At 61.0% G+C, this 57,671-nt stretch carries 50 protein-coding genes, 2 rRNA genes and 1 pseudogene (1 of these 53 running past the window's edge); 31 read left to right on the forward strand and 22 right to left on the reverse strand.

What is annotated here, in order from left to right; all coding sequences use genetic code 11:
• Together EOW68_RS18840 and rrf are read left to right on the forward strand one after the other, a co-directional pair.
• Positions 1-1,677, forward strand: a 23S ribosomal RNA gene (locus tag EOW68_RS18840); the annotation flags it as partial.
• A gap of 126 nt (positions 1,678-1,803) precedes the next feature.
• Positions 1,804-1,926: ribosomal RNA gene (gene rrf, locus EOW68_RS14025) — 5S ribosomal RNA — on the forward strand.
• A 343-nt stretch (positions 1,927-2,269) separates the two neighbouring features.
• Here the strand turns inward: rrf and EOW68_RS14030 are convergent.
• Positions 2,270-2,734 (reverse strand): DUF7523 family protein, encoded by a 465-nt coding sequence (locus tag EOW68_RS14030; RefSeq protein WP_128225792.1) that lies wholly within the window; start codon positions 2,732-2,734, stop codon positions 2,270-2,272.
• Between the two features lie 247 nt (positions 2,735-2,981).
• On the opposite strand from EOW68_RS14030, the gene EOW68_RS14035 reads away from it, so the two are divergent.
• Both EOW68_RS14035 and EOW68_RS14040 read left to right on the forward strand, forming a co-directional pair.
• Positions 2,982-3,860, forward strand: coding sequence for a CbiX/SirB N-terminal domain-containing protein (locus tag EOW68_RS14035; protein WP_128225793.1), 879 nt, complete (start codon positions 2,982-2,984; stop codon positions 3,858-3,860).
• A gap of 87 nt (positions 3,861-3,947) precedes the next feature.
• Entirely contained in the window at positions 3,948-5,033 is a 1,086-nt protein-coding gene (locus tag EOW68_RS14040) for a DR2241 family protein (RefSeq protein ID WP_128225794.1), read from the forward strand.
• Positions 5,034-5,384: 351 nt separating this feature from the next.
• On the opposite strand, the gene phaC is transcribed toward EOW68_RS14040, so the two are convergent.
• Both phaC and EOW68_RS18845 read right to left on the reverse strand, forming a co-directional pair.
• Complete coding sequence (phaC, locus tag EOW68_RS14045; RefSeq protein ID WP_128225795.1) at positions 5,385-6,674, reverse strand: class III poly(R)-hydroxyalkanoic acid synthase subunit PhaC; 1,290 nt, start codon at positions 6,672-6,674, stop codon at positions 5,385-5,387.
• The gene (locus EOW68_RS18845) at positions 6,671-6,799 is read right to left on the reverse strand and encodes a hypothetical protein (protein ID WP_431358943.1); all 129 of its coding nucleotides are present in this window, start codon (positions 6,797-6,799) and stop codon (positions 6,671-6,673) included. The genes phaC and EOW68_RS18845 overlap by 4 nt, the downstream gene beginning before the upstream one ends.
• 282 nt (positions 6,800-7,081) lie before the next feature.
• On the opposite strand from EOW68_RS18845, the gene EOW68_RS14050 reads away from it, so the two are divergent.
• The 5 genes from EOW68_RS14050 to cmk all read left to right on the forward strand — a co-directional run bounded on the left by EOW68_RS14050 (position 7,082) and on the right by cmk (position 13,622).
• Positions 7,082-8,620 (forward strand): amidohydrolase, encoded by a 1,539-nt coding sequence (locus EOW68_RS14050; protein WP_128225796.1) that lies wholly within the window; start codon positions 7,082-7,084, stop codon positions 8,618-8,620.
• A 68-nt stretch (positions 8,621-8,688) separates the two neighbouring features.
• A complete protein-coding gene (locus EOW68_RS14055) occupies positions 8,689-10,833 on the forward strand; it encodes a sensor histidine kinase (protein ID WP_128225797.1) in 2,145 nt (714 codons plus the stop codon).
• A gap of 204 nt (positions 10,834-11,037) precedes the next feature.
• A complete protein-coding gene (locus tag EOW68_RS14060; protein WP_128225798.1) occupies positions 11,038-11,823 on the forward strand; it encodes an RlmE family RNA methyltransferase in 786 nt (261 codons plus the stop codon).
• Positions 11,823-12,833, forward strand: a complete 1,011-nt coding sequence (locus EOW68_RS14065) for an AIR synthase family protein (protein WP_128225799.1) — start codon at positions 11,823-11,825, stop codon at positions 12,831-12,833. Before EOW68_RS14060 ends, EOW68_RS14065 begins: the two co-directional genes overlap by 1 nt.
• A 174-nt stretch (positions 12,834-13,007) precedes the next feature.
• Positions 13,008-13,622 (forward strand): (d)CMP kinase, encoded by a 615-nt coding sequence (cmk, locus tag EOW68_RS14070; RefSeq protein WP_128225800.1) that lies wholly within the window; start codon positions 13,008-13,010, stop codon positions 13,620-13,622.
• A 6-nt stretch (positions 13,623-13,628) separates the two neighbouring features.
• Here the strand turns inward: cmk and EOW68_RS18850 are convergent, their stop codons facing one another.
• Positions 13,629-13,799 carry a hypothetical protein gene (locus EOW68_RS18850; RefSeq protein ID WP_431358944.1) on the reverse strand — a complete coding sequence of 57 codons (171 nt, stop codon included), beginning with the start codon at positions 13,797-13,799 and terminating at the stop codon, positions 13,629-13,631.
• A gap of 286 nt (positions 13,800-14,085) precedes the next feature.
• Between EOW68_RS18850 and EOW68_RS14075 the strand changes: the two genes are divergently transcribed.
• A complete protein-coding gene (locus EOW68_RS14075) occupies positions 14,086-14,979 on the forward strand; it encodes a DMT family transporter (protein ID WP_128225801.1) in 894 nt (297 codons plus the stop codon).
• Positions 14,980-15,007: 28 nt separating this feature from the next.
• Here the strand turns inward: EOW68_RS14075 and EOW68_RS14080 are convergent, their stop codons facing one another.
• Entirely contained in the window at positions 15,008-15,349 is a 342-nt protein-coding gene (locus EOW68_RS14080; protein ID WP_128225802.1) for a glutaredoxin family protein, read from the reverse strand.
• A gap of 95 nt (positions 15,350-15,444) precedes the next feature.
• On the opposite strand from EOW68_RS14080, the gene EOW68_RS14085 reads away from it, so the two are divergent.
• Entirely contained in the window at positions 15,445-15,699 is a 255-nt protein-coding gene (locus EOW68_RS14085; RefSeq protein ID WP_128225803.1) for a hypothetical protein, read from the forward strand.
• Positions 15,700-15,929: 230 nt separating this feature from the next.
• Here EOW68_RS14085 and EOW68_RS14090 read toward each other — a convergent pair whose 3' ends face one another.
• Positions 15,930-16,862: a TIGR03571 family LLM class oxidoreductase gene (locus EOW68_RS14090; RefSeq protein WP_128225804.1), complete on the reverse strand. Its 933-nt coding sequence runs from the start codon at positions 16,860-16,862 to the stop codon at positions 15,930-15,932.
• 80 nt (positions 16,863-16,942) lie between these two features.
• On the opposite strand from EOW68_RS14090, the gene EOW68_RS14095 reads away from it, so the two are divergent.
• A complete protein-coding gene (locus EOW68_RS14095; protein WP_128225805.1) occupies positions 16,943-17,353 on the forward strand; it encodes a DUF8130 domain-containing protein in 411 nt (136 codons plus the stop codon).
• Positions 17,354-17,394: 41 nt separating this feature from the next.
• On the forward strand, positions 17,395-18,057 hold the full coding sequence (locus EOW68_RS14100; protein ID WP_128225806.1) for a 2,5-diamino-6-(ribosylamino)-4(3H)-pyrimidinone 5'-phosphate reductase: 663 nt from the start codon (positions 17,395-17,397) through the stop codon (positions 18,055-18,057).
• Positions 18,058-18,087: 30 nt separating this feature from the next.
• Here the strand turns inward: EOW68_RS14100 and EOW68_RS14105 are convergent, their stop codons facing one another.
• Both EOW68_RS14105 and EOW68_RS14110 read right to left on the reverse strand, forming a co-directional pair.
• Complete coding sequence (locus EOW68_RS14105) at positions 18,088-18,369, reverse strand: DUF7545 family protein (RefSeq protein WP_128225807.1); 282 nt, start codon at positions 18,367-18,369, stop codon at positions 18,088-18,090.
• Positions 18,370-18,462: 93 nt separating this feature from the next.
• On the reverse strand, positions 18,463-19,518 hold the full coding sequence (locus EOW68_RS14110; protein WP_128225808.1) for an NAD(P)/FAD-dependent oxidoreductase: 1,056 nt from the start codon (positions 19,516-19,518) through the stop codon (positions 18,463-18,465).
• A gap of 126 nt (positions 19,519-19,644) precedes the next feature.
• On the opposite strand from EOW68_RS14110, the gene EOW68_RS14115 reads away from it, so the two are divergent.
• Entirely contained in the window at positions 19,645-20,136 is a 492-nt protein-coding gene (locus EOW68_RS14115) for a GNAT family N-acetyltransferase (protein ID WP_128225809.1), read from the forward strand.
• 15 nt (positions 20,137-20,151) lie between these two features.
• On the opposite strand, the gene EOW68_RS14120 is transcribed toward EOW68_RS14115, so the two are convergent.
• Both EOW68_RS14120 and EOW68_RS14125 read right to left on the reverse strand, forming a co-directional pair.
• Positions 20,152-21,756 (reverse strand): alkaline phosphatase, encoded by a 1,605-nt coding sequence (locus EOW68_RS14120; RefSeq protein ID WP_128225810.1) that lies wholly within the window; start codon positions 21,754-21,756, stop codon positions 20,152-20,154.
• Between the two features lie 223 nt (positions 21,757-21,979).
• Positions 21,980-24,220: a twin-arginine translocase subunit TatC gene (locus EOW68_RS14125; protein ID WP_128225811.1), complete on the reverse strand. Its 2,241-nt coding sequence runs from the start codon at positions 24,218-24,220 to the stop codon at positions 21,980-21,982.
• A gap of 179 nt (positions 24,221-24,399) precedes the next feature.
• Between EOW68_RS14125 and tatC the strand changes: the two are divergent.
• Both tatC and EOW68_RS14135 read left to right on the forward strand, forming a co-directional pair.
• A pseudogene (gene tatC / locus EOW68_RS14130) lies at positions 24,400-25,299 on the forward strand (twin-arginine translocase subunit TatC); the annotation flags it as partial.
• 78 nt (positions 25,300-25,377) lie between these two features.
• Entirely contained in the window at positions 25,378-26,424 is a 1,047-nt protein-coding gene (locus EOW68_RS14135) for a hypothetical protein (RefSeq protein WP_128225813.1), read from the forward strand.
• Positions 26,425-26,450: 26 nt separating this feature from the next.
• On the opposite strand, the gene EOW68_RS14140 is transcribed toward EOW68_RS14135, so the two are convergent.
• The 3 genes from EOW68_RS14140 to EOW68_RS14150 are packed head-to-tail and all read right to left on the reverse strand — an operon-like array spanning position 26,451 to position 28,261.
• Positions 26,451-27,224: an OapC/ArvC family zinc-ribbon domain-containing protein gene (locus EOW68_RS14140; protein WP_128225814.1), complete on the reverse strand. Its 774-nt coding sequence runs from the start codon at positions 27,222-27,224 to the stop codon at positions 26,451-26,453.
• A 4-nt stretch (positions 27,225-27,228) separates the two neighbouring features.
• Complete coding sequence (locus tag EOW68_RS14145; RefSeq protein ID WP_128225815.1) at positions 27,229-27,609, reverse strand: DUF2073 domain-containing protein; 381 nt, start codon at positions 27,607-27,609, stop codon at positions 27,229-27,231.
• A gap of 4 nt (positions 27,610-27,613) precedes the next feature.
• Positions 27,614-28,261, reverse strand: coding sequence for an Era-like GTP-binding protein (locus EOW68_RS14150; RefSeq protein WP_128225816.1), 648 nt, complete (start codon positions 28,259-28,261; stop codon positions 27,614-27,616).
• Between the two features lie 867 nt (positions 28,262-29,128).
• Between EOW68_RS14150 and EOW68_RS14155 the strand changes: the two genes are divergently transcribed.
• Positions 29,129-30,703, forward strand: a complete 1,575-nt coding sequence (locus EOW68_RS14155) for a Cdc6/Cdc18 family protein (protein WP_128225817.1) — start codon at positions 29,129-29,131, stop codon at positions 30,701-30,703.
• Between the two features lie 15 nt (positions 30,704-30,718).
• On the opposite strand, the gene EOW68_RS14160 is transcribed toward EOW68_RS14155, so the two are convergent.
• Entirely contained in the window at positions 30,719-31,498 is a 780-nt protein-coding gene (locus EOW68_RS14160) for a S24/S26 family peptidase (protein WP_128225818.1), read from the reverse strand.
• An 87-nt stretch (positions 31,499-31,585) separates the two neighbouring features.
• On the opposite strand from EOW68_RS14160, the gene EOW68_RS14165 reads away from it, so the two are divergent.
• Positions 31,586-33,250 (forward strand): DNA-directed DNA polymerase II small subunit, encoded by a 1,665-nt coding sequence (locus EOW68_RS14165; RefSeq protein ID WP_128225819.1) that lies wholly within the window; start codon positions 31,586-31,588, stop codon positions 33,248-33,250.
• A gap of 26 nt (positions 33,251-33,276) precedes the next feature.
• Here EOW68_RS14165 and serB read toward each other — a convergent pair whose 3' ends face one another.
• On the reverse strand, positions 33,277-33,912 hold the full coding sequence (serB, locus tag EOW68_RS14170; RefSeq protein WP_128225820.1) for a phosphoserine phosphatase SerB: 636 nt from the start codon (positions 33,910-33,912) through the stop codon (positions 33,277-33,279).
• 428 nt (positions 33,913-34,340) lie between these two features.
• Here serB and EOW68_RS14175 point away from each other — a divergent pair, with 428 nt between their 5' ends.
• The gene (locus tag EOW68_RS14175) at positions 34,341-34,622 is read left to right on the forward strand and encodes a DUF357 domain-containing protein (RefSeq protein ID WP_128225821.1); all 282 of its coding nucleotides are present in this window, start codon (positions 34,341-34,343) and stop codon (positions 34,620-34,622) included.
• Between the two features lie 139 nt (positions 34,623-34,761).
• Here the strand turns inward: EOW68_RS14175 and EOW68_RS14180 are convergent, their stop codons facing one another.
• Together EOW68_RS14180 and EOW68_RS14185 are read right to left on the reverse strand one after the other, a co-directional pair.
• Positions 34,762-35,142, reverse strand: a complete 381-nt coding sequence (locus EOW68_RS14180) for a hypothetical protein (RefSeq protein ID WP_128225822.1) — start codon at positions 35,140-35,142, stop codon at positions 34,762-34,764.
• 412 nt (positions 35,143-35,554) lie between these two features.
• Positions 35,555-36,865 (reverse strand): hypothetical protein, encoded by a 1,311-nt coding sequence (locus tag EOW68_RS14185; RefSeq protein WP_128225823.1) that lies wholly within the window; start codon positions 36,863-36,865, stop codon positions 35,555-35,557.
• 251 nt (positions 36,866-37,116) lie between these two features.
• Between EOW68_RS14185 and EOW68_RS14190 the strand changes: the two genes are divergently transcribed.
• The 5 genes from EOW68_RS14190 (at position 37,117) to EOW68_RS14210 (ending at position 42,916) form a co-directional block, all read left to right on the forward strand.
• Positions 37,117-37,347: a hypothetical protein gene (locus EOW68_RS14190; protein ID WP_128225824.1), complete on the forward strand. Its 231-nt coding sequence runs from the start codon at positions 37,117-37,119 to the stop codon at positions 37,345-37,347.
• A gap of 184 nt (positions 37,348-37,531) precedes the next feature.
• Positions 37,532-38,278, forward strand: coding sequence for an SDR family NAD(P)-dependent oxidoreductase (locus EOW68_RS14195; protein ID WP_128225825.1), 747 nt, complete (start codon positions 37,532-37,534; stop codon positions 38,276-38,278).
• 139 nt (positions 38,279-38,417) lie between these two features.
• Positions 38,418-42,182, forward strand: a complete 3,765-nt coding sequence (gene carB, locus EOW68_RS14200) for a carbamoyl-phosphate synthase large subunit (protein ID WP_431358945.1) — start codon at positions 38,418-38,420, stop codon at positions 42,180-42,182.
• A gap of 52 nt (positions 42,183-42,234) precedes the next feature.
• On the forward strand, positions 42,235-42,510 hold the full coding sequence (locus EOW68_RS14205) for a winged helix-turn-helix domain-containing protein (RefSeq protein ID WP_128225826.1): 276 nt from the start codon (positions 42,235-42,237) through the stop codon (positions 42,508-42,510).
• A 55-nt stretch (positions 42,511-42,565) separates the two neighbouring features.
• Positions 42,566-42,916, forward strand: a complete 351-nt coding sequence (locus EOW68_RS14210; RefSeq protein WP_431358946.1) for a DUF8036 family membrane protein — start codon at positions 42,566-42,568, stop codon at positions 42,914-42,916.
• Positions 42,917-42,967: 51 nt separating this feature from the next.
• Here EOW68_RS14210 and EOW68_RS14215 read toward each other — a convergent pair whose 3' ends face one another.
• The gene (locus tag EOW68_RS14215; protein ID WP_128225827.1) at positions 42,968-43,762 is read right to left on the reverse strand and encodes a DUF4397 domain-containing protein; all 795 of its coding nucleotides are present in this window, start codon (positions 43,760-43,762) and stop codon (positions 42,968-42,970) included.
• A 159-nt stretch (positions 43,763-43,921) separates the two neighbouring features.
• Between EOW68_RS14215 and leuS the strand changes: the two genes are divergently transcribed.
• The 3 genes from leuS (at position 43,922) to EOW68_RS14230 (ending at position 49,257) form a co-directional block, all read left to right on the forward strand.
• A complete protein-coding gene (leuS, locus tag EOW68_RS14220) occupies positions 43,922-46,561 on the forward strand; it encodes a leucine--tRNA ligase (protein ID WP_128225828.1) in 2,640 nt (879 codons plus the stop codon).
• A 63-nt stretch (positions 46,562-46,624) separates the two neighbouring features.
• A complete protein-coding gene (locus EOW68_RS14225; RefSeq protein WP_128225829.1) occupies positions 46,625-47,113 on the forward strand; it encodes an SRPBCC family protein in 489 nt (162 codons plus the stop codon).
• 80 nt (positions 47,114-47,193) lie between these two features.
• Positions 47,194-49,257, forward strand: a complete 2,064-nt coding sequence (locus EOW68_RS14230) for a cation:proton antiporter domain-containing protein (protein WP_128225830.1) — start codon at positions 47,194-47,196, stop codon at positions 49,255-49,257.
• Between the two features lies 1 nt (position 49,258).
• Here the strand turns inward: EOW68_RS14230 and EOW68_RS14235 are convergent, their stop codons facing one another.
• The 4 genes from EOW68_RS14235 to EOW68_RS14250 all read right to left on the reverse strand — a co-directional run bounded on the left by EOW68_RS14235 (position 49,259) and on the right by EOW68_RS14250 (position 54,646).
• Positions 49,259-51,910, reverse strand: coding sequence for a glycoside hydrolase family 31 protein (locus tag EOW68_RS14235; RefSeq protein WP_128225831.1), 2,652 nt, complete (start codon positions 51,908-51,910; stop codon positions 49,259-49,261).
• A 41-nt stretch (positions 51,911-51,951) separates the two neighbouring features.
• The gene (locus tag EOW68_RS14240) at positions 51,952-53,094 is read right to left on the reverse strand and encodes an acyl-CoA dehydrogenase (RefSeq protein ID WP_128225832.1); all 1,143 of its coding nucleotides are present in this window, start codon (positions 53,092-53,094) and stop codon (positions 51,952-51,954) included.
• A gap of 155 nt (positions 53,095-53,249) precedes the next feature.
• The gene (locus tag EOW68_RS14245; RefSeq protein ID WP_128225833.1) at positions 53,250-53,606 is read right to left on the reverse strand and encodes a DUF7344 domain-containing protein; all 357 of its coding nucleotides are present in this window, start codon (positions 53,604-53,606) and stop codon (positions 53,250-53,252) included.
• Between the two features lie 392 nt (positions 53,607-53,998).
• A complete protein-coding gene (locus EOW68_RS14250) occupies positions 53,999-54,646 on the reverse strand; it encodes a hypothetical protein (protein ID WP_128225834.1) in 648 nt (215 codons plus the stop codon).
• Between the two features lie 541 nt (positions 54,647-55,187).
• Between EOW68_RS14250 and EOW68_RS14255 the strand changes: the two genes are divergently transcribed.
• The 4 genes from EOW68_RS14255 to lysA form a co-directional block, all read left to right on the forward strand.
• Positions 55,188-55,664 (forward strand): ferritin-like domain-containing protein, encoded by a 477-nt coding sequence (locus EOW68_RS14255; RefSeq protein ID WP_128225835.1) that lies wholly within the window; start codon positions 55,188-55,190, stop codon positions 55,662-55,664.
• Between the two features lie 37 nt (positions 55,665-55,701).
• A complete protein-coding gene (locus EOW68_RS14260; protein WP_128225836.1) occupies positions 55,702-56,127 on the forward strand; it encodes a metal-dependent transcriptional regulator in 426 nt (141 codons plus the stop codon).
• Positions 56,128-56,253 carry a hypothetical protein gene (locus tag EOW68_RS18855; RefSeq protein WP_431358947.1) on the forward strand — a complete coding sequence of 42 codons (126 nt, stop codon included), beginning with the start codon at positions 56,128-56,130 and terminating at the stop codon, positions 56,251-56,253.
• A 518-nt stretch (positions 56,254-56,771) separates the two neighbouring features.
• Positions 56,772-57,671: the 5' portion of a diaminopimelate decarboxylase gene (gene lysA / locus EOW68_RS14265; protein WP_128225837.1), read on the forward strand. The gene runs 324 nt beyond the window's last position; the window shows 900 of its 1,224 coding nt (coding positions 1-900); it begins with the start codon at positions 56,772-56,774; its stop codon lies beyond the right edge, outside the window.

A 57,671-nucleotide genomic window follows, 5' to 3' on the forward strand; every position in this document is an offset into this window, starting at 1 on the left:
AATCCACCACCGAAACCTAGCCACACTCGTTACAGAGTGGTTGCGTAGGTCGGCGCTCCGCGTGGATGGAAGCATGGGCGAGAGCTCGTGTGGACCGCGTGGTGACGAAAATCCTGGTCGTAGTAGCAGCGAAAGTCGGGTTAGAATCCTGACGGCCGAAAGGGCAAGGGTTCCTCGGCACTGTTCGTCAACCGAGGGTTAGCCGGTCCTAAGTCGTACCGCAACTCGAATACGACAAAAGGGAAACTGGTTAATATTCCAGTGCCACAGTGCACTCAACGCCAACGCTCTGGGGTCGACCAAGCCGGGCACTCGCCCGGCCGAACTGTCCAAATCCGTGGAAGCCGTAACGGCACGAAGCGGACGAACGGCAGGATAGCGAAAGTTGGTTCAACCTAGAGCCCGTGAAAAGGCAAGCACTGTGTCCGTACCGAGAACCGACACAGGTGCCCATGGCGGCGAAAGCCTAGGCCTGTCGGGTACAACCGACGTTAGGGAATTCGGCAAGTTAGTCCCGTACCTTCGGAAGAAGGGATGCCTGCTCAGGAAATGAGCAGGTCACAGTGACTCGGACGCTCCGACTGTCTAATAACAACATAGGTGACCGCAAATCCGCAAGGACTCGTACGGTCACTGAATCCTGCCCAGTGCGGGTATCTGAACACCTCGTACAAGAGGACGAAGGACCCGTCAACGGCGGGGGTAACTATGACCCTCTTAAGGTAGCGTAGTACCTTGTCGCTTCAGTAGCGACTCGCATGAATGGATTAACGAGAGCGTCACTGTCCCAACGTTGGGCCCGGTGAACCGTACTTTCCAGTGCGGAGTCTGGAGACCCCCAAGGGGAAGCGAAGACCCTATGGAGCTTTACTGCAGGCTGTCGCTGAGACGTGGTCGCTGATGTGCAGTGTAGGTAGGAGCCGTTACCGAGGCCCACGCGCTAGCGTGGCGCCCAGGCGCCCATGAAACACTACCCGTCAGTGACTGCGACTCTCACTCCGGGAGGAGGACACCGGTAGCCGGGCAGTTTGACTGGGGCGGTACGCGCTTGAAAAGATATCGAGCGCGCCCCAAGGCCATCTCATCCGAGTCGGAGACTCGGAGAAGAGCGCAAGAGCATAAGATGGCTTGACAGTGTTCTTCCCAACGAGGAACGCTGACGCGAAAGCGTGGTCTAGCGAACTTTTGCGCCCGCTCGATGCGGGCCAAAAATGACAGAAAAGCTACCTTAGGGATAACAGAGTCGTCACTCGCAAGAGCACATATCGACCGAGTGGCTTGCTACCTCGATGTCGGTTCCCTCCATCCTGCCCGTGCAGAAGCGGGCAAGGGTGAGGTTGTTCGCCTATTAAAGGAGGTCGTGAGCTGGGTTTAGACCGTCGTGAGACAGGTCGGCTGCTATCTATTGGGGGTGTTATGGTGTCTGACGGGAACGACCGTATAGTACGAGAGGAACTACGGTTGGTGGCCACTGGTGTATCAGTTGTTCGAGAGAGCATTGCTGAGAAGCTACGCCACACGGGGTAAGAGCTGAACGCATCTAAGCTCGAAACCCACCTGGAAAAGAGACACCGTTGAGGTTACTCGTCAAAGACGAGATCGATAGACTCGGGATGTACGCGTCGAGGCAACGAGACGTTCAGTCCACGAGCACTAATCAACCGAAGCTATTCCAATCATCTGGACACACTGGCCCGTTGAAACGGGTCCAGGCGTAAACTGGATTGCACGTACACAAAGTCGGCACACCGACACCGGTATCGGGCACTGTCCCGATCGTGGTTCGAATCCGCGAGTCGGCGTTAAGGCGGCCATAGCGGCGGGGTTCACACCCGTACCCATCCCGAACACGGAAGTTAAGCCCGCCAGCGTTCCAGTCAGTACTGGAGTACGAGAGTCTCTGGGAAATCTGGTTCGCCGCCTCCCATTCATACTGCGACCCACTCGGGTCGCCTCATCAACCCTCGACCAGTCACAACGCTGGTCGGGGGTTTTTTGTATTTCGTGCACAGCACCAGCTGACGCCACGAGCGTCGGCCGAGTATGCTTCGGAGCAGTCGGACAGGCAGCGAGTCTAACGTGTGTCCTCGTCGTCGATCGCGGCGGTGCTCCGAGAACAATACTGGCCAGAGCCGTGTGATTCTGCTCGGGATTCCTGCCACACCAGCAATTTCATATAGCGGTATACAATTTACTACGAGAACGAGGCAGCGACGAGTGAGAGACAGATCTATGCGGAAGCACTGCACTCGGGCAGGAAATCAGGCGATCAGGAACAACAGTCTTCGACGAGCTGGATCACCTCGGGGCCGTCACGGCGTTCGACGACGACGAGCAGCGCCTCCTCGGTGAAGCCAGCCGCGTGGACAGAAACCGACGCAGCGACACAGCGGCCGATGACACGATGAAACAGTTCGAGCGAGACAGCCCCGGTCGCGAGCACGCCAGTCAGCGACCCCGCACCGGAAGCGAGGGCAGTCTCGCCGACCGAGAGCAGGGGATCGGCGTCCTCGGTCGGTCCGAGCCCACTCTCCATCGTGACGCGCGTCTCGCCGGTCGGCAAGTCGTAGTCGAGTCGTTCGCCATAGCGCCGGAGTGCTGCCGCGACAGCTTCCTCGTCACCGATATCGAGAAACCGTGCTGCGGCAGTGTAGTTGAGCACGCCGGCCCGGAGTGCGTCGTAGACGAACGGGTGCGAGCGGGCCGCCTCGCGTGCCTGTTCGGCAATCGTCATACTGGATATCAGACCGTGGATCGATTAAAACTGCTCGCCACTGTCGGTGACCGTCCGAACTGCGAGAACTGGTCGGGAAGTCAGGTTCGAACGCGACAGCGGAGTACTGGAGCCTGTATGCGGCCAGAGTACGATCGAGAGGTGGGAACTGCCATCTGTCCTATATGTATCTGATACGTACCAGTCCGATGAGTGTTATGTTACGGCAAACGAAGCCACTAAACCCCCTTCGACCCAGATATGAGCCATGCCAGACGCACTCGTCATCGCCGCGCACGGCTCACATCTCAACCCGAGTTCCAGCGCGCCGGCGTTCGACCACGCCGACCGCATCCGCGAAACAGGTGCTTTCGACGAGGTGCGCGAGACCTTCTGGAAGGAAGAGCCCGCATTCCGGGAGGTGCTCAGAACTGTCGACGCCGAGGAGGTGTACGTCGTTCCGCTGTTTATCAGCGAGGGCTACTTTACCGAGGAGATCATCCCCCGGGAACTGCGCCTCGACGGGTGGAACACCGACAGCTGGGACTCAGACGGGACCAGCGCGACGACAGCGACACTGACGGCCGCAGATACAGGCCAGACGATCCAGTACTGTGGCCCGGTCGGCAGCCACGACGCGATGAGTGACGTGATCGTCCAGCGAGCGAAATCTGTCACCGGCGATCCGGACGTCGGCGAGGGGTTCGGCCTGGCGGTCGTCGGCCACGGCACCAAGCGAAACGAGAACTCGGCGAAAGCCATCGAGTACCACGCCGACCGCATCCGCGGGATGGATCGGTTCGACGAAGTACAGGCGCTGTTCATGGACGAAGACCCCGAGATCGATGACGTCACCGGGTTTTTCGACGTGTCGGATATCGTCGTCGTCCCCCTGTTTATCGCCGACGGCTACCACACACAGGAGGATATTCCGGAGGATATGGGACTGACCGACGACTACCGGGAGGGCTACGAGCTGCCCGAACGCGTCGACGGCCACGACATCTGGTACGCCGGTGCGGTGGGGACCGAACCACTGCTGGCCGACGTGGTGCTCGAACGCACAGTGGAGGCGGGTGCCGACGTACGTGGAGCCATCGAGCAGGTTCGTAACAGGACACGAATGGCCGTCGAGATGGACGATTGACAGTATAGCGGCGGACAATCGAACAGTTCTGCGGCAGTATCGCCGGGAATCGGCTGATTTTTCCGGCGGCTTCCCTACGGAGACTGTATGACCTCGGAGTACGTCGACGCGCTGGTCGAAACCGCGTCCGATGGTATCTCGTTCGATGGTCTCCGTGTCGCAGGCGACGGTGAGTACACGTTCGAGACGCCGGCCGTCGAACTCACAGAGTTGTCGGAGGCTGCGCTGCGCGACGTTGCGGCTGGCTCACCCTACGTGACGAACTGGTATTTCTGGCACGCCCAGACACCCCAGAAAGACGACCGCTGGGCGTTTCTGCGCCGGGTCGAGGATGCACCACTGGAGTCAGAAACAGACTCGATCCACGACCGGTACGAGGCGCTCGACGACGGCGTGACCACGACCTGGGGACAGCTAGAGATTACAGTCACGCTCGGAACGGCCGGACAGCGGGAGTACAGCCTCTCACACGTCGCGGACGGCGCCGACAGTGAGTTACACAGCTACGACGAGTCGCTGCAGGCCCGCGAGCTCGCACGGCTGGACGACGACGGGCGATACCGGCCGCTGAAAACCGCCCCGACGCTGGGTACTGGCTGGGAGTTTTCCGGACTCGGCCCGGAGGCGCTCGTCGAAGCAGTCGGGTTCTTCTATCCGGCGACGATCACGAACTGGCACCGCGAGCAGAACGGAAACCTGGACGTGAGCCACTGGACGGAGACGATGGAACGCCAGAGCGGGATCTACCAGGTCGTTACAACCTGGGACCGCGGCGAGGGACACGAACACGTCGAGTGGGTCGCCGAAAGCTGCTGTACAGACTCGCAGTGTCTCAAACGCCGCGAGTGGCAGTACGACGAGGAGAGAGAACTGGAGACACACGGCGGCGACGGCGTGTTTCCCTGTCGGGAACCGTGCTCGCTGGTCATCTCGGCGGCACGCAAGTTCACGAAACTCGACGCCGAACCGACCCACAGCTACGAGTTCGAGCTGACACCAAGCGAAAAAGAGCAGCTAGAGGGACTCATCGATGCGGTGGCGGAGGGCCGGGTCGGCGAGATCCGGGAGGCAGACATCGGTAAAGATGCAAACCGGTACCGGACACGGTTTCTCCGGGCGCGGCGGTTCGACGAGGACAGCCAGCTCTGCGGTGTGCCGACCGAAGAGGAGTGACCGTCGGGGTATTTTCACGCTCCTAGCGAGCTGATACTGGTGACTATACATTCGTAAAGAGATTCCACCGGCGGCGACGGAATCGCAAGCATTCCGCCAGGTGTAGCAAAAAATATAACTATATCAACATCTCCGGCGGAAGGTGTCGTTGAAGGAGATGTACGTGTCGTTGACGTTGAACCTATTGAAGACTGATATTCGGCTCTGTTCATCATATGCTCTTTTGTGAGAAGAGTTGATTTGGCCAGAGTTCTCTCGTTGGACAATTACATCACAGGCTGTCGTGATCGACTGATTAAGTTCGAAAAGCACACATTGACCTCCTCCCCCGCGTTCACGCGGAGGAGGATGTCAATGCACCGGAACGACCTGTTCGATCCACGCCCTGGTTCGTGACGGGGACGTCTCTGCGATCTCGGCCAGTTCCTGTGGGTTGTAGTCGGCGAGTTCTCGCGGTGTCTCGATTCCTGCATCCGCGAGTCTGCCGGCGTAGGTCGGCCCGATGCCGCGGAGTGCTGTGAGCTGCTCGGCAGATCCTTCGGATACTGGTGGTGTTACCGCGTCGGCGTCGCGCTCGGCGTACCACTCGGCGACCTCGGGCCAGAGCTTCGCGTGGGCTTTCGAGGAGACGGAGATGCCGATGTGCCCCGCCGGAAATTCGATAAGTTTCGTATCCTCGCTGCCGACCGTCTCGTTGAACGGCTTACTCGACTCGGCGGGGACGATATGGTCGTACTCGCCGACGATCTGGAGGACTGGTACTTCGATCTCCGAGAGGTCGATCCGCTGGCCGGCCATCGTGAACTCGTTTCGGGCGAGTGCGTTGTCCTTGTACAGTTCGTTGATGAACTCGCGGAAGGCCTCGCCGGCCACGTCGACGCCGTCCCAGATCCACTGCTCCATCCGCGAGAAGTTGGCGACGAAATCACCGTCCTCGATGTTGTCGTACAGCCTGACGTATTTCCCGATGTACTGGTCGATCGGGTCCATCATCGAAAACTCGAAGGCGAGCAACTCCGCGGGGATGTTCCCGAGCGTCTCGACAGCCAGATCGGCGTCGTAGTGGCCAGCCCACCGCTCCAGTATCCCGCATTTTCCCTCGAAGGCGACAGGTGTCGCCATCAGGCTGAGTGTCCGGACTCGCTCCTGGAACAGTGCGGTGTACATGATCGACATGCTCCCGCCCATGCAGTAGCCGAGCAGGTGAACGTCGTCGACACCAGCGTCCTCGCAGACGACGTCAACACAGTTATCGATATACCGACAGACGTAGTCTTCGAGTCCGAGTGCGCGGTCAAGCCGTGAGGGTTCCCCCCAGTTGACGAGATACACCTCGAAGCCGGCTTCCAGCAGGCGCTGGATGACGCTCCGGTCGGGCTGTAGATCGAGGATGTAGGGTCGGTTGACCAGCGCGTAGACGATGAAAATCGGCGTCTCGTGTTCGACCGTCTCCGGGCTGTACCGGTGGAGTTCGAGTTTGTTCTCCTCGTAGATGATCTCACTGGGGGTCTCGCCGACATCGGCTGTCAGCAGTGTCTCCAGTTGCTCGATCCCCGCGTCAGTCTTCTCGATGAGTTCCGCCGCAATCTCCAGGGCCTGTGTCTGTGCGTCGATCGACACTGTGGCGGCGTCGGGGTTCATCCCTGCATCCACCCTGTTTGGTGGAGTGCGACCCGGGACTGTCGGCCAGAAACAGACGTGTACCGTGTCGACCGGGTGCCCGCTTCGGATTTCCGGCCAGCAGTCTGGGTTTCGCCTCCCGTCATACGAGGTGATTCGACAGACAGCCAAATAGTCCCTATGACCGAGGCCCGAGAAAGATGTGCATAAAGAGTCGATTCGGGGAATTGCTATCGTGATTATTGGTTTATTGCCCAGCCAGTGACCAGTGGAGTGATAACTCTATAATAGATTCAGAAGTCCCGAAAGAGACTGAAAACGAGATTTGGGTTATAAGAGGACTTCGTAGCGATGGTAGCAGAAATGCCACGACGACCAAGACATCCTCCCGCCCAAACGATTATCGCCCTCGGGGCAGGCATACCAGTATGACACAGGCTGCAGATCTCATCCTGACGAACGGCCGGGTGTACACACCCGACAGCAGGGGAGAGCACCCGGACGACCCGCTGGCGGAGAGTCCGGAAGCCGTCGCCGTCCGGGACGGTGAGATAATCCGGATCGGCCCGAGCAACGAAGTCACGTTTCTCGAAGGAGTCGAGACAACCGTCGTGGATCTGGACGGACGCGTCCTCCTCCCCGGGTTCGTCGACGCACACACCCACCTCGACGTGCTCGGCCAGCAACAGGAGGAGGCCGACCTCTCGGGCTGTAACTCCCCGGAGGCGTGTCTGGACCGCCTCGACGACCGCCGGGCGGAGACAGAAGAGTGGGTCATCGGCTTCGGCTACGACGAGAGCCGCTGGGGCGGCTCGTATCTCACTCGTGACCAGCTCGACGGCGTGAGCGGAGACCGGCCGGTCGTCGCCTTCCGCGAGGATCTCCACGTCGCATCGGTCAACAGCGTGGTGCTCGACCGCCACGCCGACGCGATGCCGCCGGCAGACGTCGAGACGGTCGATGGCGAGCGAACCGGCGTCCTCGTCGAGGAAGCACTCACCGTCCTGCGCGACCGGCTCAGACCCGAGCCCGACCGGATGCGGGAGTATCTGCTTGCAGCCCAGGAGTACGCCCACAGCCACGGTGTGACGGCCGTCCACGATATGGTCCGCCACTCCCACGCACCGCGTGTCTACCGCGAACTCGATTCGGCCGGCGAACTCACACTCCGGGTCCGACTCAACTACTGGGCCGACCACCTCGACGCCGTCGTCGAAACCGGGCTGCAGACGAACCACGGCAGCGACCGCGTCGAGATGGGTGCGATCAAGACCTACGCCGACGGGAGTATCGGTGGCCGGACCGCACGGCTCTCGGAGCCATACGTCGACGGCGAGGGCCAGGGCGAGTGGGTCACACCGCCGGAAGGGCTGGCCGATCTCGCCGGCGAGGTCGACAGCGCCGGCCTGCAGTTCGCCGCCCACGCCATCGGTGACGAGGCCATCGAGACTGTCCTGAAGAGTCTCGAACCGACAGACGGCGAGCGCCACCGGATCGAACACGTCGAGGTTCTCACCGACTCGCTGATCGACCGGCTGGCAAAAAGCGAACACGTCGTCTCGGCGCAGCCGAACTTCCTGAAGTGGGCCCGAGAGGACGGGCTGTACGACCAGCGACTCGGCGACCGGCGGCGACGCCAGACCAATCAGTTCGGCAGGCTCGCAGACCGCGGCGTTCGCCTCGCCCTCGGCAGTGACTGTATGCCGCTCGATCCCCTCTTCGGGATCGAGCAGACCGTCACTGCACCGGAGCCAACACAGCGTCTCGACGTGAGTCAGGCAATCGACGCCTACACCATGGGCGGGGCCTACGCCGGCTTCGCCGAGGACCGACTGGGCTCGATCGAACGGGGGAAACGGGGCGATTTCGTCGCGCTCGACGACTCGCCCTGGGAGACGGCTGCTATCGGCGAACTCGGTGTCGATCTCACGGTCGTCGACGGCGGAATCGTCTTCGACAGTCGGTGACCTCCGTCGGGTGAGAACGACAGACGAACTCCCCACTCCTTCTTATATCAGGAACATATATTGCGTGTATGCTCGAACCGCTGGTCATCGCCTACGTGGGCGACGAGCACCGAGGGCTCGACCTGATTCAGGCGCTCGACCAGCGGCTCCGGCGCCCGGTTCACCTGCTGACGACGGATGCAGCGGAGCTCGACGGGCTGCTGACGGAGACAGTCGTCGACGCCGTCGTCTGCGGGATGATCGAGAGTGACGGGCTCCAGACGGTCGTCGACGCCGTCGGGGCTCACGATCCGGAGATTCCGGTCTGTGATCTGAGCGGCTACGTCGCCGTCGTCCCCGAGGCAGTCTCGCTGTACAAGATCTATCCTGGGGAGAGTCGCAGCGAGGCAGTAGATACACTCGTTGGGAACGTTCTCGGGTCGTCGACGCGGAGAGAGACCCACGAACCACGGACACTCGGCCAGTATCTGGCACTCGACAGCGAGTGGATCGTGACCGACTGGGATCCCCGGCTCGCATCCTGGACCGGTGCCACACCGGAGCAGGCTGTCGGGTCGTCACTGTGGGAACTGCTGCCGTCGTGGGAAGACGCCGAGATCGGGCGACTCTGTCACACAGTGGCCGACGACAGGGAGAGTCAGACGACAGCTGTCTACCACGACCCCGTCTCCCGGTGGTTCGATCTGCGTGTCATCCCGCTCGAAGCCGGCGGCATCGAGTGTTTTTTCCGGGACGTGACCGACCACCGGGAGTCCGAGCTGGGCGGGGCGACCTTCGAGAACATGCTCGAACGGATCACCGACGCCTTCTTCGCGCTGGACAACGAGGATCGGTTCGTCCTGCTCAACAGCGACGCCGAGCAGATTCTGGACGTCGACGCCGAAGCTGTCACCGGCGTACGGTTCTGGGACGCGTTCCCCGCCGCGATGAGTTCGCGCTTTTACCGGGAGTTCACCGAGGCGATGCAGAGCCAGGAGCCGACGAGTTTCGAGGAGCGGTACCGGCCCCGCGACCAGTGGTTCGAGGTCAACGCCTACCCCTCCGAGGACGGCCTCTCGGTCTTTCTACGGGATATTACAGAGCAGGTCGAACTCCAGCAGAAGCTCGAATCGCTCCACGGCATCACCCGGGAGCTGATCGTCGCGGGGTCGGATGCCGAGATCGCGTCGGGGACGATCGACGCGGCAGAAGACGTCCTCGGATTCTCCCTCGTCGCACTCTGGCGGTACAACGACGCCACCGACCGGCTCGATCCGCTTGCCTGGTCCGACGGTATCGACGACCGGGTCGGGGAGCTGGAGCCGCTGGGTCGGGACAGCGAGTTCATCTGGGAGGTGTACGAGACCGACGACTCCCGGCTACTCGGCTCTGTCCCGGCCACGACACCGACGTCGCACCACCCCGGCAACGTCACCTCGGAGTTGCTCGTGCCGATCGGTGACTACGGCGTTCTCGGTGCCTACGCCGACGAGTGTGATGCGTTCGACGAGACTGACGCCGACCTGCTCCGCCTGCTCGCGAGCACCGTCGAGTCGGCCTTCGCGCGGACGCTGCGAGAACGCCAGCTCGCACAGCGCAACGAGCGGCTCAACGACTTCGCGAGTGTCGTCAGCCACGATCTGCGCAACCCGCTCAACGTGGCCTCTGCACACACCGAACTGGCCCGTGGGACCGACGATGTCGATCCACACCTCGACAAGATCGACGACTCGCTAACACGGATGGAGGATCTCATCGAGGATCTACTGGCACGGGCACGCGGCGATCAGGATCTCGACCGCGAGCCGCTCTCGGTCGCAAAAAGTGCCCGCGAGGCCTGGTCAGGCGTCGAGACTGACGGGGCGAGCCTCGAAATCGAGACAGACGCCAGCCTCGACGCCGACCCAGACAGACTCCAGCAACTGTTCGAGAACCTGGTCCGCAACAGCATCGAACACGGCGGTCAGGGCGTTACTATCCGCGTCGGGACCGCCGAAAACGGCTTTTTCGTCGCCGACGACGGGGCGGGCATCCCCGAAGACAAACGCGACGAGATCTTCGAGCAGGGCGTCACACACTCCGATTCGGGCACCGGCTACGGGCTCGCGATCGTGACCGACATCGTCGACGGCCACGGCTGGTCGATCGCCGTCGACGAGAGTCAGTACGGCGGCGCACGGTTCGACATCAAAAACATCCGCTCGCTCACCGATCCACGGGAAGTACGGTCCTGAATCGCTGTTTTCGGCCGAGTTCGAACGTCTACGTCGCCTGTAGTGGCACGGCTGTCTGAAGGGGGAGCCCACTAATAAACCAGTGAGCGCTATATAGAACGCCGGCGTGAGGTGTTTCTGCGTCGAAGATCGCGTAGACAACGTATTTTGTTGGTGCGTCGGCGATTCGCCACGTTCAACCCCCTGTCTCCCCAACGAGAGGGTATGGGAAAGAAGGATATGTACTACAACAAGGCCAAACAGCAGGGCTATCGTGCCCGGTCGGCCTACAAACTCCAGCAGTTAGACGAGACGACGGGGCTGCTCGGCGAGGGGAACACCGTCGTCGACCTGGGTGCGGCACCCGGCGGCTGGCTGCAGGTCGCCGCCGAGCGTGTCGGCCCGAACGGAACGGTCGTCGGCGTCGACCGCCAGAACATCAGTGATCTCGACGATCCCGAGGCGACTGTCGAGTACATCCGTGGCGACATCACGGAGGAGCGCACCATCGAGTTGATCCGGGAGACACTCGGCGTCGAGGACGGGGAGACGCCCGTCGACGTGGTCGTCTCGGATATGGCACCGAACATGAGCGGCGAGTACGATCTGGACCACGCTCGATCTGTGCATCTCGCACGACAGGCGTTCGAACTCGCCACCGAAGTGCTCGACGCCGGCGGCGATCTCGCTGTCAAGGTGTTCGACGGTCGTGATCTGACGACGCTCGAAGCCGACATCGACGAGGAGTTCGAGTACGTCCGCCAGGTGCGCCCGGACGCCTCGCGAGACTCCTCCTCTGAACTGTATCTCGTCGCCAAGAACCGCCTGACGGGGCCGGTTCGGCCGGGCGACGAACTCACCGTCGAGATCGAAGACGTCGGCGACGAGGGTGACGGTATCGCGAAAGTCGACGGCTTCACCGTCTTCGTCTCGGGTGCGAGCGAGGGTGAGACAGTCGACGTCGTCGTCGACGAGGTGAAACCACGCTTTGCCTTCGCCGACCCACAATAATGCCCGAGACGGGGAAGATCGACCGGTCGTTTTTCGAGGAGTACATCGCATCCAGACTGGGAGCGGCACGGTCCGATATCGCGAAAGGACCCAAACACGGCGTCGACTTCGGGGTTATCGAGGCCGGTGCGCACGCCGTCGCGGTCGCGACCGACCCGATCTCGATGCTCCCGGCGATCGGACTCGAACGCGCCGGCCGTTTCGCGACAGATATCGTGCTCGCAGACGTGGCCGTCTCCGGACTCACACCGACACACCTCGCCGTCTCGTTTTCGCTCCCGCCGGAGCTGTCCGACGAGGAGTTCGCACAGTTCTGGCGTGGTGTCGACGAAGAGTGTTCGGAACTCGGCGTCGGAATCGTGACCGGTCACACTGCACGGTACGAGGGCTGTCAGCTCCCCTGGGTCGGCCACGGTACCGCACTCGCAGTCGGCGATCCGGAACAGTTGCTGTATCCGGACGGAGCCAGCCCCGGTGATCGGGTACTCGTCACGAAGGGGCCGGCAGTCGAATCGGTCGGGCTGCTGACGACGCTGTTTCCCGACCAGATCGATCTCCCGGAAGAGCAGCTGGCGACAGCACAGGCACGCCTCGACGAGACCGACTCCGTCCGTGATGCGCGTGCTGTCGCCGAAGCCGGCGGTGTGACGGCGATGCACGACGCGACGGAGGGCGGTCTGCTCGGGGCCTTTCACGAGATGGCCGACAGTGCGGGTGTCCAGTTCAGTATCGATTCGTCGTCGATCCCAGTCCGCCCTGGCGTCGCTGACGCCTGCGAGCGTCTGGGGATGGACCCCTGGCGGGCGACGACCGCCGGGACACTCGTCGTGACTGTCGATCCCGACAGTGTGGGAGCTGTCGTCACGGCGCTCGAAGACCGGGGGACAGCCGTCGGTGTCGCCGGACGAGTCGAGGCTGGCAACGGTGTCGTCTTCGATGGCGAGCGAACGTCGCCCCCTGCTGGGGACGCCTCCTGGCCGGTGTACGAACGGCTGCTCGATGACTCGTGAAGGCCTCTGTGAACCGTGCTCCGGTCGGCGTCGACAATGTGAGTGATAATAGACAATTACCGGGAAATACGAGGAACGTATCACGTCCGATGGGGCCGCTTCGAGAGTGTCGAACATGATTCTCGATAGAGAAGAATAGCACTGTTTTTCACCGTACAGGGTGACAGGGTATGCATGAGTCAGGTTGCTGACGAGCTGACGGCATCGATCGAAACAGATCTGTTGATTACGGTTTCCGGGCCGCCGGGCTGTGGTGCGACGACGCTGTGTCGGCGGCTCTCGGAGGCGATCGACTGTCCGTACATCTCCGGGGGAGATATCTTTCGGGAGGTCGCCGAGAAACACGACCTCACACTCACACAGCTCACAGCGAAGGCCCAGGAGTCCGACGAGTTCGACCGTGCGCTCGACAAACGCATCCGTACGATCGGGGAAAAGTGGGGCAACTCGGAGAAACCCTGCATCATCGAATCCCGTCTCGCCGGCTGGCTGGCCGGCAACCACGCCGACCTCCGGATCCGGCTCGATGCGCCGACCGAGATCCGGAAAGAACGCGTCAGCGGTCGCGAGGAGACGGTCGCAGAGATGCAGGTCCGGGAGGTCGGTGAGGCACAGCGGTACGACAACTACTACGAGATCGATGTCGAGGATCGAGAGCTGTACGACATCCAGCTGAATACGGCACGCTGGAGCAAACAGGGCGTGTTCGAGATTATCCGTGCAGCGATCGAGCAGTACGACGAAAATGAGGACGAAGGTGCGTTCGAAACGCCCGAGATCCCCCTCTGAATTCCCCTACAGTTCCACGACGCCGATCTCCAGTTCGTCCGCACAGATCGGACAATCGAACCGCTGTTCGAACTCCTTGCAGTGACTGTGAACCGCCTTCCCACAGGTGCCACAGATCGTCGTTTCGTCATCGCGGATTGTTTCCTGACAGGTTGTACAGCGCTTGTTTATGAGCATTAATGATCCCCCCTGTATGTAACTAGACTGAATTTAACTGGAATAAATGTTTTCTAGTTTTCACTGATCTATACGCTGGAATATACGTTCGAGCGATGTATAAACCGCTCTATCGGCCGTGATAAAGAATCTCTAGCGATTATCGCAGAGGTAGGCAGAAACGAACTATTCAGCCTCCGACATTTGTCAGACGTATATAAAACGGCTAACCATATCAGATCTCGATGAGAGAGTTGCAGGAAGACCGGCAATCGCTTCCGGATGGGCTGTCAAACTGATCCTGTCTGTGAGATTCAGAAACGCCGTGTTGTTCGTCGTGCTGGCTGCGGTGTGGGGGAGTGCCTTTACCGCGATCAAAGCCGGGCTGTCCTACTTTCCGCCGGTACTGTTCGCCGCGTTCAGATACGATCTGGCCGGTGTGATCATGCTCGGCTACGCTGCCTACGCGACCAACCGGTGGCGGCCCCGGGGTCGCGAGGAGTGGGTCGTCGTCGGAATCGGGGGAGTCTTTCTGATCGCCGCCTACCACGCCCTGCTGTTCGTCGGCGAACAGGGGACCACGAGTGCGGCCGCCGCCATCGTCGTGAGTCTCTCGCCAATTCTCACGACCGCGTTCGCGCGAGGACTGCTTCCCGACGAGCGACTCACGCCAGTCGGCGTCGCTGGACTGCTCGTCGGCTTCGTCGGCGTCGTCATCCTGAGCGATCCGGATCCCAGTAACCTCACCGACAGCCGGACGATCTCGCTGTTTCTGATCTTTCTGGCGACGTGTGCGTTCGCCCTCGGAAGCGTGCTCACCCGCCGCCAGGAGACCGCCCTCCCGATCGAAACGATGGAAGCGTGGTCGATGGTGCTCGGTGCAGCACTGATGCACGGCGCGAGTTTCGGGCTGGCGGAGTCGGCGGCGGAGATCGAGTGGACAGCGGAGGCGATCCTCGCACTGTTCTATCTCGCCGTCGTCGCGAGTGCGATCGGCTTCCTGATCTACTTCGATCTCCTCGACCGTCTCGGCCCCATCGAGATCAATCTCGTCTCGTATGCGGCCCCCATCGCAGCCGCGGTGACGGGACTGATCGTCCTCGGGGAGACACCGACGGTCGCGACAGCGGCCGGCTTCGGCTGTATCCTGTGTGGGTTCGCCCTGATAAAACGCCGGGCGATCCGGTCGAGACTGTTCTGAACACTGCTGGGGACAGCGCGAGCGCGGGTCAGGCCGACAGTTCGGCTTCGAGTTCGCCGCGGTCCTCGAGTTCGTCGAGGATGTCGCTGCCGCCGACGAACTCGCCGTCGACGAACGTCTGTGGGATCGTCTCCCAGCCACTGTGGGCTTCGAGCGCCGTGCGGTACTCGTCGAGGGATTCGAGTACGTCGACCGTCTCGACGTCCTCGCGGTACTGTTTGATCAGGCCGAGGGCGTTCCGGGAGTAGCCACACTGTGGCATGTGCTCTGTGCCTTTCATGAACAGCACGACGTCGTTGTCTTCGATTGCACTGTCGACGCGTTCGGTGACCTCTTCCTGTGAGAGATCGGAGCCGGGTGTGAACGTCATACCCGTAGTTTGGTTTGCAGTAGCAAAAGCCCTGTCACACCTCGGCACCGAGTCGATAGTTCTATATTTGAGATTCTGTAAGGTGCACGTAGAGAATGCTCGACAAACTCGCGGACAAGTTCAGCCCGAAAGTGGCCGCACTGCTCGCCCTGCCAGTCCTGCTCGTCCTGTCGATGCCGTTTGCGTTCATCACCGGGGCATTCAGCATCATCATGACGGACAACGTCACCGTCGGCTGGACCGTCGGAATCGTCGTCGCGACGATTTTCGGCCTCTGGGCGAGCTTCGGAATGTACAAACTCTCCAGTGAAGTCCAGGAAGAGAAAGGCGCAGAAGACGTCGCTTACTGACACCGACAGATTCTAGCGGATCGTAACACGACAGCGGCGATCAGAGGAGCGGTTTTACGAGGTGGTGGTGTCGGATTCCGAGGGGGCTTCGGTCGGGGGGACCAAGGATCCCGGCAAGGGTTCGCTGGTGGGGAGAGCCGATTGTCAGACAGCGGGGTGGTGGCCCCGGTAGTATGTAGCAGGGCCATATTTAAAACCCCTGCCGAGTGTTTCAGAACGAGAAACAGCGGTCACTGCCCGATAACTGTCTCGGCGAACTCGGCGAGGTTCGGACCGCTCGGGGAGACGACGACGTGGTCGACACCCATCGCGTCGAGGCTGTCGAAGTACGACCGGAACCACTCCACACCGGCGCGATACCCCTGGTGAATCGGCTGTGGATCGGCAGTCGGATCGTCGGCGAGTTCGGTCCGGACGGCCATCGCGTACGGCTTCTCGCCGGCAACCTCGCGCCAATCTGCGAGATACGATTCCAGGGTCTGTTCGGGCAGGTGGTAGAACAGCCAGCCGTCGCCGTGGTCACCGAGCCAGGATAGTTCCTGTCTGGCGTGGCCGGTCGGCAACAGCGGGATCGTCTCGGCGGTGGGTTTCGGAACGAGATCGAGATTGCCGTCGAGCGTCCCCGACGGGCCGTCGAGTTCGGGAAACTCCTCGCGCCAGAGCGTCCGCAGCCACCGGACGCTCTCGCGGAACAGTTCGCCCCGCTCCCCCTCGTCGACCCCGAAGGCGGCGTACTCCGGGTCGCGGTCACCGGTCGCGACACCGAGCACCAGTCGGCCGTCGGAGAGGCGGTCGATCGTCGCCGCGCTTTTTGCGACGTGGATGGGATGCCGCAGGGACAGGACGATACTCGCAGTCCCGAGTGCGATCTCGTCGGTGTGCGCAGCGACGTGGCTCAACCACGGCCAGGTGTCGAACACCTGTCCGGCGTCGCCGAAGCTGGGCCAGTACAGCGGGACGTCCCGCGCCCAGAGCCCGTCGAAACCGAGCTCTTCGGCGCGGGTGGCGAGTTCGAGTTCACGCTCGACCACCGGTGGTGTCCGCTCCGTGTCGGGGTCACGGGCTGGCGCACCACCGCCGCTGATCGGAAAGCCGACGCCGAAGGTGAGATCGTCGCCATCGAACAGCCGCCGGTAACCAGCGTTCGCGTGGGGTTCGGTCACGGTTTCACTTGCAAACCGGGCCCCAAACCGTTGTCGGGGCCGGTGCGTGTACTTATCTTTCCCCGATGCGTACAGCTATCATGAATCGGCGGGCGTTCGTCCTCGCGAGTAGCAGTCTCTACGCGGGTCTGTCGGGCTGTCTCGGTGACAGCGGGGGCGAGGAGGAAGAACCCACGAACGAATCGGCGCAGTCACCACTCAGAGAGGTCACGGTCGACAGCGAGTATCTCCTGGTCGAACGGGAGGCGCTGGTGGCCGAAGACGACGCCACCTTCGTCACTGTGAGTGTCAAAAACACGTCACAGTCAGTCAGAGAGGCGACGATCCGTCTGCAGATGCGCGACGAAGACAGGAATCCAGTCGGGACTGAGTACACCACGCCGTCGGGACCGATCGAAGCGCAGGAGACGGTCACGGTTCGGATCGATCTCGACGAACGACCCGACCAGGTCGGCGGCTACGACCTCGAAGTGACAGAGCGAGCGCTGTAACTGCCACTGTTTTATTGATGGCTCCACTCGGCATAGTAGATATGCGAGTCGTCGTCAACGCTGCAATGAGCGCAGACGGGAAACTCTCCACCCGGGAACGAACGCAGATCGAGATCAGCGGACCGGGGGATTTCGAACGCATGGACCAGATACGTGCTGCCAGCGACGCGGTGATGGTCGGTGTCGGAACGGTGCTGGCCGACGATCCCGCGCTGACGGTCGATGACGAGTCACTTCGTGAGGCGCGGATCGAACGCGGTGAGCCGGCGAACCCCGCTCGCGTCGTCGCCGACTCTCGGGTCCGAACGCCACCGGAGTCACGGGTTCTCGACGACCAAGCCGATAGCTACCTGCTCGTCAGCGAGGCCGCACCACCGGATTTCGTCGCGCAGAGAGAGAAAGCGGGCGCGACCGTCATCAGCGCTGGCGAGAATCGTGTCGACCTCGCGGCTGCGTTCGAGGAACTCGCCGACCACGGACTCGATCAGCTGATGGTCGAAGGCGGCGGTGAGATTATCTACTCGCTGTTCGAGGCCGACCTCGTCGACCGACTGTCGGTGTTCGTCGGCTCGATGATCATCGGGGGACGGGAAGCGCCGACGCTGGCCGACGGTGAGGGCTTCGTCTCCAGCTTTCCGGAGCTAGAACTGGAGACAGTCGAGCGCATCGACGATGGCGTCGTCCTGCGCTACCACGTACCCTGAGAAGGACACGGAAAGATCGGAGAGCCGAAATCAGTGGTCGTGACCGGTCATCTCTGCGAAAGAGCGGCCGAACCGCTCCTCGAAGACGTCCATCGTCTTCTGTTCTGCCTCCTCGATCTCCGGGCCGACCTCGCCCTCTGCGTGGTGGATCGCGCCGTGGAGTTGCTGGGCGACGCCGAGGATCGCCAGATCACCGACGACGGTCGGTGCACCCTCGTCGTTCTCGTCGAGCAAATCGACCGCTGCGACGGGGAGTTCGAGTTCGTCGTGTTTATCGTCCGATTCCAGTGTTACCGTAACAGTTTCTGCCATACTGCCGTTAGGAGAGCGATCACATAAACATCTCCGGGTCTTCCCGGCGAGAGAACCACAGTCGGAGTTCCTCCAATGATAAAAACCGAGCCGTCAGTCGTCGCCTTCGGCGGCCTGCGTTTCGGCGGTTCCGGCTTCGACTTCGGGGAGGTCTTCGAGGTACTCGTCGGCGTCGATCGCCGCTTTCGAGCCCATCCCGCCGGCGGTGACCGCCTGCTGGTAGTGGTGGTCGACGACGTCGCCCGCGCCGAAGATCCCCTCGACAGCAGTTTCGGTCTGACCGCCGCCGTCACCGCCAGCGGTTTTGAGATAGCCAGTCTCGTCCATCTCGACGTCGGTCCCTTCGAGATAGTCGGTGTTCGGCGTGTGACCGATCGCGACGAAGACCGCGCCCACGTCGAGATCGACAGTTTCCGTCCCCGGATCGTCGAGGTTGTCCTTGGGATATCCTTCGTCGTTCCGGGCGAGGGTGACGTGATCGACGCCGTCCTCTGGTGAGCCGTGGACCTCCAGCAGTTCGGTGTTTCGCATGATCTCGATCTCACCGTCGTCGGCTTTCTCCTGGACCCGGTCGATCCAGTAATCCTCCGCGCGGAAGTTCTCGCGACGGTGTGCGATGTAGACCGTATCCGCGAACTTCGTCAGGAAGTTCGCCTCCTCCATCGCGGCGTCGCCACCGCCGACGACGAGCATATCCTCGCCGCGGAAGAACGCGCCGTCACAGGTCGCACACGTCGAGACGCCGTACCCCATCAGTTCGTCCTCACCGGGGACACCGAGTGTCCGCGCGCTCGCGCCCGAGGCGGCGATGAATGCGTCAGTAGTGTAGCGGGTGTCGTCGGAGAGTTCGACCAGAATCCGGCCGTCGTTGCGTTTCTCGACGTGAGAGACGACGCCGTGGTCGAGTTCGGCCCCGAACTGTTCGGCCTGCTCTTTCATCCGGTTTACGAGTTCCGGCCCACCGATCCCGTCCGGGAACCCCGGATAGTTCGCGACGTCGCTCGTCAGTGTGAGCTGGCCGCCGGGTTCGTCACCCTCCAGCACGAGCGGTGCGTTGTTGGATCGGCCCGCGTAAATCGCAGCAGTAAGCCCTGCAATGCCTGTCCCAGCGATGATCATGCGCCGGTGTTCGACTGGCTCCGTTGTCATGTAGTAATATACGGCTACCGGCCGTTTGTACGTTGCGCTGTCGTATGCCGACGACGCATTCGGGGCCGGTACACGCGGTTAGTAGCTCCCGGATAGATTCATGAGACTGACGATTCAACCAGGGATATGAGCAGTGTCACCGTCCGCCGGGCACGGCCAGACGACACAGACGCGGTCGTCGCTCTGGCTGGCCGCAGCTGGCGGGCAGCCTACGGAGACATTCTCGACGAGGAGACCATAGCGGCTGCGCTCGGGGAGTGGTACAGCCCCGAGGGGACACGCGAGGCGATCCAGTCGGAGCGCGTCGGTTATTTTGTTGCTACAGACCGGGAGATCGTTGGCTACGTCAGCGGGCACGCTGGTGAAACCACGGCACAACTGGGTGCGATCTACGTCGATCCCGACCGCTGGGGAGAGGGGATCGGAACCCAGTTACTCGAACGGTTCGAGCAGTACTCCCACGATCGGGGCTGCGAGCGAATCGAACTCGAAGTGCTCGCCGACAACGACCTCGGAGAGTCGTTCTATCGAGCCCGGGGGTACACTCCAGTCGAAACACAGGAGGTAGAACTGTTCGGCGAGACAGTCCGCGAGACATTATTTCAGCGATCGATATAGACCGGAATACGACAGTCAGAACTGGTGAACAGAATCCGCGGCGTCACTCACGTCCGATAGCGCCCCCTCACCCACGGACTGGACCGCATCGGGCGTGACACCTTCACCATCGTAAATCGCTAGCACGTCCGACAGATCGACGAGACCGTCGTCGTTCGTATCCAGCACGGAAAGTAGTTCGTCGTCTCCGACGGGGCCCAGATACTGCGTTGTGATATAGGCGTCACGGATGCCGTCGGCACCGCGAGCGAGGACGTTCTGTTCCCACTGCTCGCGGTAGGACTCCGGAACCTCCGCGACGCCACCGAACAGCAAGATTGCACTTAGCGTCGCAGAGAGGTCGGTGTGGTGGTGGTACCAGCCGTCGAATCCCGCAGTTGTATCGTCGGGACCGGCAGCGAGGACGATCTGTCCGGGACCCGTATGTGAGGTGTGTGGCCACTCGATGCCGAGATATGGTGAGAGGATCTGTCCGATCGTGGTGGATCCGCCGTCGTCTTCGACTGCCGCTGCGATCTGTTCGAGCTCTTCGTCACCGAGTTCCCCATCGAAGTCGAGATGGTCATTGATCACACCGCGAACGTCTCCGGAGTCAGCAATCGCTTGAGCGATCACACCCGAACTTGCCGACGCGTTCGCGAGCCCCTCAATATCGAGAACGTCACCGTAGTCACCATTGCCTGTGGACATTCCACCAGTTTCGTGATCCGACGTCACGACGACGAGCGTATCACTACGGTCTTCGACGTAATCAAGCACCCACTGGACTGCGTCGTCGAAATCCTTCGTTTCGCCGACGGTCGTCCAGGCGTCGTTACTGTGTTCGGCGTGATCGATCCGCCCACCCTCGACGAAGAGGAAAAACCCATCCTCGTCGTCTTCGAGTCGGTCGACAGCAGCGGCAGTCATCTGTGCGAGGTCGGGGTGGCTCTCGTCCCGATCCAGGGAGTAGGTGAGGTGACTCTCGTCGAACAGTCCGAGCAGGTGGTCGGCATCTGTCTCTTCGAGATCCGCAGCGTCGTGGAGGACGTCGTAGCCGAGATTTTCGGCCCGATGGAGTTGGTCGTCGGACCACTCGCGTCGCCCGGCACCGAGCATTACGTCGATCTCGTGATCGAGAAACTGGTTGGCGATCTCACCTTCCATCCCACGGTCGGGGACGTGAGAGCCGTACACTGCCGGTGAAGCGTGTGTGATCCGGGTCGTCGTCACCAGTCCTGTCGCCATCCCGAGTTCCTGTGCTGCTTCGAGTTGTGTCGTGACCGGTTCGACCTCGTCCGCGCTCGCACCCTCATCACCTCTCACGCTCACCTGGCCGTTGTAGGCCTGAAAACCAGTTGCGAGGGCTGTCCCCGCCGCAGCGGATCCAGTGACTTCTCCGCCCCGTGGGAACGTACGCGTCATCGCTGCCGTCGTCATCGACTCCATTGCCAGATCGCCGTGGACGTGTGAGGTTGTCTGGATCGGATCGAACCCCATCCCGTCGCCGAGCATGACGATTATATTCTCGATATCACCGTGTGTCTCCCTACTCGCAGAATTTTCCTGTGCGCCCGCGACTCCGAGTTGACTGAGCGCCAGTGATGCACCGAGGCCGGTTATGAAGTTGCGTCGTTTCATCGACATTTCGGTGAAATCTCCGCGTAATAAATAATGTTTATAATATTGATATTTTCAGCTCGAGAGAACTATATCCAATATTTACAGGATATATCTCCTACATACAACCCAGTATATACCCGAATTTAATCGGGTTGATACAACCGTGCCAACCCAGTACGTTGGTGAGGAGTTACCTGCCGAGCGAACCGACTACCGGATGGAACAGATCGCGACACCACTATCAGTCGGCAGTTTTCTCCTTGCGAGAGCTCGGAACAGCCCGGCCGACACCCTCGTACACCCAGAGACAGGCAAGCCCGAAGCCGTAGGCCAGTCCGGCCGGAATCGCGACGATGAACATCGTGAAAATGCCCGACGGAGAGAGAAGCCCGGCCGCAGCGAAGAAGGCGAGCACCACACCCCGCCAGCTCTTTCGGAACCGCGGATAGCCGACGATGTTACCGTGATGGAAGAGGATCATCGTCATCGGGATCGTTGCGAGCAATCCGATACCGATGGTGAGATAGATGACCAGCCAGCCGAAGCTGTTGATCCGGTATGCGATCACCATATTCGAGTTGATCACGTCGGTCGCCAGAAGCGAGATGACCGTCGGCGCGATGTAGAGGAAGCCGAGCAGACTCCCACCGATCACCGACAGGGCGAGCAGGCCACCCCAGACCAGCAACACGTTCCGGTTGCCGCCCGTCGAGAAGCCGCGCTCTTCGATCGCCGGCCAGGCGAAATACAGCAAGATCGGCACGACCGCGACGAAGCCGAGCAGCGTCGAGAACTTCAGCATGAAAATCAACGCCTCGACCGGGTGGAGGACGACGATCTCTGCCTGGCCCTGGACCTGATCTGGGATGTTCCGGAAGAAGATATCCTGGATCGTCCCGATCCCACCGCTGTACAGGAACATGAAGACGCCGGCCATCACGACCATGAACGTCGCGACGATCCAGATCGCCTTCGAGGTGAGCGAGTCGAGAATGAACGTGATATCGTAGTAGTAGCCGCCGATATCGTCTTCGTCCGTCTCCTCGTCGGTGAAGGCATCCACCATCCCCGTCGTCGTCGAGGTGAGGACATTCTCGTCGTCCTCGTCCTCGCCGAGATCGAGTTCCTGTGCCGCCTCGAAGCGATCCATGAGCGCCCGCGCTTTCTTTGGGTTGTCCTCGTCGACAGCGTCCCGAGCGTATTCGAGGACCGTCTCCTGGTCGAGCTGTGCGAACTCTTCGAGGGGGACCGTTTCGACTGCGTTGGCACTCATCGAGCCGATATCGACCGTGGCAGGGTCGCCGGGCTCCGGTTCGGGTTCCGGTTCGGGCTCGGCGGATTCCTCGTCGTCTTCGCCTTCGAGATTCCCGGCGAGTGCGGCCTCGATTTCGGCTTCGTCTGTCCGCGCTTCGAGTGCCTGGATCCGGTAATAGAAGAGAAGGACAGTCGCCACGACCAGCCCGATCACCGAGCCAGCAGCCAGAGCGACGGCCGTCGGCGGGAAGCCGTAGGCAAACTCCTCGGCAGGGAGCGCCCGGTAGTTGGAGTTGACAGCATCGAGGAGGCTGTTGGCAACCTCGTTGCCGCCCTCGATCCAGAACATGTACATCGCACCGACAACGAGAGCGAAGCTGCCAGCGAGTTTGTTCCAGTGGGTTCTGGCAACTGCTCTCGTCGAGACCTGTTCACCGGCCTGTTTCGAGAGGACGGCGAATTTCGTAACGGCGAGGCTGATGAAATACAGCAAGACGAGTGGAACGCCCCACATCACCTGCGTGAACGGATCCGGCGGCGAGAACATCGCACCGAAGACGAAGATCCCGACGACGGCGTAGCGCCACTTGTCGCGGAAGGTTTCGTACGGAACGATCCCCGCACGCGAGACCGAACTCATCGCGAGCGGGAGCTGTGCCGCGATCCCGAACGAAAGTGCGAGGAAGAAGATGAACTCCGTCCACAGCGCGATCGACCAGGTCGGTTTGAATCCCGACTGGACCGCATTCGCGGCGAGGAAGTCGAACATGATGGGGAAAAACAGGAAGTAGGCGTAGCTCACACCACCGAGGAAGAGGAGGACGATCGCGACTCCAAAGCTCCAGAGCTTCCAGCGTGGAATCTCCGAAGACGGCCAGTAACCACGCTCTCTGAGCGAATCCCGGCTGAAGTAGACGAGGAAGGGGATCGTACCGAGAATCCCGACGATGACACCGATTTTGACCTGGAGGAGAATGACCTCGAAGGGTGTCGTCGCGACGATATCCGTCGCTTCTCTGACTTCCTCGTTCATCAGGTTGTAGACGAGATCCGTCTTCAGTCGCTCCCAGATGAACATCCGGAGTGCGTAGAAGGATCCGAGCCAGAAGACCAGAAAGACGAGGAAGGTTTTCTTGAGATTGTTCTGGGCGGCCGATAACACCGAGGCGACGCTCGCACGACCGTTCGCGAGCGTCCTGGCTGTATCTTCATCGATCGCGCCAGACATCTGTTGGGGACTTACTGACTGTCGGTTATCAATCTATTCCTCTCGATAGCAGCCGATCGCTACGAATGTGGGATGGTTTTGGGGGCTCTTTCCATTCGAAACAGTGGGCCAGCGAGAAAGAAGGCTTACAAGAATAGCAAAGCTACAGCGAAGTAATGCCATCGGGAAACACCGGGGGTGACGCAGACTCACCAGTCGGTGAGGGAGAGTCACCGGTCGGTGCGGGGGAGTCACCGGTCGGTGAGGGGGAGTCACCGGTCGGTGCGGGGGAGTCACCGGTCGGTGAGGGAGAGTCACCGGTCAGTGACGGTGGCGTCCCTCCAGATATCGAGGAGGGTGGTTTCGGCGGTGCCCCCGACGACGAGGAGATGCCGCTGACGGCCCACATCGAGGAGATGCTCCGCAGACTGGGCGTCGTCTTCCTCGTGATGGCCGTCGTGAGCGGCTTTACCTTCTTCTTTGCCGACGATCTGATCAACTTCTTCTGGTACTCGTTTCTGCCCGGCGAGGTCGCAGACTGTCCAGGCGGTGATGCCTGTCCCCGCGTCTACCACCCGCTCGGGCTCGTCTTCGCGCGCCTGAAGGTCGCATCGCTGGTCGGCTTTATCGCCGCCCTGCCCGTCTTCGTCTACGAGAGCTACCTGTTCATGCGCCCGGGGCTGTACCCACACGAACGCCGTTACTACCTCGCCTCAGTGCCGACGAGTCTCATCCTCGCGCTGGTCGGTGTCGCCTTCGCGTACTTCCTCATTCTCCCGCTCATCTTCTCGTATTTCCTCTACTATTCGGCCGACGTCGCCGAGATTGCCTTCGGACTGACAGAGACGTTCAATCTCATCCTGTTGATGATGGGGCTGTTCGCAGCCATCTTCCAGATTCCACTCTTTATCATGCTCGCGATCATGATGGGGGTGACGACCCGGCGCTGGATCGAAGACCGCCGGCTCATCTTCTGGGCCGCCTTCGCCGGCGTCGCCTTCCTCTTCAGCCCCGACCCGACCGGGATGGCACCCATCCTGGTCGGAGTGACGATGGTCGGGCTGTTCGAGTTGACACTGCTGCTGTTGCGCTGGACAGGGCGGTAGCCACAGCTATCTCGCCTGCAGTACCAACCACTACATTGATTCCCGTGTAGTGAGCATAGCAGGTAACGTCGGATGACAGACGACCCCCAGCCCCTGAGCGGCGACGGTATGCACACACGCCGGCAGTTGCTGAAACTCGGTGGGACGGTCGGGCTGGTCGGAACGCTCGGCTTCGGCTACCTCTACTGGAAGGAGGGAGAGTCCTCGACGACAGCGACTGCCCTGCCGGACGGAACGCCCACAGGGATGGAGTTTGTCGCCACCGGAAACGGAGGTGAACTACTGTCGGACCAGGCCGTTCACACCGCCTTCGACGACGAACTCGATGTGCAGGGAGTCTCCACACCGACCGATCTGGAGAGCCTTCTCGATTCGGTCGAGCAGACGACGGGGATCGATCCCCGGACGGTGGAGCAGATAGCCGGGTTCGGGGCGATTACTGGCCCGGGTGGAAACAGGGGTGGGCTTCTTTTCGAGTCGAACACCGATCCGGAGACCGTTCGGTCGTCGCTGGCTGGGTCGGATCTGTTGCTTGACGACTCCGAGTACGAGGGGTACGACCTCTATATCGTCGGAAACGAAGAACTTTCCCGGGAGCTGACTGTCTGTGCTCTCGGTGACGGTGAGTTCGCAGTCGGTGCTCGACACGAAATAGAGGGGGTGATCGACGTCCGGGAAGGGGTAGAACCGGGCGGAAGCGGTGTGATCGACGAGGCAGTCGGCTCGGCACCGGCAGGCCCACTGCAGTTTGGCTTTCTCCTTCCCGAGGATCTCTTCGAACGACTCGGGGCACCGTCGGCCGGGAGTCGGATCGTCGATCTCGAAACCCTGGCGTACGGCTACGGCTCGTTGAACGGGGGCGTGCTCTCGGTGACGATCAGGGCAGCCTCCAGTTCGGCTGCAGACGACCTCCGGAGTCAACTGACCGCGATCACCACGTTGCTCGGTGCGAGTGGTGAGCGAGATATCGTCGATTTCCCACCAGAGATTCGTGAGCAGTTACTCGACGTACTCGGTGCAGTGGAAATCGAACGGAACGGCCGGCTGGTACAGATACGAGTTCCCGACGGGCACAGACTGGTCGCGATCGTCGTTGTCTATTTGCTGTCGGAGTTCTGAGCGAAAATAGTCGACACGCCGGAAAATCACTCTTTCCAGTCTTCCGGAACCTGAACGGTGTACTTGCCGTCTTCCTGCAGGGCGACGATATACTCCTCGCGGTCGAACAGTTCCATCAGATTGAGTTCGTACTGACCGGGTTCGAGCACCTTGATCGACTCGAACTGCTGGTTGAGTTCCGCCCGGAGTTCGGAGAGATCGGGTCGCTCGGATTCGGCAGTGTCGTCAGTCTCACCAGCGTCAGCTGCGGCCGGCTTCTCTCCCGGCCAGCGTGGCTCCGTCTCCGTCGAGGAGGGGAGTTCGTCCGGTGAGATAACCTCACTGCGGGCGCTGGCCTGTGCTTCGTCTTCGGTGTCGGCCATCGTTGCAGCGGCAGGTTCGGACTCCGTGGGCGACTGTCCGGGCTGTCTGCTCGACTGCTGGCCGGAGCCAATCTCCCGATCGGTCGATGCAGTCGAGCTGGCGGTACTCGGTCCCTCCCGTGTCGAACTGGAGGGAGATGTTTCATCTGCAGTCGAACTGCCGGGGGCTGCTGACTCCGGGCGCTCCCGTGTGGGTTCGGAGGAGCCACCGACGAAGTCCTTGACTGCGGTCGCAGCGTTGCCGACTGTCCGGGCGACAGACCGGTCGGTGTCCGAATCGCCAGCGACTCCCTCACCGGGCGGCTCGGGTGGGGTGTCAGCTGACTGTGATGCCGGGAGAAACTGAAATTTGTTTCCCCCACACTCGGGACAGCCCGAGAGCATCTCTTTGGAGCCATCGTCGAACTGCCGGCCGCAGTCTGTACACTGGTGTGGCATGCGTCTACTTTCGTGAGACGAGCGTCTGGATGATCGTTTCGTCTTTGTGGAGTGTTTCGATCTGGTTCGCTGGCCCGATCACGGTAAGTTTGTTCGTCGACTGGCGACCCATCAGCCGGTCGAGGAAGCTCGCGTCGGCCGTCTCCGAGCGGGGGTAGGTCTCGATCTCGATCCCGTTGAACTCGTCGGGACTGATCTCCGTCATCGTCACTTCGATCAGTCGCGACTCCTCGTCCGGTGTGAGCCCGTCTTCGAGAATCACGATGTTTCCATCCCGGACGCCGTCCAGGATCAGCCGAATCTTTTCCATGCTCGCGAGCCCGTCCATGCGTGCGGCGCTGATCAGGTCGATCTGGACGCCGTCTGGTTTCTTTAGATCTGCCATCGTATCACCCGAAGTACTCCGCGATTTTGTCGTACACTTCGTCCATGTTGTCACCTTCGAGCGCCGACAGCGGGATCGTCTCGTGCTGTGGGAAGGCGTTCTGAATCCGCTGAACGCTCGAATCTTCGAGATCGATCTTGTTGGCCAGGATCAGTACTGGGAGATCCTGACTCTCGATGATCCCGATCAACATGGTGTTGACCTGCGTGAACGGATCGCTCGTCGAATCCAGTACGTAGACGACACCGTCGACGTCCTCCCGAAGCCAGTGCATGGCCTCGGCGACGCCCTCGGTCGCCTCTCTGGATCGTCGAACCGCGTCCTCCTTCTCCAGATCGTGTTCGAGGAACTCGGTGTAATCGACCTTCGTCGTCACACCAGGTGTGTCGACGACGTCGATCGTGACCGTCTTGCCGTCACGTTCGATCTCGACGTTTTCTTTCCTGCGTGCGCGACGAGTTTCGTGAGGTACGTGACTCTCCGGGCCGACTGCGTCACCGTGTTCGGTCCAGTCCCGTGCGATTCTGTTTGCTAACGTTGTTTTCCCGGCGTTTGGAGGGCCGTAGATACCGATCCGCTTTGGCTCCTCCTCCGAAAACAACGACGATACTGCCCGTGAAATGCTCGATCTGAGGTTTGTAAGCAGTCCCATCCTTTCCTCCCTGCCCCTCGTGGGGCTTGAATCAACAAGCTGACGCGACTTACTTAAGACTACGTCAGACATATGTTACGAATGAGACACACTGACACAGCTGGTGGGATCGCCTGGTGATGACTCTCATTCCGTCCCGTGCCCCCCACCCCTTCGTTTCAACTGGAACGGCTCGACCCCCCGTCCCCGAGACAGTAGACGAGAGTAGTATGACTGATTTTTGATAAAGTAGAACCCACAGATAAGACGGCCCTTTCTCTCTCCATCTAGATTAATACACTAGTAACACTAGTAAATAATAAGATGATAGTCTAGAAAAATACTTCTACACTCTACGGATACTGTTCTAACACATACTACATAAAGATTCCCTAGTCTAGTTGGGCGCTCTGAGGGGGGACACCTCTGTTTGCCGTTCCACCCGAAACAAAGGGGTGGGGGGGTTACGGCATCGTTCTCTCTCTGATTCGACTCTCTCCGATCTCATCGATAACTCCCCACCCACTGTTTACAATTCACACGCTCAGCCCCTTGACCCCAGTTCACACACTCTGCTACAACTCCAGCAGTCCCATTTACAGCTCTCCCGACCACTCGTCTGGAACCGATCTGAGTGTATCTATCGGCATCTACTGACTTCCTGATTTTTCGAAAACAGACACACTGTCGTTCTCTCGATCACAAATTATTACTGTCGGTCTGAAATAATCGAAATACTTAATATAGTCTCCACCGGGGTTTCTTGTGGTTCAATTGGACGCGCCAGAAGCCCGAAAACTCTCAGAATAGCTTGTTCGGGCCGTTTCCGCCGGGATATAGTCCGCGCGGTGGCATTTCCACCCGAAATAGAGGGGTTACGGATCGAGTATGACGGACACAAACGAACACACACAAGGGGAGGTCGATGCGGATAGCAACTCAGATGACAGTGACAGTCCCGTGGAATCCGACGGTGAGGAACCCGATTTGAGTGAGACAGCCGACGCCCTCGACGAGGACCGGGGACAGTCCATCGACGAGATACTCCGTGAGGAGGACGAGGACAACGAGGAAGCCTCCCGCGGGCTGTTCGACGACCTCCTGAGTGGTGAGCCGATCTTCGAGAAGAAGGAAGTGCTCCGGCCATCCTACACCCCCCGAAAACTCCCCCATCGTGAAGATCAGATCAACAACATGGCGACGATCCTCGTCTCCGCACTCCGTGGGGATACGCCGTCGAACATCCTGATCTACGGGAAGACGGGGACCGGGAAAACAGCCAGTGCGAAGTTCGTCAGCGAGGAACTCGAATCCACCTCGACGAAGTACGAGGTCCCCTGTGAAGTCGAGTACATAAACTGCGAGGTAACCGATACACAGTACCGCGTGCTCGCACAGCTTGCCAACAAGTTCGTCGGCAAGAACCGTGAGGCCATCGAGGACAAAATCGAAGAGCGTGAGTCCGATCTCGACCGCGCGCGCGAGAACCCGCAGTCTCTGGAATCCACCGAGTTCGACTCCGTCTCGGCTCTCGAAGCGGAGATCGAGTCACTCACAGCGGAAAAAGAGTCGTTCACGGAGGTCCCGATGACCGGCTGGCCGACGGATCGGGTGTACAACTCCTTTTTCGACGCCGTCGACTACCGCGAACGAGTCGTCGTCATCATGCTCGACGAGATCGACAAACTCGTCGAGAAATCCGGCGACGACACGCTGTACAACCTCTCCCGGATGAACTCGGAACTCGAACGCTCCCGGGTGTCGATCATCGGTATCTCGAACGATCTGAAGTTCACCGACTTCCTGGATCCCCGCGTCAACTCCAGCCTCGGCGAAGAAGAGATCGTCTTCCCCCCGTACGACGCCAATCAGCTCCGGGACATTCTAGAAGCCCGGGCGGAGATCGCGTTCAAAGATGCGGCGCTGACTGACGACGTGATCCCGCTGTGTGCCGCCTTCGCAGCACAGGAACACGGGGACGCCCGGCGGGCACTCGATCTGCTCCGGACGGCGGGGGAACTCGCAGAGCGGGACAACACGGACGACGTCGAGGAAGACCACGTCCGCCAGGCCCAGGAGAAAATCGAGATCGACCGGGTCGTCGAGGTCGTCCGCACACTCCCACAGCAGTCGAAACTCGTCCTGTTCGCGATCATCCTCCTCGAAAAACAGGGCGTCCACAACATCAACACCGGCGAGGTGTACAACATCTACAAACGACTCTGTGATGAGATCGACGCCGACGTGCTGACCCAGCGCCGTGTCACAGATCTCATCAGCGAACTCGATATGCTCGGCATCGTCAACGCTGTGGTCGTCTCGAAAGGTCGGTACGGCCGCACCAAAGAGATCAGCCTCTCGGTTCCACTCGAAGAGACCGAGACCGTCCTTCTCTCGGACTCCCGGCTGGGCGATATCGAAGATGTCCAGCCGTTCGTCCAGGCGCGATTCGACAACTCGTAACTATCTCCGTTGGTGTCACTGAAACCGCAACCGTAGCCACCCGAGTCGGGGCACCCGCACTTCGGCAGTACCGACGACCCACTCGGGTTTGACTGGCTCCATGTTCCCGTTGCCTGCCTGATCGTACGCCGAGTTGGCATCCCCTTTCGTGATGAAGCCGTCGTGTGGGGCCTCACAGGCACCGATCTCTTCACACGAGTCGGCACCGCCAACGAACTCCTTGTCCGCCCGGTCGAACCAGTTTTCACCCTCTTCGACCCAGAACATCGCGCGGTGTATCACGGGTGTTCTATTTTCGTTCCCATCCGGAGCAAATACGATCACGTCACCGTTTCCACCGTAGTTCGAGTAGCCTGTCTCCGCACCGACTTCGGCGGTCACGACACCCGATTCCCCCTGTGCCTCACCGGGCTGGAACCGGTCGCTGTCCATCACGAAGACGATGTCGTTGACCTCCATGTTCGGTTCCATACTCCCGCTCTCGATAGCGACCATCGGCGGCCAGACACCGCTTATCATGAAGATGTACACCCCGAGCAACATGACGGCGAGGACGCTCGTCGTGAGATCTCGAACGAACACGACGAACTCGTCGCTGAACAGTCCGGAGTCGTCCTCGGGCTCGGTCCGATAGCTCGGCCCCTCGCCGGGTTCGCCGATATCTAGCCCTGGTTCGGCGGCGGTCGCTGACTGCTGGTCGGTACTGTGATCCGACCGTTCGGCAGAATCTGCTGATTCCTGTCTCGGGTGGTCCCCGGACTCGTCCGGTTCGTCCTCGTCTCCGGGGGAACTCATCACCTATGTTTGCTCCCTTCCATGTTTGAATGTTCTGATGAGACATCAAGCCGCTACGTTTTTGCGCACCTCCATCTATGTACGAACGTGCCCCTCGAGACGCCCGCTCGTGTCGTCCAGGAACTCGCTGCCCACGGCTACAACGCCGACCGCCAGGCAGTGACGTTACTTGCGAACCAGTCCGACCCACAGCGTGCGATCGAACGCGCAGTCGAAACTGCCCCAGACGACACCCTCGTCCTCTCTGCAGACCACGTCCGAGCTATCCTCGATACCGAACCGACTGCTGGTGATTATTCGAATTCTACCCCGCAAAATACTGGATCAAAGGAGGGATCCGAATCGTCAAATACAAACCCCTCTGTTTCGACTGGAGACGGATCGACAAAACCACAGCAGGTCAGTGAGGGATCTCCAGTCGAAACGAAGGGGTTGCAGGATCGGGGGTCGGAGCCAGCTTCTGCAGCCGGCTCGACCCAGCCTACATCGACAGCAGTGGCGGCCTCACAGCAGCCGTCGGGGACGGACGATTCCGGTTCGGGGACCAGCCCCGAGCGGAGTATCACTGTCAGCGGCGATATATCCAGTACGGGAACCGGGGCGTATGAAGATTTCGTCTCGGTGTTCCGGGACCGCTACGAGAAACTCGCTGGACAGCTCCGTGGCCGTGTCAACCACCGCCCGACGGAGACTATCGAGAACATGACGCCGGGCAGCGACGCCGGGCTGATCGGGATGGTCTCGGATATTCGGACGACGGCGAGTGGCCACTGGCTGGTCGAACTCGAAGATACTACCGGCACCTTCCCCTGTCTGGTGATGAAAGACCGCGACTTCGCCTCCGAAGCACTCACCCTGCTCACAGACGAAGTCGTTGCAGTCGAAGGAACGCTGGCAGACGACGGTGGCATCCTGTTCGTGGATACGTTCCACTTCCCGGATATTCCACGGACACACAAACCGTCGACAGCCGACAGAAAAGTCGAAGCTGCGCTCATCTCCGACATTCACGTCGGCAGCGAGGAGTTCCGCGCCGACGCCTGGTCGGAGTTCGCCGCCTGGCTGCACACCGACGAGGCCGATCACGTCGAGTATCTCCTCATCGCCGGCGACATGGTGGAGGGGATCGGCGTCTACCCCGGTCAGGACGAGGAACTCGACATCGTCGATATCTACGATCAGTACGAGCGATTCAGCGAGTATCTCAAGGAGGTGCCCGGCGATATGGAGGTCGTCATGATCCCCGGGAACCACGACGCGGTCCGCCTCGCCGAGCCACAGCCGGCCTTCGACGAGGAGCTCCGGGATATCATGTCCGCCCACGATGCACGCATCTCCGCGAACCCCTCGACGGTCACAGTCGAGGGCGTCTCGGTGCTGATGTACCACGGCGTCTCGCTGGACGAGGTGATCGCAGAACTTCCAGAGGAGGAGGCCAGCTACGACCGACCGCAGGATGCGATGCGACATCTGCTTCGGAAACGTCACGTCGCGCCGCAGTACGGTGGTCACACCCGCGTCGCACCGGAGGCCGAAGACCACCTCGTGATGGAGGAGGTGCCGGATATCTTCCACACCGGCCACGTCCACAAACTCGGCTACGGCAGCTACCACAACGTGACGATGATAAACTCCAGTTGCTGGCAGTCACAGACTGATTTCCAGAAAAGCGTCAATCTCGAACCCGACGTCGGCTACGCACCGATCGTCGATCTCCAGACGCTGGATCTGACGATCCGGCAGTTCGTGTGAGTGTGTCGCCGGCCTGATCCGTCTTCTCAGGCGATATTCTGTTCTTTCAGCACGTCCAGTAGCTCGGGCATCGACTCGACCACGATATCGCAGGCTGGTTCGACTGCAGGCTTCGGCGAGAATCCGATCGCCAGTCCGGCGGCTTCGAGCATCGGGAGGTCGTTCGCGCCATCGCCAACTGCAACTGTCGACGCCATCGCCTCGCCGACGGTCGCTGTCAGCACCTCCAGTGCGTCGTCTTTCGTCCCTTCGATGAGTGGTCCTTCGACGTTGCCCGTGAGCTTGCCATCTGCAACTGGGAGGCGGTTGGCGATGATCGTCTCGACGCCGACCCCCTCCGCTTCGAGTGCAGATTCGACACCCCGCTCGAAGCCACCGGTCAGAATCGAGGTGTAGACGCCGGCCTCGTCGAGTGCGTCGATCACGTCAGCAGTGCCGGGTCGCAGTGTCACCTGCTCGAAGGCAGCCTGTGCTTTCTCGTCGGAGAGGCCTTCCAGCAGCCGGCAGCGCTGGCGGAGACTTTCGGCGTACTCGATTTCGTTGTTCATCGCTCGCTCCGTGATCTCGCCCATCTGGTCGGCGACGCCACACTGGTCGCCGAGCAGTACAGTCATCTCAGAGTCCGACAGTGTCCCGTCGAAATCGAAGGCTACGAGTGTCATTGCTCGCTTTTCGGCGCCGGGGGATTCAAAAGTCGCGGTTTCGCTCGCTCGTGGTGGATCGAAAATGAGATTTCAAATTGCGACCACAGACAGCAAGAAAGCCCCCACTCTCTCGATGTCGTCGGCGCTGCGCGCCGACTGCTTGAGGGACCTTCGGTCCCTCTCTGGCTGCGACTCGTTGCGCTCCTCATTACTTGCGGTGCTTACGTCGTCTCGCCCATCGAGAGAGTGGCCCCTTTCAGTCCCGGAAACCTGCGGTTTCCGACCCTCGCGGATGCTCCGCATCCGCTCGGTCCCACCCGATGTGGAATTCCACGCAGGGCGGGGCTTTCTTGCTGTTCGAAGCGGTTTATCCACTCTATTCTCTCAGCGCGATCTTCTTGCCCCTCGAAACCAAAACACTACCCTACAGACGACAAACGTCCGGTATGACCGATCTCGAAGCCAAGACCGACCAGTACGAGGAGTTACTCGCCGAGGCCGTCGAGGCAGCTGCAATCGCCCCGCCGGAAGACACGCCGCTGTTCGAGGCGGCCGAAGACTGTGCGGAGATGGCCCGCTCCTATCTCGAAGATGGCCGTCATTTCAGGTCGAACGACGATCCAGTCAACGCGCTCGCTGCTTTCTCCTACGGCCACGCCTGGCTCGACTGTGGTGCTCGTATTGGCGTGCTTGACGTTCCACGGGAGGGACACCTGTTTACGATCTGATCACCCTGTCGAACCCCAAATCGTCATATCGGTCGGTATAGGGGCCTTACATACCGATCACCTCGTCACAGCACTCGATAACTGTCACGAAGTGTGTGCGAAAGAGAAAGATAGATTCGGCAGAAAAGCGTCGTTTGGTTCACTTACAGGACGTGCTGGTAGTCACTTTTTCATCGTCGACAACTGCATCAACCTGTATCTCTCTACAAGATAGTTCTTCAAATTCGATAATCTCATTCGTGAATCGCATTCTTGGCTGATCGTGGTCGATTTGATCGATTACTGCACGGACTTCGAGCATCGAACCGTCCGGTGGGTCTTCGTCGAATGGCAGAAGTGAGACAGACATTGTCTCGTTCGGGCGTAATGTTTCTTCTTGAAACGGCTCCCGGAACGAATCTGGTGACAACGAAATCTCTGCGTCGTTTTCTCCAGCGTTGCTGACCTCGACATCTAACTGCTCGATCGTCTCCCAGTTCATCTGGGGGTCTGTGTCGTCGGCAACTCTATTTTCGATCACACCACAACCTGCTACCGCTCCAGCAATACCCGTCGTGATCGAGGCGAGGACAGATCGGCGATTCATAACCTGTATTGTTTGTTAACAAACATTCACTACTCAGAGTATTCGTCCAGACGTCGAATCACTTCTTCGAATACCACTGCCAGAGTGATTATAACAGAGATAATGAATAGCGGAAACGCATCCGGGAGTATCACGACAACGAGAGAGAGCTGTACCGCAAATAGCATCAATAGAATGTCTTTCTGGCGTGACGCGCTTGCTGACATCTTCTTGGAATACAGCGAACAAGCTAATACAAATTTCTTTTTGCCTACCGTTTTCGTTCGCTACAACTTATCGGCTGATTCAGTCGGCCGCAATCGAGATTAATTCCCGTTAGTTACGAGCATTTGAAAAATCGTTCGAGTTATTGCTGCCCGGATCGCTCCTCGGTCTCGCCCGCTGCCGCTTCGGTTGCGTCGTCGTCAGCAGCGCCGAACTCCCCGGCTTTACCGCCACCTTCACCTGCTCCGGTCACCTCGGCTCTCGGACCCATTCCGAGTTGCTCTCTGACCGGAAGCAACATTCCTCGGCGATCGGCGACGATACCGGCGAACAGTAGACCACCAGCGAGGACCAGCACGACTGACTGTTGACCGATCGTCTGCAGTGTGCCATCGACAACTCCCATCAGACCATCGAACAGCGGTCCGGGGTCACCCTGTTCCGGCCGTAGTCTATCGATGAACACCGGCCGGACAGCCCAACCGACGAGGGCGCCGACGATGCCAGCCAACAGCAGGGCTCCTGCGGTCATCGACGCCGTCTGCTCTTTCGACCGGCTGATGGCGTACCCCAGGCCAACGAGTCCGACGGAGGTCAGCGGCAACAGCCAGGTCGCGGTCGTCCCCCACTGGATCCCCCTCGCGAAGGGAGCGAAGGCGGCTTCCGGATCCTCATCCTCGCCAAAGGCCGGCCCCTGATCCTGAACGTCCGCGACTGCCGACGCAGCCAGTTCCTCTTTGATCCGCTGTTCGTTGCTCGCCAACTGGTCGACGTACTCCTCGTAGCTAATCTCGCCGGTCAGTCCGTCGAGGACGGTCTGTTGGTGATCGAGGACGGCGGCTGTCAACGCTTCGTCTTCGTCACTCAACTCCGCGCGCGCGTTCGTCTCCAGTTCTTCGGCGATGTTTTCGCGCTCGCCGGGCGGCAGATCGATCTGTGCATCCCGGTATGCTGATTCGTTCTCGCTCAGTCGTGCGATCGTCTCCGAATCAACCTGGTCACTCTTCGCGCCGACCAGCGTCGGAGTGTCGATCTCGACGCCGTCGACGATCGTCTCGGAGACTGTCGCTTTCATCCCCGTGAGATCGATCTGAATAGCGAGATCGTCACGCTCGCCGTGGAGATACTGGTACAACTCGCCGATGACTCGGTCCATCTCGCCGCCGACGAACTCCTCTGTCACACCCTGTTCTGCAACTTCTTCGCTGGTGAGTGTGAGCCGCACCCCCTGTGGCCGCGGTTTGTTGTCGAGGATCTCGTCGATATCTGTCGTGACGTTCTCCCGAATCTGCGCCGTCATCTCCGTGTAGACGCCTTCCTCGTCGAATGTATTCGAGGTATACTCCCCATCGAAGGCTGTCCGATCCGCCCCGATCGCGGCAGTCGCTCCGAACAGCGTCCCTGCCAGGAGCGTCCCGACCAGAATGAGGGCCGCTGTTCGCCCGGTACTCATTCCCGCTCACCTCTGTACTGACCTGCAATCTGTTCCCAGCTTTTCTTAATACATACCCAGTCAGATTGCATCTATCTGTATCCAACGTGTACGTGTATAAAAGCGCGCTGGCGGGTGTCGGTTCGTTGGCAGACAGTGTGTCTGACAGGTGCTGACAGACTGATAGTTTCGATGTCCGGCGATTCAGCCGTATAACACTCGTTACATTTGTCTGACGCCGTTTAATGAGGATGGAAACAGTTGACATACGTATGAGCATACACCGCGGCGAGTTCGAGCGCATCCGGACGGTGCTCGAAGAGTCGAACGCGGACGGGCCGCTGACGGCGCGGGAAATCCTTCATCTGCTCGAAGAGCACGACGAGTCCTTCGAGAGTGCTCACCGGATCGCGACGGTACTCGGCCGGCGTGCCCAGACGGGCGACGTCGAGGTCATCCGCGACCAGCCCTACCGGTACCGGTTCGACAACACCGGAAACTGATCGTGGTTACTCCGAGTCGTTCCGTCTGTCTGTCGTCAACGGTCCCCGGAGGACTGTTAGCTGGCCGAGTCGCTGATTGCTGAGTACTAGACATATATAAGGACTGGATATAAATCCACGTCCTCGTTCTGTGCACGCTGGAATCTCCACAACGAGGGTCTTTCTGGCGTCTCACTATCTGCGTATGGTCTCAATACCAGACAGTACTGCAGTCGTGACGGGCGCAGCATCAGGGATGGGTCGGTCGATCGCACACGAGTTTGCAGCAGATGGCGCGGCAGTGGTCGTGGTCGATGTCGACGAGGAGGGTGCAGACGCCGTCGTCGAGGAGATCGAATCCGATGGCGGTGACGCAGTCGCCGTCCACGCCGACTTGCTGGACCCCGACAGTGCTGGCAGGATTCTCGACCAAACACTGGCGGCGTACGACTCGGTCGACATACTCTGTAACAATGCAGGTGTCCTGGACGATTACGCGTCGGCAGGGGAAACCTCCGACGAACTCTGGGACCGGGTGATCGGTGTCAACCTGACCGCCGCGTTCCGGCTGATCCGCGAGTTCCTCCCGGTGCTCCAGGACGGTGAGGAAGAGGGAGTCGTGATCAACAACGCGTCGATCGCCGGAAAAACTGCCGGTGCCGGGGGGGCTGCCTACACGACGTCGAAACACGGACTGATCGGCTTCACAAAACAACTGTCGAACGACTACGGTCCGGAGATCAGGGCAAATGCCGTCTGTCCCGGTGCAGTCGAAACCGGGATGACAGAGGAGATGCTCGAGGAGATGGAAGCGATGACGGCCGACACGCCGGCCGAGCGGTACGCACAGCCCGAAGAAGTCGCAACCGTCGTCACGTTTCTCGCCAGTGACGACGCCTCGTTCGTCCACGGTGCCGCGGTCAACGTCGACGGTGGCTGGCTGGTCGACTGATCGGTATTCCTGCGGTTAGCTCCGTGACCGAGTTACCGACGTCGTGTGACACACGGTCTCAATACGATATTCGAAACTCATTTGCGACTTTCGTACTGTATCGTCGGGCTTATTACGATGTACGGACTCCCTGCGGGTAATGACAGCCGAAGATCGGACAATTTTGCTCATCGGCAGCGGACCGATTCAGATCGGTCAGGCCGCCGAGTTCGACTACTCGGGCGCGCAGGCGTGTCGCGCGCTCCAGGAAGAGGGCGCACGCGTCGTCCTGGTCAACTCGAACCCGGCGACGATCATGACCGATCCGGAGATGGCCGACGAGGTGTACATCGAACCAATCAACACCGAAGCGATCTCGGAGATCATCCGAAAGGAACGTCCTGACGGCGTGATCGCGGGGCTCGGCGGCCAGACCGGGCTCAACGTCACCGCCGAACTCGCCGAGGAAGGTGTCCTCGAAAAGTACGACGTCGAGGTGATGGGCACCCCGCTGGATACGATCTACGCGACCGAGGATCGTGACCAGTTCCGCCAGCGGATGGAGAAGATGGGTGAACCGATCCCGCAATCAGAGACGATCGAATCTATCGACGAGGTCGAGGAGGCCGTCGAGGCCGTCGGTGGCCTGCCGGTCATCATGCGAACGACCTACACACTGGGTGGCGCAGGATCGGGCGTCATCGGCGATATGGACGAACTGAAGGAGGCAACCCGGAAGGGGCTGAACCTCTCCCGTGACAACCGCGTGATGATCACCGAGTCGATCGATGGCTGGATCGAACTCGAATACGAGGTCATGCGCGACGCCGACGACTCCTGTATCATCATCTGTAACATGGAGAACATCGACCCGATGGGGATCCACACCGGCGAATCGATCGTCGTCACCCCATCACAGGTTATCCCCGACGAGGGCCACCAGGTCATGCGTAACACCGCCCTCGACGTGATCCGCGACCTCGGCATCCAGGGTGGCTGTAACATCCAGTTCGCCTGGCGCGACGACGGCACACCCGGCGGCGAATACCGCGTCGTCGAGGTGAACCCCCGTGTCTCCCGGTCGTCTGCACTCGCCTCGAAGGCGACTGGCTACCCGATCGCCCGCGTTACTGCGAAGGTCGCACTCGGCAAACGACTCCACGAGATCGAAAACGAGATCACCGGGCAGACGACGGCCGCATTCGAGCCAGCGATCGACTACATCGTGACCAAAGTCCCGCGATGGCCCAAAGACAAGTTCCGCGACGTGGAGTTCGAACTCGGGCCGGCGATGAAATCGACCGGTGAGGCGATGGCAATCGGCCGGACCTTTGAGGAGTCGATGCTGAAGGCGCTCCGATCCAGCGAGTACGATCCTGCCGCAGACTGGAACGAGGTAAGCGACGCAGAACTCGAATCGGAGTATCTCGTCAAACCGACGCCGGACCGGACCTACGCGATGTTCGAGGCTTTCGACAGGGGCTACGAGGTAGACGAGATCGTCGAACTCACCGAGATCCGCGAGTGGTACGTCGAGCGATACAAACGGATTTCGGAGGCCGCCCAGGCCGCATCGGACGGTGACTTCCAGATCGCAGCGTCCAGTGGGTTCACGGACCACGAGATCACCGCCCTCGCCGGCGGCGAGTTCGAGGATACCCACGCCTCCTGGCTGCCGGAGCGACTCGTCGACGAGAGTGAGACCGTCGAGGAGGGCGAGGCCCAGACAGACGGCAGTGGTGCAGTCACCGTCGACGACGTGAACGCCGAGACCTCCCAGCGGGATTTCAAGCTGGTCGATACCTGTGCGGGGGAGTTCCAGGCCACGACGCCGTACTACTACTCGGCCCGGGACCCGATTTCGGGACTGAACCGCGACGAACTCCGCGTCGACCGTGACGTCGAGAGTGTTGTCGTGGTCGGCGGTGGTCCGATCCGCATCGGGCAGGGTGTCGAGTTCGACTACTGTTCGGTCCACGCGATCAGTGCACTCCGCGACATGGGTATCGACGCCCACGTGGTCAACAACAACCCAGAGACGGTCTCGACTGACTACGACACCTCCGATGGGCTGTTTTTCGAGCCGATCACCGCCGAAGAGGTCGCAGACGTCATCGAGGCCGCGAACGCCGACGGCGTGATGGTCCAGTTCGGTGGCCAGACCAGCGTCGACATCGGCCGTCCGCTCGAAAAAGAGCTCGAACGCCGCGATCTGGACTGCGAGATCCTCGGTACGTCCGTCGACGCGATGGATCTGGCCGAGGACCGTGACCGGTTCAACAAACTGATGGACGAACTCGGCATCGCACAGGCCGAGGGGGCGACGGCGACGAGCCAGCAAGAGGCGCTCGGTCTCGCTCACGAGATCGGCTACCCCGTGCTCGTTCGTCCGTCGTACGTCCTCGGTGGCCGTGCGATGGACGTCGTCTACAACGACGAGGATCTTGAGACGTACATCGAGGAGGCAGTCCGTGTCTCTCCGGAGAAACCGATCCTCATCGACGACTTCCTCTCGGATGCGGTCGAACTGGACGTCGATGCGGTCTCCGACGGCGAGAACGTCCTCATCGGCGGCGTGATGGAGCACGTCGAGACTGCGGGTGTCCACTCCGGTGACTCGGCGTGTATGATCCCGCCCCGGTCGCTCGGCCGCGAGGTGAACCGCCGCGTGCGCGAAGTCGTCGAGGATATCGCGACAGCCCTCGATACGGTCGGACTGCTCAACGTCCAGCTCGCAGTCAGGGATGGCGAGGTGTACGTACTGGAAGCGAACCCGCGCTCCTCGCGTACCGTCCCGTTCGTCTCGAAGGCGACGGGCGTTCCGATCGCGAAAATCGCCGCGAAGGTGATGGCCGGTGCGACGCTCGACGAACTGGATTACGAGGAGCAGATCCCCGAGCAGGTCAGCGTCAAGGAGGTCGTCCTCCCGTTCGACCGCCTGCCGGGCAGCGATCCACGACTCGGGCCGGAGATGAAATCGACCGGTGAGGTGATGGGCACTGCCGACAGCTTCGGGAAAGCCTACCAGAAAGCCCAGATGAGCGTCGGCAAGCCGATCCCGCTGGATGGCACCGCAATCGTGGATCTTCCGGTCGTCGGCTTCGAGGAGTTCTTCGACGTCCACTCGCTCGACGACTACGAGGACACCGAGGCGATCAAGGAAGCCCTGCACGCCGGCGAGGTCGACATCGTCCTCTCCCGCGAGCGGGACATCCTGGAGGTCTGTGTCGAGGAGTCGATCACCTACTTCTCTACCATCGAGAGCGCGCAGGCGGCACTCGAAGCCATCCGTCACTCCGAGGAGCCACTCGACGTGCAGTCGGTCGACAAGCGGACGAAACTGCAGGAGTACTGGGGCCAGCCGAAAGACCGCGAGGATCTCCGCACGCAGATCGAACGGATCCAGTCGGTCGCCGACGCCGGCTATCTCGACGCGCTCGGTGCTGGTGACGACGACATCTCCGCCTTCGGTGATGCCCTCGATTCCGTACTCGAAACGATCGACAACTCGGTGCTGGTGATGGAATCGAGCGCTGGCGACTCCACCGCGGCAGCGGATGTCAGGCAGGCACTCGAAGACAGGAGCTACGAAGCCAGACTCGCCGACGATCTACCCGCCATCGAGATGGATCGTGAGGAGGATATCGCGACCTACATGATGCTCTCGAAGTTCTCGGTGCTCGTCGACGAGGAGGCGACCCGTCGACTCTCCGAGTACGAGACGGCGAAGGCCCAGCAGAACATCCTCGCCCGCCTCGTGCCGGCCGACCGCGAGGGCCGGACGACCCACATGATCGGCGGCCACGAAGAGGACGGTGCCGACCACATCCGCCAGTTCGAGTACGAGTCCGAGCCGACAGAAGTCCTCGACGAGGCGATCAGCTGGGCGGAATCGGTCGTCGCATCCCGACAGGACTCGGCGTAATCTATCACGCAGTCGGTGTTATTATATCTCCTGCGGATTGAATCAGTTTACAATGGAGGCGGTCCTCTGGCATCTCTTCACCGGCACTCGCGGGGGTCCGAACCGAGTTCGTATCCTCCGGACAGTCGACGACCGCCCCCGAAACGCCAACCAGCTCGCCGAGGAACTCGACGTCGACTACACCACCATCGAGCACCACGTGGACGTGCTCATGGAGAACAATATTCTGAAAAAAAGTGGTGACGAGTACGGCGCGGTCTACATGCCGACCGACCTCGCCCGTAGCCACTGGGATACCATCGAGGAAATAATGCAGGAGGTAACGTAATTATGGACGAAATTAGGAAAGAGTATATCCGAATACTGAACGTATGGTGGCATGGATGGGATCTGAGGTAGTGACCACTGTTGTCGGGCAGGCAGTCGGCCCGGAGTCACCGTGGCTGACAGCCGCGAGTGTGGCAACTGTCGTGAATGTCCTCCTGTTGGGCGTCCTCCTTACTGTCTGGCTCCGGAACTACCGGACGTTCAAATCGAAACACGCACTCGGCCTCTCGATTTTCGGCGTCTTCCTGCTCGCCGAGAACCTGCTCACTTTCAACTACTACGTTATCAACTCGCAGGTCGCAGCCTATCTCGCTGCCGAGGACCCGATCGCCGGCCGTGCGATGATGTTCGTCGCACTTCTCCAGACGCTGGCACTGATCTTTCTGACCTGGGTCACCCTCGAATAATTCAACACTTGCTGACACTTCGAAAAACCCGAAACGACAGCCGAGAGTGAACTACTCTGCGTCGACGGTGAGGGCCAGATCGAAGGCTTCGTCAGCGGGGGCGCTGTCCGGTTCGAGATAGCCGACCGCGGCAGCCGTGTACACTGTTTCGGCTGCGAGTTCGACGTCGAAGGTTGCGACCACGTCGCCGTCGTTGTTCTCCGTGGCGGGACGGATTTCGAGCGTGTAGGTACCTTCGGGGACTTCGACCGAGCCAGCAGCGCCGAAGGGGACGTCCGCGAAGAGGACGTCGCCAGTCTCTTCGACCGTGATGTCGACGTTCGGCGCGTCGGGCGAGGCGTGAATCGCCCGGACGCGTGCCGAATCCGCCGGCAGTTCGAGGTCGCTTTCGAAGACCTCGACGCTGAACGGCTGGTTTTCCTCTGCGAGTTCGCCGAGGGCGGCGGCCGTGAAATCGCCGGCCCCCAGTTCGACAGTCTCGTCGAAGACCACCGTCTCGGCGTCCCCGGCGGCCGTAATCTCGATATCGTATTCGCCCTCGGTGAGATCGAGGTAGTCACTGAACGTGCGATACGGGACGTCTTCAAGTACCGCATCCCCGTCGACGTAGACGTCGACGTTCGGTGCGTCGGGCGAGAGATGCGCAACGCTTAGTCCTGCCTCCGCCGGTTCGGGCTCTTCGGAGCCGTCGTCGTCCGACATGTCGTCTCCCGTCCCGTCGTCGGACGTGTTCCCGTCCGTTCCATCGTCGTCTGTTCCGTCTTCTGACTGTCCACAGCCCGCGAGTGTGAGTGCAACTGCTGTACCACCGACCGTCTTCAGGAACGTTCGTCGTCGTTCTGTCATACTACATATTCAGATTCAGCGACATCTCACAAGTATCATTTCCGAGATCATTCCGAACTCTCTCCCAATTTCCTCACAACCGTCGGTTGTGTCGCCGTAACCCGCCACGACCTGTCTCGTCCCGCTACGTTTTTGCCCCACCGTGGCAACCTCTAGCCAATGAGTCCGGCAAATCGGTATTCGTCACAGGTCGTCCAGGAGTACTGGCAGTACACCTGGGACCGAGAGGGCGTGTACGAACTCGCGTCGGTCGACGATCCGACTTACGTGCTCGGAATGTTCCCCTACACCTCCGGCACCCTGCATATGGGCCACGTCAGAAACTATGCGATCACTGACGCTTATGCGCGGTACCGGCGGATGTGCGGCGACGACGTGCTCCACCCGATGGGGTGGGACGCGTTCGGTCTGCCGGCGGAAAACGCCGCCCACGAGCGCTACACCGACCCGAAATCCTGGACCGACGCCTGTATCGATCAGATGCGCGAGGAGATGGATACGCTCGGTTTCGGCTACGACTGGGAACGGGAGATCACGACCTGCGATCCCGACTACTACCGCTGGAACCAGTACTTCTTCCGGCAGTTCCACGAGGAAGGACTCGTCGAGTACAAGGCCGCAGACGTGAACTGGTGTCCGGACTGCGAGACGGTGCTGGCCGACGCACAGGTCGTCGAAAGCGACGACCACGACGGGGTCTGCTGGCGCTGTGACACCCCCGTCGGACGGCGCGAACTCGACCAGTGGTTTTTCTCGATCACCGACTACGCCGAGGAACTTCTGGAGGGACTCGACGACCTGGCGGACTGGCCCGAAAGCGTCCGGGAGATCCAGCGCAACTGGATCGGGAGACGCGAGGGTGCAACCGTCACATTCGGGATTGCCGACGATACCGACCACGACGAGGTCGACGTGTTCACGACGCGACTGGATACGATCTGCGGTGCGACCTACCTCGCCGTTTCGCCGGGCCACGACCTCGCCAGAACGCTCGCCGAGCACGACGACGAGGTGGCAGCCTACGTCGACGACGCCAGAACGGACGACGTCGCGGAGTTTTCCGGTGTTGAGACCGACGCGACGGCTGTCAACCCCGTCACCGGCGAGGAGGTCCCCGTCTACGTCGCCGCCTACGTCCTCGACGATGTGGGGACGGGTGCTGTTATGGGTGTGCCGGCCCACAACGAGCGTGACCACGCCTTCGCCACCGAACAGGGTGTTCCGATCGAGCAGGTGATCGAACCGATCGACGAGACGCCGACAGATATCGAGACGGAGCCGTTCACCGGCCAGGGGATGCTCACGAAAAGCGGCGAGTACGACGGCCTCGCGAGTTCGGCCGCCCGCGAACGCCTGCTCGACGATACGGAGGCTGCTCGCGAGGATGTCACCTACCGCCTGCGCGACTGGCTGATCTCCAGGCAACGGTACTGGGGGACGCCGATCCCGGTCGTTCACTGCGAGGAGTGTGGTCCAGTCCTCGTTCCCGAAGACGAGCTGCCGGTCGAACTCCCCGAGTTCGTCCAAAGCCGTGGCAACCCACTCGAACAGGCCGAGGAGTTCGTCGAGACGACCTGTCCGGACTGCGGGGAACCCGCTCGCCGCGAGACTGATACGATGGACACCTTCGTCGACTCCTCGTGGTACTTCCTGCGATACCTCTCGCCGGATCTCGACAGCGCAGCCTTCGACTCCGAGGTTGCAAACGAAACGCTGCCCGTCGACGTCTACGTCGGTGGCGAGGAACACGCCGTGCTCCACCTGCTGTACATCCGCTTTTTCACCCGGGCGCTGGCCGACATCGGCGAACTGGACGTTCGCGAACCGGTCCAGAAACTCCTGAACCAGGGGACAGTGCTCCACAGCGGCGAGAAGATGTCGAAGACGAAAGACAACGTCGTCAGCCCCCACGAGTACGGCGCGGAGACCACTCGACTCTTCGTCCTCTCGGCGGCCCACCCCGAGCAGGATTTCGAGTGGACCGCCCGCGACGTCAGTAGCTCCTACGACCTCCAGCAACAGCTGTTCGGGATGGTCGACGCGCTGACCGAGCGCACGGCGTTCCGGGAGAGCGAGGAGCCACACGACGAGTACGTCGCCCGGGAGATCGACCGGACCGTCGCTGCGGCGACCGAACACTACGAGGGCTTTCGGTATCACCGTGCCGTCTCCGAAATCCGCGTACTCGCTGGGTTGCTCGGCCAGTACCGCGAGTTCGACACCCCTAACGAGGCAGTGTACCGCCGCGGTCTGGGCGTGCTGGCCCGACTCATCGCTCCGATCACCCCGTATCTCGGCGAGGAGATGTGGAACCTGCTCCGCGGCGAGGGACTCGTCGCCGAGGCCGACTGGCCCGAACCCGACACCGACACCAGCCGGTTCGAGACCGAACGCCGGATTGTCGAGACACTGCGAGACGACGTCCGGGATATCACCGACGTTGCATCGATTACGAACCCCGACGAGATCGAGGTCGTGATCGCACCGGACTGGAAGTACGACGCCCACGAGATCGCACAGGCGGCCGACGAAACAGATGCCCTCGTGGGTAAAATAATGGGACACGACCAGATGCAGGCGGTCGGCGAGCCGGCTCAGTCCTACGCGGCGGAGCTACAGGACCGCAAACGCGAACTCCGGCCGGTGTTACCTGGCGACGAGGAGTACGATCTGCTCACCCGGGCGGCGTGGCTGCTCCGTGACGAGTTCGAGACCGATGTGATTGTTCGCCGGGCCGAAACCGACGAGGACCTCGCAGCGAAGGCCAAGCCGGGGAAGCCAGCGATTCACATCAGTTGAGACCGGTATCCGTGGCTGCGTGATTTATATTCACTCCAGTAGTAGTATCAGCGGGACAACTGCATGGACGAAATCATCACCACCGTTGAAATCGATGCCCCGCCACAGGCCGTCTGGGACGTGCTGACTGACTTCGAGGGGTACGACGAGTGGAATCCAGTGATGGAGATTTCGGGCACCCCGACCGAGGGTGACCGGCTGACCATGATCCTGACGCTGCCGGATCGGAAACCTCAGCCGTTCAAGCCGAAAGTGCTGGTCGCAGAGGAACCGGCGGAGCTGCGCTGGCAGGGACGGCTGTTCGTTCCCGGGCTGTACGACGGGGAGCACTGGTTCGAACTCGCTGCACTGGACGAGGGTCGACGGACCCAGCTGACCCACGCCGAAACCTTTCGAGGTGTGCTCGTCGGCTTCATCAACCGACGGATCGGCACGGAGGTCGAAACTGCCTTCGAGGGGATGAACGCGGCGCTGAAAACGCGGGTCGAGGAGGATACTGTCGAGCGGGGCAGTGAGAACCGCGTCGAACCCGAACCGGACAGCCAGCACTGATCGCCCATCCCACGCAGTTGTGCGTGAAAGGACGTGAATTTACAGTGGGGGCTTTCGAGTGAGTAGACAGAGCTATCTCGATGAGTACGGCCCCCTTGCAAGCGATAGAGTTGCTCCCGTCGGCTCCCTTCGAACAGCCCGTCGTCGTGCTGGCGCTCGCGCTCGCCTCCTTTCTCGTCGCACCGATTCTCATCGAGCGTGTCGGGCTGCCGGGCATCGTCGGCATCGTGCTCGCGGGGACAGCGCTCGGTCCGAACGGACTCGGTATTCTCGCACGGAGCGAAGCAATCGTCCTGCTCGGCAACGCCGGTCTCGTCTATCTCCTCTTTACCGTGGGGCTGGAACTGGACCTGCGGCGGTTCTTTGCCGCTCCCGAGGATGCGGCGCTGTTCGGAACGATCAGCTTCGGACTCCCATTCGTCGTCGGGACAGGTGTCTGTATGCTCGTCCTCGGCTTCGACGTGTGGGCCGCCATGTTGCTCGCCGCAGTCTTCGCCACCCACACGTTGCTGGCCTATCCCGTCGTCAACAAACTCGATCTGACGAAAAACTCGGCAGTAACGGCGGTGTTCGGCGGCATTCTGTTCACCGATACGGCGGGTCTGATCGTCCTCGCGCTCGCACTCGGTGTCATCCAGGATGGGCTCTCGCTCCGGCTGATCGCCGATATCGGCGTCTCACTCCTCGTCCTGTTCGGCGGCCTCTGGCTCGTCATCCCGCCGGTCGCTAGGTGGTTCTTCCGGAACGCCAGCCAGGAGAGTTACTTCGAGTTTCTGTTCGTCGCCACACTCGTTTTCGCCGCCGCCAGTCTCGCGGAGGGGCTCGGATTGGCTGCAATTCTCGGTGCCTTCGTCGCGGGGATCGCGCTCAACCGCGAGATCGCACGCGGCGGCACACTGATGAACCGGATCGAGTTCTTCGGCAACGCCTTCTTCATCCCGTTTTTCCTCTTCCACGTCGGGATGCTCGTCGATCCGGCGGTCATCGTCTCGGGACCGGAGACGCTGTGGATCTCGGCGGTCATCCTCGGGGTGATGTTCTCGACGAAGATCGTTGCTGCCGGCGCTGTCGGCCGTATCCAGGGGTACAGCCGGAATCAGGTCGGTGTGCTCGTCGGCCTGTCGATCGGCCAGGCTGCCGCGGCGCTCGCGATCACCTTGCTTGGCTTCGAGGCGGGCGTGTTCAGCGCCGACGTGCTCAACGCCGTCGTCGTGATGATTCTCGTCACCGCGATCGCCAGCCCGTGGCTGACCGAACGGTACGGCGTCGGGCTCGCGACCGAACGGGAGGCGACCAGCACCGTCGGCGAGCCGTACGATCCGCGGATTCTCCTGCCGCTGTCCCGGACTGCAGACCGCCAGCAGCACCTGCTCGAACTCGCCTTCGTCCTGAAGGACAGTCCCGCCTCCACGCCGGTTCACCTGCTTACGGTGCTGGAGCCGGACGCGACCGACGAGGAGTTGACGGATACGGAGCGGACCCTCCAGTCGGCCGCCGAGACCGGCGGTGGGGCCGAGGTGCCTGTCGAGGTTGCGACCCGGGTCAACCACAACGTCGCCTCCGCGATCGCCGCCGCGACCGTCGAGACGCGGGCCGATCTCATCCTGCTGGGCTGGGATCCGGGGCGGTCACTGGGCGGCAGGGTGTTCGGCAACACCATCGATCAGGTCCGACAGCGGACGACCGATCCAGTGCTGGTCTCGCGGCTCGGGCGCCCGGTCAACACGACGACCCGGCTCCTGCTCGTCTTGCCGCCGGCGGTCGGCCACCACGAGGGCTTCTCCGAAGGGATCTATCTGGTCAAACGGATGGCCGAGAAACTCGGGGTTCCGATCGAAGCGGTGGCTGTCGGAACCCGAATCTCCCCGGCGAAATACGAGGAACTGATCGGAACTGTCGACCCTGAGATGGCCGTCACCGTCACACACGTCGACGGCTGGGATGGACTCGGCGAGCGACTGGACGCGGCCGCGGCGGCGGATCTGGTCGTCCCGCTGAAACCCCGTGAGGGTGGGCTCGGCTGGGCACCCGAACTCCGACGACTTCCCCGGCAGATCGTCGACGCGCCGCCCGAGGCGTTCGTCATCGTCACGCCACGGCAGGGCGATCCCGGCTACGCTGCCAGGTTCCTGCGCCTCGACTGACTCACTTCTCCGGTGCTGGACGTTCCGTGCTCACTGTCAGCACGTCCCCGTACTGCAGTTGCACTGTCTCTGCGACCTCGTCGCCACCGAGTTCGATCTCCTCGAATTCGGGGACCTGCTCGTCTCTGATAGCGCCGTGTTGCTCGTGTGGCAGGCCGCCGAAATCCCAGCTGGTGTGCTGGAATCGGGCGTCGTCGCGCTCGCCAGGATTCCACAGCACGACGCGTTCGGTTCCGTCGTGGTCGAGCAGATCCATCCCGACGCCGGTGAGTGTCTCCAGCAGCGCCCGTTGCTGGGATGTCGTCATGACTTCTCTGTACTTGCCCAGCCAGTCGAGATCGTCTTGCTCCCAGGACTCCCCCCGGAGTCTGTCCTTTGCGGGGACCGGCATCTCGAAGCTATCGACGAGGTCGTCGACGTGTTCGTCGGTGCGGTCCCGGCGGGAGACGAGCGAGCCACTGTCGGTGTCGACCGTGATCGTCACACTCTCGGCGATGTCGACGTCGCTGACCTCGACGACGAGCGTGGTTTCATCGTGACGATACTGGATATCCACCGCCTCGCCACCTCTCTCGACGGTGACGTGACCCGGTTCGACGATCCCGCGGAGGTGGAGTTCGTAGCTGCGTTCGTCGGGCAACTGTGCCAGATTACCCCGCGGCGAACCGATCTCAAATTCGAGGTAATCGCCCCAGAACTGCTGGGAGATGTCGGTCACGGCGTAGGCACCCTTCTGATACGCAAGGGAGGTCCCGTCGTCCTCGTACAGCTCGAAGCTGTTGTCCGCGCCGGGGAAGGCGACGATCTGTACGGTCTCCGGGTTCTCCACGCCACCCCAGCCGACCTCCGGTTGCATGGGGACGATCGCTCCAGCCTTCGCGTAGATCGGGAGATCGGTCAGATCGCCGTACCGGGCGTGCCACCGACCGCCGGGCGAGGACTCGCCGGCGTGGAAATCGAACCACTCGCCGTCGGGCAGCCAGACCGAGCGCCGCGAGAGATTGGTGTCGTCGTCGCGCTCGTCGAGATGGGGCGCAACGACGAGTTCGCTCCCGAAGTAGTACTGGTGGATTGCGGCGTAGGCCGGCTCTTCGTGTGGGTTCTCGAAGTACATCGGCCGGACCAGCGGGATGCTCTCCGTGTGATCGCGCCAGGCCATCGTGTACAGGTATGGGATCAGCTGGTGGCGGAACCGGAGCATCTCGGCGAGGACTCCCGACACCTCGCCGCCGAACGTCCAGGGTCGTTTGTCGACCGATGGTGTCTGTGTCGTGTGTATCCGGTTGATCGGGCTCAGTACACCGAACTGGGTCCACCGGGCGTACAGCTCACCGAAGGCTCGCGGGTCGCCAGTGCCGCCCATGTGGCCGCCGATGTCGTGGCTCCACCACCCGTAATCGACGTTTGCCGACCGCGCGGTCAGGTGTGGCTGGAATCGCAGCGACTCCCAGCTGATATACGCGTCACCAGAGAAGCCGACCTGGTAGCGGTGGCCGCCGAGCCCGGACCACCGGGAGAGAATGAATGGCCGTTTGCCCAGCCGTTTTCGATCCAGCGCGTGGAGGTGGTTGAGCGCCCACATCGGATCCAGCCCCGCCATCGTCGGTGACTCCTTCCACTGCTGCCAGTCGATCCACCAGAAGTCGATCCCCTCCTCGTCCTCTATCGGGTTGATCAGCTCCTGGAAATACCCTCGAAGGAACTGACTGTCGGTGGCGTCGAACTCGATCGGTTCCTCGCCTTCCGGATCGAGTCCGACGAACTCGGCAAACTCCTCGTACTGCGCTTCGTGCGGGTGGACGCCGTCTGCGGGGTGGAGGTTCAGGCTCGTCCGGAGGCCGTTGTCGTGCAGCCAGTCGACGAACCCCCCGGGATCGGGGAAGAACTCCTCGTTCCAGGTCCAGCCCGTCCAGCCGTCGTGGTACTCGTTGTCGACGATATGCCAGTCCATGTCGATCATGCAGACAGACAGCGGGAGCCCACGTTCCCGGAAGGATTCGACCACGCCGCGGAGTTCGTCCTGGCTGTACTCCCAGTACCGACTCCACCAGTTGCCGAGTGCCCACCGCGGGAGCATCGGCACTGCACCCGTAATATCGGTGTACTCCTGCAGACAGGCCCGGTAGTCGGTCCCGTGGCCGAAAAAATACAGATCCTCGTACGTTTCGGGGGCGTCGCGGGGCTGGACCCAGCCATCCTCGAAAACCAGGCTGTCTGTATCAGAGACAGCCGCCCACCCTTCACGGGAGAGGAGTCCGTCTTCCAGCGGTGCCGGACCGTCGACGCCGTCGACTGTCCTGAGTGGGCCGCCGAGATTCGTGTTGTCGTCGCCGTAACTCCAGACGGTTCCGTCGTCGAGTTCGATCGAGAGCGTCTCTGGCGCGAACCCGTCCCCGTACTCGTATTCGAGCCGGAGGTAGTCGGTCTCGACGACCATCGTGCCCGCTGTCTGTTCGACGTCGAACGCCGGGACGGGCTGGTTGCGAAACCAGACGACCTGGCTCGGTCGATCCTCGAAGGACTCCGTGGGGTCGTACTCCAGGCGGAGAAGACGGGGTGTCAGCACCGTCACGCGGACGTTCGGGCCGCGAACCATCGCCTCGGCGGCGGCCGTTCCCTCGAATGCGGGGATCTGGTATTCGCGTAGTTTCACTGCTGTAACCTGTCGGCTGTCGGCATAATAAATACCCAGTACTACTCTAGCAGCTGATCGGCGATCGTGTTCCGCAGCACCTCGCTGGTTCCCTCGTAGATCTCGTTGATCTTGGCGTCACGGAGGAACCGCTCTGCGGGAAAATCCTTGACGTAGCCGTAGCCGCCGTGGATCTGGATGCCCTCGTTTGCGACCTCGCGGGAGACCTCCGAGGCGTACAGTTTCGCCTGCGCGGCCTCCTTGATGTAGCGCTCGTCGCGCATCTTCAGGTCGGCGGCCCTGTGCATCAGCATTCGCGCAGCCGAGATTTTCGTGTCCATATCCGCGAGTTTGTGCTGGATCGCCTGGAAGTCGCTGATCGGCTGGTCGAACTGCTCGCGATCCTGTGCGTAGTCGAGTGCCTGGCCGAGCGCGGCCTGGGCGATGCCGACGCTGCGTGCTGCGATGGTGATCCGGCCGCCGTTGAGTGTCTTGAGCGCCTGCAGGAGTCCCTCGCCTTCCTCGCCGATCCGCCGGGACTCGGGGATACGCATACTGTCGAAACGCAACTCCGTGGTCGGACAGCCCTTGTCGCCGAGTTTGTCCTCCGTCCCTTCGACGACGAATCCGTCGTCCTCGTCGGGCCGGAGAATGAACGAAGAGATTCCCTTCTGGTCGGCCTCGGGGTCGGTCTTCGCGAAGATCACGACCGTGTCGGCGACCGAGCCGTTGGAAATCCAGAGTTTGCCGCCGTCGACGACGTACTCGTCACCGTCTTTTTCGGCTGTGGTCTCCATCGCTGGCACGTCGCTGCCAGCCCCCGCTTCGGAGAGGCCGAACGCCCCGATCTCACTGCCCTCTGCGAGGGGTGTCAGATACTCCTCTTTCTGGCTCTCGGTACCGAACTCGTAGATCATGTTGCAGGCGAGGGAGATGTGGGCCGCGACGATGGTCCCGACGCCACCGCTTCCCCTGGAGATCTCTTCGAGCGCCGAGGCGTAGGCGTGGTAGTCGAGTCCGGCACCGCCGTACTCCTCGGGGATCGGCATGCCGAGCAGGCCGAGGTCGGCCATCTCGTCGATCAGATCCGCGGGAAACTCGTCGGTTTTGTCGATCTCTGCCGCCCGTGGGACGATCTCCTCGTCGGTAAACTCCGCGACCATCTCCTGGATCTGGCGGTGTTCCGTGCTCTGAGAAAAATCCATACGTGTGCGTACAGGGGGGAGCACAATAAATTCGGCTCTGTCTAAACAATCTACCAGTGACAGGTTTCGGCGGCCGTACTGCGTAGAACGCGCGTTTACAGCATGCCCACGGGGTTAGAATTACCCGGAACGTTGTCTCGATGATCCGACTTTTGTCAGTCGGAGTAAGCGGAATATGGTTGGTCGGAGAGCATCTCGGCGAGTTCGGCCAGTAGTTCCTCGGCCGAATCATGGCCATGGTATCGGACGCACTGTGTCCGAGTCTCGTACTCGACCCACCCGTTCGATTCGAGCTTCGGGAGGTGGTTGTGCGTCAGTTCGAGAGAGACTTGTTCTTGATCCATCTCTGGGACGCGCCGGGCAATATGCGTGGCCAACTCCTCCACGGTGGCTGTATCCGTTGACTCGATGTTCTCGAAATAGTGGATGACTTCCCGGCGGAGGTTGTGACACAGTGTATCCAGTAATTGATTTGTCACCCGGGACTTCTCTGGGTAACACCCTGTTTGCATCGTTATGATAGCAAAGATAGGGAGCGTAATAACCGTTGTTCCGGCGCTTCGAGATCGGCAGTAGCAGTTGAGAAAAATTTGCTGCATACAACCTCTGTCTCGGTCACTGTACTTCTGACAACCTCTCTCACGATTGGTTCGAAGCGTGCAAAAATAGAAAACGCGAATCCCGTAACTGTAGGGAGAGTAATATTTTACTAAACAGTGAACGAGTGTTCACCGCCGGTGTCTATTCTGGATGAATAATCTAAAAATGGCAATAATACTTAAGATCGGTTCTATCGAATGCAAAAATCCCAGAAAGGATGACAGATCTGCGGTGAACGCTGTCACGCCTGCATGGGGTGTTATGTCACGGAATTCAACGCGGTCGTAAAACAGTACCGGCAGTGTCAGGCCCCTTCGACCTCGTACTCGGAGGGGCCGACGGCGAGTCTGTCGACGATCTGGTCGTGGTAGGTGTCGCTGATCCACTCGCGGATCAGCGGTTCCGCGTCCGTGAACTCGGTATCGGGGTCGATCTCGGCGATGACGACCCAGGTGGCCTCGCTGTCGTCGTAGCCCGCCGCGTAGACGTGGAGCTCTTCTTCGGCGTCCGTACTGCTGCCGTCGGAGTCGGTCCCAGGATCCAATTTGGTCTCGGTCGTTTCCGCTTCGATCTCTTCTGCCTCGGCGTCGTCGGGTTCGTCTTCCTCGGTATCGGGCGCGAAGCTGCCATCGTCGATGACTTCGACCGTCCCGACAGTGTTCGACTGGTGCGTTCCGAACGCCTTCTTCTTGTCGTCAGTGTCGTTCGTCTCGGCGTCGGTAGCGTCGCTTTCCGGTTCGTCGTCGGCGACCTCGCTTTCCAGTTCTTCCGTGGCGTCCTCGATGGCCGTCTCGTCCGTGTGATCGCGGGTATCGTGCAACAGCAGGATTGCGATTACCTGTTCACCGTACCAGGTGTAGGGAATCAGCCGGACCGTCGCCGACTCGTTCAGGGTCGCGACGTCTTCGGCGGTGAGTGGCTGGGCGGGCAGTGCATCGAGGGCAGTCTCCATGTAGCCGGGATATGCGCCCCCGGGTTTTGTACGCTACGGGAATTCTTAGTGAGCTGTCTAGTTAGGATTTGAGCTTTCGTGACAGACGGTACAAACAGCAAGAAAGCCCCGAGGCTGTCGGCTCCCGCGGCTCGTTGCGCGCTTCCCTCACTTCGTTCGGTCCAGTGCTTACGTCGCCGGGGTTCGCCGACAGCCTCGCCCCTTTCAGTCCCGCCCCAGTGTGATTTTCCAGGTCGGGCGGGACTGAAAGGGGCGAGGGTCTGAACGACGGCGGACCCCGCAAGCACCGCAGGCAACGAGGAGCGCAGCGTGGGTCCCCCGAGTTCAGAGCCTCGGGGCTTTCTTGCTGTGTATAGTGGTTGCAGTATCTTCGGTATCTCGCGGGGCTTTCTTGCTGTTCATAGTTCCAGCCGTCCCACTGATCCTCCAAACGACGCCACAACCAGCGACGATCACTGCGAGCGAGGGAACGGTTTAAGTTGACGTACCACTCACAACGTCACATGGAGCGGCAAACGAGTGCCCGGGGGTCGATCTGCCGATGAGCGTGCAGTCCCCGGTCGGCTCGGATCACCAGCTCGCGCGGCTACTACAGATCGGCGTCGTCCTCGAGGAGGTCGTCGAGGCCCGCGCGGCCAAACACACCGAGTCGGATCTCGACGACGAGGAACTGACAGCCCTGCTCGAAGACGCCTCCGAGGAGTCGGCCGACCACCGGAAACGGCTCGATGCACTCGTCGACGAACTGGACGCGGAGACGATCCCGTTCGACGAGATCCAGACACTCGTCGAAAGCCAGTACGAGTCCGATCGGGATTTCGACGGCGTGCTGTACGACCAGCTCTGTAACGAGGAGACGGCCTACAAGTTCTACGACGATCTCATCGAGGCGATCGAAACCTCCGACGCGGAGTTCAGTATCGACCGCGACCGCCTGCTCGGTGTCCTCCGTGAGATCCGCGAGGAGGAAGAGGCAGGTGCCGAAGAAGTAACCAGGCTGATGGAAACGCGAGAATGAAACAGGAACATATTGGAACTAGCTGGAGGTGTCGGGTATGAACACCGCAAATCAGTATCTCAAGACGATCTATCTCGTGCAGGAGATCGAGGACGGCCCAGCCTCGACTGGCGCGATCGCGGAGATGCTCGACGTGAGCCCGGCGAGTGCAAACGAGATGGTCGGCAAACTCGAAGCCAAGGAGCTGTGTTCCCACGAGAAGTACAAAGGCGTCGAACTCACCGAGGAGGGCATCGTCAGGGCCAGGGATGCACTCCAGAACTACTGTATTATCGAACGATTCCTCTACGGCGTGCTCGACGTCGAGAACTTCGAAGAGGAAGCGAAACAGCTCGAACCGGTCATCGACGAGACAGTCGCCGAACGGCTGGATACGATTATCGACCGCGAGCCCCAGTGTCCCGACTGCTTCGACGCCGAAGCAGACGCCTGCGCACTGCTCGAAACCGATACAGCGGACTGAATGATCGAATCGGTCGTCGACACGTTCGGCCCCTTTCTCATCCCCGTCGTCATCTTCGGAATCGGTCTCGTCGGCTATCTCATCCTGTTTGTCCTCACTCAACGGGGCATCCTCGGCGGCGAGTGATCCATCCCGTTGCCGTTTATTTTCATAACTAAAAATGATATTGCTGGCAACATCTTTCATCACTCCTGCAAAAAAGTCAGTCAGGTGGCCAAAAGATATATACGCCATTTGCTGTTGCGGCGGCGGTTATTGCACTGTTCGCGTTTCCAGCAATCGCTCTGCTGGCGATGAGGGTCGTCGAGAGCCGGATCCAGGGTGGGTCGGGGCGGCCAGAACCGACCCGGCCGAACCAGTCGAGTCGGAACATCCCCGGCGGCAACTCATACTGGTGGCTGTATATTCGGACAAATATTCGACCACCGTGAGAACGAGTTCTCACGAGGATCGCCGCACGCTGTTCGACTCACCCCACGTCGGGTCGAAATTCTTTCATTTCTCACAACCACCCGTATCAGGAAAGAGCGACTGAGATCGCTGACTGGGACTGAACGGCTCGAACGACGTGGTGGAATCGTCGACTGTGTCGGCGTTTTTTCCGGATCGAAGGATTCAATCGCCCGAGTGCCGACAGATGGGTAATGACAGATTTGTCGCCGCCGGTTCGACGCCTCGCCGACTGGGACCACGACCGACTCGTGGGGCTCGCCGACGACCACGGGACACCGCTGTACGTGATCGATCTCGACCGCGTCCGTGAAAACTATCGCCGCTTTGCGAGTGCGTTCCCCGACGCACACGTGATGTACGCCGCGAAAGCACACACCGGGCAGTCCGTGCTGTCGACGCTGCTCGACGCTGGTGCCGACATCGAGTGTGCTGCCCGCGGCGAACTCCAGCGAGCCATCGCTGCCGGCGCTGACCCGAACACCCTCCAGTACACGGCGGTCAACCCGCCTGCCGCAGATCTCGACTACGCCGCCGAACTCGGGATCGAACATCCGGGGCTGACGATCACCGCCGGCGCCCGGGACACCTTCGACCGTCTCGAAGCCCGTGGCTACGAGGGCCGGGTCGCGATCCGGATCAACCCCGGGATCGGCACTGGACACCACGAGAAAGTCGCAACTGGCAAGGACGCGAAATTCGGTATCCCCGCCGCCGAGGTCCCCGACCTCGCTGCCGACCTCCGAACGCGATTCGACCTCGTCGGCCTGCATGCCCACGTGGGCAGTGGCGTCTTGCAGGACGATCTCGACGATCACTGCCGGGCAATCGCGACCATCGCCGACGTGGCCGGCGAGGTCGGCAATCTCGAATTCCTCGATATCGGCGGTGGATTCGGGGTTCCGTACCACGAGGAGACGGAGCCACTGGATATGTCCGAGGTCGGGGAACGCGTCAGGGAGGCCGTCGGCGACCTCGACGCAGAGCTCGCACTCGAACCGGGCCGGTACGTCGTCGCCGATTCGGAGCTCATCCTGACCCGGGTCAACACGATCAAGGAGACCGACGCGTCGACGGTCGTCGGCGTCGACGCC

The sequence above is a fragment of the Halovenus amylolytica genome (assembly GCA_004015825.1).
GTDB classification, from domain to species: Archaea; Halobacteriota; Halobacteria; order Halobacteriales; family Haloarculaceae; genus Halovenus; species Halovenus amylolytica.

Excerpts from the sequence above, each read along its gene's own strand:
- EOW68_RS14030 (WP_128225792.1), bottom strand. The coding sequence starts at position 2,734 with ATGACGATTGCCGAACAGGCACGCGAGGCGGCCCGCTCGCACCCGTTC.
- EOW68_RS14035 (WP_128225793.1), top strand. The coding sequence starts at position 2,982 with ATGCCAGACGCACTCGTCATCGCCGCGCACGGCTCACATCTCAACCCG.
- EOW68_RS14040 (WP_128225794.1), top strand. The coding sequence starts at position 3,948 with ATGACCTCGGAGTACGTCGACGCGCTGGTCGAAACCGCGTCCGATGGT.
- phaC (WP_128225795.1), bottom strand. The coding sequence starts at position 6,674 with ATGAACCCCGACGCCGCCACAGTGTCGATCGACGCACAGACACAGGCC.
- EOW68_RS18845 (WP_431358943.1), bottom strand. The coding sequence starts at position 6,799 with ATGACGGGAGGCGAAACCCAGACTGCTGGCCGGAAATCCGAAGCGGGC.
- EOW68_RS14050 (WP_128225796.1), top strand. The coding sequence starts at position 7,082 with ATGACACAGGCTGCAGATCTCATCCTGACGAACGGCCGGGTGTACACA.
- EOW68_RS14055 (WP_128225797.1), top strand. The coding sequence starts at position 8,689 with ATGCTCGAACCGCTGGTCATCGCCTACGTGGGCGACGAGCACCGAGGG.
- EOW68_RS14060 (WP_128225798.1), top strand. The coding sequence starts at position 11,038 with ATGGGAAAGAAGGATATGTACTACAACAAGGCCAAACAGCAGGGCTAT.
- EOW68_RS14065 (WP_128225799.1), top strand. The coding sequence starts at position 11,823 with ATGCCCGAGACGGGGAAGATCGACCGGTCGTTTTTCGAGGAGTACATC.
- cmk (WP_128225800.1), top strand. The coding sequence starts at position 13,008 with ATGAGTCAGGTTGCTGACGAGCTGACGGCATCGATCGAAACAGATCTG.
- EOW68_RS18850 (WP_431358944.1), bottom strand. The coding sequence starts at position 13,799 with ATGCTCATAAACAAGCGCTGTACAACCTGTCAGGAAACAATCCGCGAT.
- EOW68_RS14080 (WP_128225802.1), bottom strand. The coding sequence starts at position 15,349 with ATGACGTTCACACCCGGCTCCGATCTCTCACAGGAAGAGGTCACCGAA.
- EOW68_RS14085 (WP_128225803.1), top strand. The coding sequence starts at position 15,445 with ATGCTCGACAAACTCGCGGACAAGTTCAGCCCGAAAGTGGCCGCACTG.
- EOW68_RS14095 (WP_128225805.1), top strand. The coding sequence starts at position 16,943 with ATGAATCGGCGGGCGTTCGTCCTCGCGAGTAGCAGTCTCTACGCGGGT.
- EOW68_RS14100 (WP_128225806.1), top strand. The coding sequence starts at position 17,395 with ATGCGAGTCGTCGTCAACGCTGCAATGAGCGCAGACGGGAAACTCTCC.
- EOW68_RS14105 (WP_128225807.1), bottom strand. The coding sequence starts at position 18,369 with ATGGCAGAAACTGTTACGGTAACACTGGAATCGGACGATAAACACGAC.
- EOW68_RS14110 (WP_128225808.1), bottom strand. The coding sequence starts at position 19,518 with ATGACAACGGAGCCAGTCGAACACCGGCGCATGATCATCGCTGGGACA.
- EOW68_RS14115 (WP_128225809.1), top strand. The coding sequence starts at position 19,645 with ATGAGCAGTGTCACCGTCCGCCGGGCACGGCCAGACGACACAGACGCG.
- EOW68_RS14120 (WP_128225810.1), bottom strand. The coding sequence starts at position 21,756 with ATGAAACGACGCAACTTCATAACCGGCCTCGGTGCATCACTGGCGCTC.
- EOW68_RS14125 (WP_128225811.1), bottom strand. The coding sequence starts at position 24,220 with ATGTCTGGCGCGATCGATGAAGATACAGCCAGGACGCTCGCGAACGGT.
- EOW68_RS14135 (WP_128225813.1), top strand. The coding sequence starts at position 25,378 with ATGACAGACGACCCCCAGCCCCTGAGCGGCGACGGTATGCACACACGC.
- EOW68_RS14140 (WP_128225814.1), bottom strand. The coding sequence starts at position 27,224 with ATGCCACACCAGTGTACAGACTGCGGCCGGCAGTTCGACGATGGCTCC.
- EOW68_RS14145 (WP_128225815.1), bottom strand. The coding sequence starts at position 27,609 with ATGGCAGATCTAAAGAAACCAGACGGCGTCCAGATCGACCTGATCAGC.
- EOW68_RS14150 (WP_128225816.1), bottom strand. The coding sequence starts at position 28,261 with ATGGGACTGCTTACAAACCTCAGATCGAGCATTTCACGGGCAGTATCG.
- EOW68_RS14155 (WP_128225817.1), top strand. The coding sequence starts at position 29,129 with ATGACGGACACAAACGAACACACACAAGGGGAGGTCGATGCGGATAGC.
- EOW68_RS14160 (WP_128225818.1), bottom strand. The coding sequence starts at position 31,498 with ATGAGTTCCCCCGGAGACGAGGACGAACCGGACGAGTCCGGGGACCAC.
- serB (WP_128225820.1), bottom strand. The coding sequence starts at position 33,912 with ATGACACTCGTAGCCTTCGATTTCGACGGGACACTGTCGGACTCTGAG.
- EOW68_RS14175 (WP_128225821.1), top strand. The coding sequence starts at position 34,341 with ATGACCGATCTCGAAGCCAAGACCGACCAGTACGAGGAGTTACTCGCC.
- EOW68_RS14185 (WP_128225823.1), bottom strand. The coding sequence starts at position 36,865 with ATGAGTACCGGGCGAACAGCGGCCCTCATTCTGGTCGGGACGCTCCTG.
- EOW68_RS14190 (WP_128225824.1), top strand. The coding sequence starts at position 37,117 with ATGAGCATACACCGCGGCGAGTTCGAGCGCATCCGGACGGTGCTCGAA.
- EOW68_RS14195 (WP_128225825.1), top strand. The coding sequence starts at position 37,532 with ATGGTCTCAATACCAGACAGTACTGCAGTCGTGACGGGCGCAGCATCA.
- carB (WP_431358945.1), top strand. The coding sequence starts at position 38,418 with ATGACAGCCGAAGATCGGACAATTTTGCTCATCGGCAGCGGACCGATT.
- EOW68_RS14205 (WP_128225826.1), top strand. The coding sequence starts at position 42,235 with ATGGAGGCGGTCCTCTGGCATCTCTTCACCGGCACTCGCGGGGGTCCG.
- EOW68_RS14210 (WP_431358946.1), top strand. The coding sequence starts at position 42,566 with ATGGGATCTGAGGTAGTGACCACTGTTGTCGGGCAGGCAGTCGGCCCG.
- EOW68_RS14215 (WP_128225827.1), bottom strand. The coding sequence starts at position 43,762 with ATGACAGAACGACGACGAACGTTCCTGAAGACGGTCGGTGGTACAGCA.
- leuS (WP_128225828.1), top strand. The coding sequence starts at position 43,922 with ATGAGTCCGGCAAATCGGTATTCGTCACAGGTCGTCCAGGAGTACTGG.
- EOW68_RS14225 (WP_128225829.1), top strand. The coding sequence starts at position 46,625 with ATGGACGAAATCATCACCACCGTTGAAATCGATGCCCCGCCACAGGCC.
- EOW68_RS14230 (WP_128225830.1), top strand. The coding sequence starts at position 47,194 with ATGAGTACGGCCCCCTTGCAAGCGATAGAGTTGCTCCCGTCGGCTCCC.
- EOW68_RS14240 (WP_128225832.1), bottom strand. The coding sequence starts at position 53,094 with ATGGATTTTTCTCAGAGCACGGAACACCGCCAGATCCAGGAGATGGTC.
- EOW68_RS14245 (WP_128225833.1), bottom strand. The coding sequence starts at position 53,606 with ATGCAAACAGGGTGTTACCCAGAGAAGTCCCGGGTGACAAATCAATTA.
- EOW68_RS14250 (WP_128225834.1), bottom strand. The coding sequence starts at position 54,646 with ATGGAGACTGCCCTCGATGCACTGCCCGCCCAGCCACTCACCGCCGAA.
- EOW68_RS14255 (WP_128225835.1), top strand. The coding sequence starts at position 55,188 with ATGAGCGTGCAGTCCCCGGTCGGCTCGGATCACCAGCTCGCGCGGCTA.
- EOW68_RS14260 (WP_128225836.1), top strand. The coding sequence starts at position 55,702 with ATGAACACCGCAAATCAGTATCTCAAGACGATCTATCTCGTGCAGGAG.
- EOW68_RS18855 (WP_431358947.1), top strand. The coding sequence starts at position 56,128 with ATGATCGAATCGGTCGTCGACACGTTCGGCCCCTTTCTCATCCCCGTC.